Raw genomic sequence first — 54606 nt, 5'->3', positions numbered from 1 at the left:
TTTGCTTCTTTTCTCAACTTTGTTCATTTTGCCTATTGATTTTTCTTAGCAGGTTTCTTATTTTTTTGCAGCATCTGCGACAGGCTGTTCTGTTTCCACGTTATGTGGTCTGAGCGGTGCTCCGCAGTGTGGGCACTCATGACAAGTGCCGATAACATAGACGTTTCCGCAGTATTCGCAGGTGTCCTCTTTTGCGTCATTTGCACATTTCACTGCGCTTCGGTAAGCCTTTTTATTCGTGATAAGCGTCTGATATATCTCATAAGCCCCGATACCTGACATGAGAAGTCCCCATATCACAAACAGCCACTCTACATGACCGTCCATAACGTTTGGCGTAGTTTCATCAAAAGCCGCTGCTATAGCAGAGCTGACATCATAACGGCTGTTGGCGGTAAGATATTTCTGCATAAGATCTTTGAAATCGTCTGCTACATCTACAGTTATGATATTATCGGTATCATCGCCCTGCATACCCTCCCAGTACCAATCGTTAAAATCAGGGTCAGGAGATGTAGGTTCAGAATAGACCACCAGCCAATGCTCCTCGTCGTCAAATTCCGTCACATACATATCGTAGGCAAAGTCCTCCAGCTTTGAATAGCTTCCCTGCCAATCCTCGTTGTTCACTGTCATTATCTCCACGGGTATGCCGGTTTCGTCATAGAAATCAACAATTGCATTCTGCACCTTGTCCTTATCATCAATGACCCCTGCCGTATCCTTTATCTCGCAGTGATAAGATGGACTTGTATCCATTTTTTGCGGCTTATCATAGCACATGGCAAGAAGCATAATACCAAAAAGCAGGCTGACAGCACTGCCAAGTATACTGAAAAACTTACCTGAAGCGGTTCCCTTGCGGATATCATAGTCGGCATAGACATAGACAGGACGATAGTTCTCATAATATACGTATCTTCTTGCCCCGGGAAAGCTTGTGTGCTTTATGTGTTTAGCACTCGACCCTCCCGAGCTTGATGAAGAGCCGGAAAAGCCTGAGCCGCTGTGTGACCCTCCGCTGTGAGAGCCTCCCCCTGATGAATGTGGCATTTATTTTTTACCCCTTTTCCCTATACAAATCTATAAATCCATCAATACTGCACACGCTCGGCTGTGTAGCCGTCTTTTTCAAGCAGGTCGATTATTCCTCCCTCGCCTGCATAGTGTGCCGCTCCAACTACATAGAACACGTTCTTGCCCTGAGACATAAGATCCTCGGCGGCTTTTGCCATGTTCTTGTTTCTGTCATAGAGCATTTGGTTATTATAATCCTCGGCGGTCTTTTTGTCCTCCTCGGTATAGCCTGCAAGCTCCTCCTCGTTGTCTTCCTCAAGGAAGGTTTCGATATCCCCCGACTTCCATGCGGTATAGAGGTCTTCAAGAGCCTGCTTCTGGCTTTCCTTAGTTTCGCCCTCAAAGCTTCTGAACATAAGGTCATAGATATCGTCAGAGAAGTTTATGAGCAGATTCATCTGAAAATCCACCGACTCAACTTCGTATATCTCCTTGCCGTCTGCATGGGCGGTGGTAAGAAGGTAGTTGTCAAGACCCTTTTCTGTGTCAAAGCCGGAATCCTGAATAAGCAGGGTATCAAGAGTGCTTGAAACAGCCCATGGTCTGTAGACCTCCAGGGCGGAAATATCCATGCCCCAATAGCCGAGATATGTTTTCAGGGCAGAATATGCTTCCTCGGAAATATGCTGGCTGAGCTTTGTGTTATCATTATAAAGCATTTGCTTCATAAGATTTTTCATATACTCGCCGTCCTCGCTTGTGGAGGTTATATCGCACTCCACCGCAAGGATATCGGCATTATTATACGCATTCGTTACTGCCTGAGGGAGCGGATAGCACTCGTCTTTCAGTGCATGGAAAGAGCCCAGCATCACCATTGTGTTGCCCTCAGGTGAGGTCACTTTCCACATAGCAGGTGTTATGCCGTTCGTCTTTGTATCGTCCGTTACCGCTGATGAGCTGTCTGAAACACTGCTGTCAGGTGCAGAAGTGGCAGAAGCTGTACTGCTCGCCTCCCCTGTGGTGGTTGTATCAGCCGTTGTGTCGGCTGTTGTAGTTGTGGCTGCCTTTGAGCTGCTGTCGGTCTGTGAACTGTCGGGCACTTCTCCGCATGAGCAGAGAAGTGCGGTGCACATTGCAGCGACTGTAAAAAGGCTCAATGTTCTATGTATCTTTTTCATGGTTTTATCTCCTGTCTTCATAGTTGTATGTTTCAGTATATCACACATCAAAGAAATTTTCAAGTATGGTTACAATTTTGTAATAGTCAGGCTTTATTCTCTCTTATACGCTTTTCTATCGTTTCCATATCTATGCCGTATTGTTTAAGGATAGTCTGAGCAAAGCTGTTGTCACGGGGCATTCCACGGACTATCTTATACTTTCGCTCTCCTGTTTCATCATCTGCGTCGGCAACAATGCTTGCAAGCTTTGTTCTGAGGGTACTGTCTTTATTAAGCTCCACGGTCTTGTATGCGATATCCACAAGATGTGTTGCAAAAACTCCTCTTACGCCCATTTTGCAGAATATCCTCAAAAGCTCGCAGGCAACTTCAACGCACTCCCTGGGGGTTGTGCTTTGGATAGACTCGTTCATAAGAAGCAGGCTGTTTGCTGTGATAGTGTCGCTTATTTCACGGAACTCTTTTATCTCTGTGGTGAAACGGCTTGTGTCGATACCTGTTTTTTCCTCTTGTGGAAACTGAGTGTAGATATAGTCCACAAGGGAAATTTCACAGTATGAAGCAGGCACATAAAGTCCTGTCTGCGCCATTATCTGACACAGACCGACCGCACGGAGAAATGTGGTCTTTCCGCCATTGTTTGCGCCCGTAAGCACATAAAAGCCCTCGCTGTCACCTCCCATGGTGATATCGTTTGTGACAACGGATTTTTTCTCCTTGTGGTCAAGATTATATATCCTGGCTTCACGGAAATAAACAGGGTCAAAGATATCCTTTATAACGGCTTTTCTCTCACCTGCAGGAAGAATTTTCGGACGGCACATTTTAAGCCCCTGATCTTCGCAGGCTTCTATCACAGCCACTGCGCCCATGTAGTATTCAAGCTGATAGTCTATATAGCGCATATCGGCAATGCCTGCTTTCTGATACTCAGCAAGCACCTTATCTATCATTTTCACAAAAGTATCAGTAAGATCGCTAAGCTCGTCAAAAAGGGTCTTATCCACAGTGTTGATAAGCTTATCGTCAGACACCTCGCTGTCATTATACTTTTTTCTGAGATTTTTCACAACAGCCTTATCGTTGAACTTTGCCCCATGGTAAAGTATCCTGTCAACAAGGGACGGCTTTATATCGTAACGCTCTTTTGAAAGCTCTATAATGCCTGCTGAAACAGGAACTAGCCTTTCATCGAGGTTTATGGCGACTGTAACGCTTCTTATGCGGTCATAGAGTGCCTTTTTAAGCTTCTCTATCTCACCCTTCAGGGATATATAATGCTTGTCACCATAATGCTCCTCAAAGAACGCAAAAAGCTTTTTTACGCCCTCTGAGCATATCTTGTCTTTCATTTTTCCATAAAAATCGTGCATTATCTCCATGCACTGTATGTAAGCGTCAAAGCCGCTTATGGCATCATCAAGCTGTGAAAAGCTGTCGGGAGTAGTAAGATTATAGATGTTCTTTCTGTCATTTTCCACCATGACGTTTATCACCTTGCGTATGGTGGCAGACAATGACGGAAGCCTTATGAAATCATCAAGGATATCAAGGCGGTAGTTTATTACCTCCTCATCGTCGCAAACCTCACAAAAAAGCCTCATTACACGATACTGGTAATGGGGCGTGATAAAATCAGCCACCTTTTCAAGCTCCAGATTGTCAACAAACGCTCTAGGGAGCTTTTCAAGGGCGGCAGCTCTTTTTTTCATTGCGTTGTGCTTTTCCACAGAGGGATAAAGCAGGTCAGCCACAGGGGCTTTCATATCAAATTCGTCAAGTTTTGAAGCCATTTTCGTTTCCTCACTGGTCTTTGGCAAGGGCTTTCAGGTCTATTATTATGCCCACCTTTGCAAGAGCCTTTGACATAAGCTCTGCACTTAGGGGGTAGATATCAGTTTTTCCACACTCGTGGTCATACTCGTATCTGAAAAACTGCACATAGTTCTCCTGATAGTCCTCAGACGTATAAACTTTCCCCATAATATATTTATTTTTTATGGCATAATAGTTCACAGGCTTGAGCCTGAGAATAGCTTTCGGGTCGGCAGACATTTCCGAAGCGAGGGTATCAAAGTCCTCGTCAACGTAGTTTATTTTTCTGCACTTCATATCCTTTATTTTCTTTTTCAGAGGCGGCTCGCTCTGAGCCTGCTTCTTTTTGAACAGTGAAAACATTTTTACACACCCAGTCTTTCAAAAAGCTGTTTGCGGCAATCCTCTTCAAGCTTATCGTTTATAGGTGCAGGGATATACTTTTCGCCAAGCTTACGGCTCATGCAGTATGAAATAACATAATCGCTGACCTTTGGATTTTTAGACAGGAGCGGACCATGGAGATAGGTTGCGATAACGCTTTTTTCCATATAGCCCTCGGTACTGCTTTCAAACTCATTGCCGTTGCCTGAAAGGACTTTTCCGAAGGGCGACTTTACGTTGGTGGTCTGTCCGCCATGGTTTTCAAAGCCTATGACCTTGTATTTTTCTCCGTCAAGCTGAGCTTCTATAACGATATTACCGATACATCTGCATCTTTTATCGGTAGAGGCGACGGTATAGTAATCAAAAAGCCCCAGACCAGGCACTTTCTCGCCGTTTGAGTCCTTATAATACTGACCCATGAGCTGATAGCCGCCGCATATCATCAGAAAAAATGTTCCTGCCTTATAAGCTTCCATGATACTGTCCTTGCAGGAAACAAGGTCATCGGCAAGTATCTGCTGTTCAAAGTCAGCACCGCCGCCAAGGTAGATGATATCATACTGGGTGAAATCAGTTTTCTTGTCACCGATAAGATGCTTTGAAACTTCCAGCTCTATGCCACGCATTTTACAGCGGTAAGAAAGCACTTCAACGTTGCCGCTGTCGCCATAGAGGTCAAGCATATTAGGATACATATGAAGAATTTTCAGCTTTTCCATTTTACTTTTCCTCCCCGTTTTCTTTCAGGCTCTTGTATCTTTTTATTGCGGCTCTTGTCGGCTGGATAGCAGTATAATTGGCTATGGCGAACTTATCACCCTTTGTGGAGAAGAGTGACGCTGTTGCTTCGTCAAGATCAGGATAAACGAATATCTTGTCAGGGTCATAGCCTGAGCATTTTATTCTTATTGCGATATCGTATGCTCTTGTACCGGAAGTCACAACTCGGTCAACATTATTGAACACAGAGAAGTTTATATCCCATATCCAAGAAACGTCATGGCCGTCTGCAAGGTTATCGTTAAGGACAAAAAGCAGTTCCTTTGAGCCTGCCTGCTCGTTCATCACACGCAGGGTCATGTTTGCGCCAACAGGGTTTTTAGCAAGGTTCACAAGGAGGCTTGAGCCGTCAACCTCAAAGCGTTCAAGTCTGCCGTTATTGACCTCGAAATGCTCGAAAGTGTCATGCAATATAGCCTTATCAAAATTATAGAGCTTTGCGGCAGTATAGACAGCCGCCATGTTATACATATAATAGATACTGTTATGAGCGGTCTTATATGTTTCCCCGTCTGCTTCAAAGGACGGAACAGTCAGGTCAACGTTCTTTATCTCCACCTCAGGCTCGATATTGCCAAAACCACACTTTGGACAATGGAACTTGCCGATATGTGAATACTGATAATAGTCATAGACAAGCTCAGTATCGCAGAAAGGACAAAATTTGCCCTCGCCCACCTCATAAGGCTTATCCGTTGCACCCTGATATCTGTCAACGCTGAAATAGTGGATATTCTTGTTATTAGGGTTAGCAAGCCCAAGTCTTGCCACGTTAGGGTCATCGGCATTGAGAACAACATTGCCCTCAAATGTTTCTAGGAACTTTTTCACCTTGAGAATGAGTGTTTCCACCTCGCCGTTTCTGTCAAGCTGGTCACGAAAGAAATTCAGCAGAACAAGGGTCTGCAAATTGAGCTTTGAATAGACCACAGGAACGTGGGACTCGTCAGTTTCAAGCACGAGATAATCGGCATGGACTCTTCCCCTCATATCGCAGTGATTGAGCAAAAGTGAGCATATGCCCGTATCAAGATTGTTGCCCTCCGGGTTTGTTATTATCTTTTTTCCACCGCTTGCAAAAATATGGCTGAGATAGTTTGTAACAGAGGTCTTGCCATTGGTGCCTGTGACAGCAACGATAGGGCAATCCACCTTGAAAGCCTTAAGGCAGTCTTTATTTATAGTCCACAGCACAAGCCCGGGAAAGTTGCCTGCGTCCCTGCCAAGCAGGTGCAGAGTTTTTACCATAAGCTTGCCGAAAATAATGGTGAAAGCATTTTTTAAACTCATTTATATATCTCCTATTAAAATAAAGTCGTATAAAATAATAATAGACCATAACGCCCATAATGTCAAGCATTTTAGACCTTTGCAAACAAAAAAACACCGCACAAAGGCGATAGGCGCCCCTTGTGCGGTGTTGGCTTCTATATGATTTTTGAGAGAAAATCTTTCAAACGCTGATTTTCAGGGTGTGCAAAGAACTCTGACGGCTTGTTCTGCTCGAGTATTTTTCCGTCTGCCATAAACAGAACTCTCGAAGCAACTTCCCTTGCAAAGCCCATTTCGTGGGTAACGACAACCATTGTCATTCCGTCGTTTGCAAGCTGTTTCATAAGCTCCAGCACCTCGCCCACCATTTCAGGGTCAAGTGCGGAAGTAGGCTCGTCAAAGAGCATTACCTCAGGATTCATCGCCAGTGAACGTGCGATGGCTATTCTCTGCTTCTGACCGCCTGAGAGCCTTGAAGGATACTCGTCAGCCTTATCAGGCAGACCAACTCTTTCCAAAAGCTCCTCCGCCTTTTTGTCGGCTTCATCGGCTGTCATAAGGCCAAGCTTCACAGGGGCAAGAGTGATATTCTTTTTTATAGTAAGATGTGGGAAGAGGTTGAAATGCTGAAAAACCATGCCCATTCTCTGTCTGAGCTTGTTCATTTCATGCTCGTTCGCCTGAGTGATGTTCTCGCCCTCGAAGAATATATCACCTGAGGTCGGCTTTTCCATAAGGTTAAGACAGCGGAGAAAGGTGGATTTTCCTGAGCCTGACGGACCAACGATAACGACCTTTTCGCCCTTGTCGATAGTTTCGTTTATATCTTTCAGCACTTCGACCTCGCCGAAAGACTTGCTGAGATGTTTAACGTCTATCACTTTGCGACAGCCTCCTTTCAAGCTTTCCTACCAGATGAGTAAGCACGACTACCATTATAAGGTAAATAAGTGCAACTGTTATAAGCGGCATGAATGCCGAGAACGTCTGAGAACGGATTATATCTCCGCCCTTTGTAAGGTCCTGAATAGCGATATATCCTGCAACAGAGGTTTCTTTAAGCAAAACTATGCACTCGTTTGCAAGGGCAGGCAGAACAGTTTTAAAAGCCTGCGGAAGAACTATTGATATCATTGTCTGACGATAGCTAAGGCCAAGGCTTCTTCCTGCTTCAAACTGGCCGTTGTCAACTGACATGATACCTGAACGGACTATCTCAGCCACATATGCGCCTGAGTTCACGCCGAATGCAAGCACAGCCACAAGAGTCTTGTCTATGTTCACACTACCAAAAATAACAAAATATGTTATAAGGAGCTGAACTACCATAGGAGTTCCTCTTATCACTGTAAGATACACTCTGCAAAGGGCGTTGAGTATCTTCATTTTGCCTGTCTTATCATGAGTAGAGCGGACTATAGCCACAAGAAATCCCAACACAAAGCCAAGTATGACCGCAAAGAAGGTTATGATAAGTGTTGTTTTAAGACCATTGGTAAGATAATGCCAACGGCTCTCGTCCAAAAAATTTTGCTGGAAATCGTCGATCAATTTGTTCAATTCAGCACTTCCTGTTCTTTATCAAAATAATTTCGGCTGCCGCTCTACGACAGCCGAAGTGTGAAAAATTATTTCTTTCTTACGATTATTACCTGACTTGATGATGTGTAAGTGTCAGAGAAAAGAACGTTTTTCTCTCTGTCAGGTGTAACTGTCATACCTGCAACGCCAACGTCTGCCTTGCCTGACTGAACGGCTGAGATGATAGAATCAAATGCCATATCGTCTATCTTAAGCTCATAACCAAGCTTGTCGCAAACTGCCTGCATCATATCAGCGTCGATACCAACGACCTTATCGTTCTCTTTGCTCTCGTATGGAGGGAACTCAGCGTTTGTTGCCATTACAAGCGTACCCTTATCTCTGCTAACATTGTCAGGGGACTTGTATGGGTTCTTGCCAGCGTTCTCGCCAACGTAGTTTGCCTTGATAGCGTCAAGCGTTCCGTCAGCCTTAAGCTCCTTGAGAGCACCGTTGACAGCTGTCTGAAGCTCAGTGTTGTCAAGCTTCATTGCAATAGCGTATTCTTCCTCAGCGAAAGGCTCGTCAAGTATTTCAAGATCGTCGTTCTTCTCAACGAAAACCTTAGCAGGCTCAGCGTCGATTATAACAGCGTCTATCTTGCCCTGCTTCAGAGCCTGAACAGCGTCAGCACCCTTGTTGTATTTTTCTACCTTAGCGTCCTTAACGTCCTCGGCATAAATATCGCCTGTTGTTCCAAGCTGAACACCGATAGTCTTGCCCTCCAGATCGTCAACGCTGTGAACTGTATTAGCAGGCACTCCGCAGCCTGCAAGCATTGTAACGCTCATTGCCACTGCAATAAGTCCTGCTGCAAATTTCTTCATAACATACATTCCTTTCAAAAATTGATAGCGACAGCCCTACGATACCGACTGTGCATAAACCTATATCATATATTATAACTGAACACACGGCTTTTTGCAATAGCTTTTATCAGTGATTTGATATATAAATTATGAATTTTTTGTTTTGCCAAACCATTTTAGTAAACAAAAAAGGTATCCACCCAATGGGGACACCTCTTTGTGAAAATCAGCTTAGAAATCCATTGTGAACTGAACTCTGTGGTTGCCGTCTGCGTCATCGTCTATCATTTCAGCTTTTACAATTTTGATAGGCGTAACAGGCTTTGACTGTGCGTTATCTGAACCTGTTGTTCTCTCCACCTTGAGGAAGTCATCAACAACGTCCATGCCCTCTGTTACCATGCCAAAAGCCGCATACTGTCCGTCAAGGAAGGTATCCTTATCGCTGTAGCAGATAAAGAACTGGCTTGAAGCACTGTTCATATCATTGGCTCTTGCCATTGATACAACTCCTCTTGTATGGCTCAGGCTGTTTTCAACGCCATTTGCCGAGAACTCGCCCTTGATAGTTTCCTTGCTTCCGCCTGTGCCGTCACCGTTAGGGTCACCGCCCTGTGCCATAAAGCCGTCTACAACTCTATGGAAAGTAAGTCCGTCATAGAACTTTTCCTTTACCAGCTTCTCGAAGTTCTCGCAGGTTATAGGTGCGTCATTGGCATAAAGCGTGATAACAAACTTCTTGTCAGTGTCAGCCGCAGAGGTCTGTGATGAGCTGTCACCCTTATCTCCGCAGGCTGTAAGAACTGCGCAGGCAAGCACGCCTGCTGTGCAAAGAGCCAATGCTCTGAATAGCTTTTTAAGTTTCATTTTTATCGTCCTTTCGATCATTATTAATGGCACTTCTGCCTTTTCACTAGCCTATTATAGCACCTCACTGCAAAAAAATCAACATCAGACCATGTTTTTCACATAATTTTCATCATATGAAGCCTAAAGTTGGCTTATTTAATATTGATTTTCGGCTCTTAATGGAGTATAATTATAATGTTTTTTAAAGAAAAATATAAAAACTATGTTATGTATGGAGGACTGAACAAAATGGATAAACTGAAAAAAGCTCTGCCTTTTATCATCCCGCCTCTGGCTGTATTGCTCATAATGGGATTTGCTTTTTATCGGCATGGGCTTTACCCTTTTGGTGACGGCACTGTATCATGGTGTGATATGTCACAGCAGGTGATACCCCTGCTCACCGACTTCAAGGATATTTTCACAGGCAAGGACGGAATGTTCCTTAACTTCCACAACGCAGGAGGAATGGACCTGTGGGGCGTTTTCTTCTTCTTTATCGCAAGCCCCTACACTTTGCTTGTGCTTTTTGTTGACAAGGCTGACATCATCTACCTTGTGAACATTCTCACAGTGCTTAAAATGATGACAGCGGCTGTCACGGCGCAGATATATTTCCGCTCCTGTCAAAAAAAGCTCGACCCTTACATTGGCGCTGTACTCAGCGTCATATATGCATTCTGCGGCTATGGAATGCTCTATTATCAGAACAACATATGGCTCGACATGATGTATCTTTTCCCGCTTCTTATGGTGGCGTTCAGGGAGCTTTTTGAGAAAAAGCGCATTATCCCATACACTGTCATGCTCACACTTATGATGATAGTGAACTACTACATCAGCTACATGATAGTTGTTTTCATACTGCTTTTCATGGCGCTTTGCTGTTGGCGTTACCGCAAGGAAGAAAAATACAAGGACGTTCCATGCAGATTTGTTATAGGCTCGCTCCTTGGTGCATTGCTTTCAGCGGTGGTATGGATACCATGCTTCCTGCAGTTTTTGTCAAGCGGACGTTCTAAATCAGTTATCGAACAGCTTGAGACTTCTTCATTCATCACAAACTACTACACGACCTTCTGCCTGCTGTTGTCAACGGCTTCGGTGATAGTGATAGTTGCGGTATTTCTTCTTGACGGCAAAAAACGCAGCAAGCGTTTGAACACCGACCTTATAATGCTCTTTTTGATGCTCGTACCTATTTTAATAGAGCCTGCGAACCTTATGTGGCACACAGGAAGCTATATGTCGTTCCCATGCAGATACGCTTTCATCACCATATTCTTTGCACTTATCTGCGCAGGATATTTTCTTTCATCGGAAAACGCAGTGGCAAAAGGAAAGAAAAACTGCGACCACTTTGTTATATTCCTGATACTTGCGGCACTTATCTACGGCTTTTACAACTTCTCAGAGGGCTTTGTTGAAAACAACCGCTCAGGAATATCAAAATACACCTCAAGCCTTTGGCAGGACAGCACCGCCTTTGAGCTTTGCCTTGAATTTTTCATTGTGGCGGCGGCATTTTATGCGATTGTCGTTCTGCTACACAAAAAGGGCTGGATATCAAAGAAGATATTTGCGATCTTCCTTGCAATGTTCGTTGCGGCTGAGTCCTACGCAAACGTGAATATTTATATGGTATCCCCTAGCGTGAACAATCCACAGCGTGCGGCTAATCATCAGAAGATAATGGATCTTTCAGACAGACTTGACGAAACAGAGGGCTTTTACAGAGTAAAGACCGCAAGCAAGCTTTTTGAGGTCAATCTGGTCGGTTCAATGGGCTACAATTCCCTGAGCCACTACACCTCCCTCACAAGCCGTGATTATATGTACATGATGAAGCAGCTTGGTTACTCCTCCTACTGGATGGAGGTAGGCTCATATGGCGGAACGGAGCTTACTGACGCTTTGCTGTCAGTAAAATATCTTATTGAAAAAAGTACAGGCTCGGCTGACGCTGTATATTCAAACGATACCTACGAGATAGTGCCGACAGAATACTATCTCCCCCTTGGCATTGTGACCAACGCTGACCTGAGCGGCAGCGGGGAGCTTTCCACAGGCACAAGAAGCAACGTTCAGAAGAAGCTTTTTGAACAGCTTTTCGGCGGCAACGGTGACGAGCTTATCACAGACTACGAATACACCACGATCTATGGTGTGCAGGACGACAGTAACTTTAAACCGAACTACACCTTCAACACCACAGGCAATGTAGCCTACATGGACTACAGCATAGATGTGACAGACAAGCAGACACTTTATTTTGACTGCTTCGACAAGCTTTCAAACAGCCTCAGCGAGGATATAAACGGAAGCTTCATGGTAACAGTGAATGGTCAGGTAATGCAGATGGATTATCCGTCACAATCGAGCAACGGGCTTTTGAAGCTTGGGGAATTTGAAAATGAACACGTCAACGTGCGTGTGACCTTGAAAAAAGGCATCACAGGCTGCCGTTCCTATGGCGTTTTCGGGCTTCACCACAATGTGCTTGAAAAGGCACTTGAACAGGTTCAGACCGCCGGTCTTACAGACAGTGACGGCAAGCTTTCAGGAAGCGTGAACGCAAAGGCAGGACAGAAATGTGTGCTTCAGATACCATATCAGGAGGGTCTGAAAATAAAGGTCAACGGCAAGGCTGTTTCATATGACAAGGTTTTCGGTGACCTTGTAAGCTTTGACTTGCAGGAGGGCGAGAACACCATAACTGTAACAAGCGTGCCAAAGGGCTTTTATGCAGGTCTTGCACTGACTATCGTAGGCATTGCGCTGACAGTGGGATATTTCTTCATAAGAAAGAAACTGAAATTCGGAGAAACTATGGAAGCCGCTGCACTTGTGGCTGTTATCGGTGCGGGAACCATTGTGATGATAGTGGTTTATGTTGCACCTTGCATACTGAATATTTATAGCTGATAATACTCCACAAGGTCTATATTATAGGGGCGAACAGCGTTCGCCCGCCTTTGGCACAAGCATTGTAATGATAAAAATAAAAACTGCGGATAGTTTAAACACTGTCCGCAGTTTTGTTATGTAGGGGCGATCTTAGGTCGCCCGCATATTGCCGCCATGATATCAACAATTTTTGTAAGTTGAGTTCAAGCCTGTTTGAATTGGTCGAAAATGTGCAAAGTAACGGGCGAACACTGTTCGCCCCTACTGTTATAATCCGAAATTATTTATGCTCTTCAAGATACTTCTCTGTATCCATTGGATAGCATTTCAGGTTTGGAAGCTCGTCAAGGGTGAGAACTCTTTCGCTGTTGTAGATCTTGTTCCACTCGTCAAATGTGGTGTACTGATCTGAAAGCTGTTTATCCTTGATACAGAACTCGCCGTTCCATGTACTGAACCACGCCCAGCGTGTGCCGTCGTTGAATGCTCCGTCAGGGTCGAACATCGAGCCGTTCTCTGTCATTGCGATTATCTTTTTTGTGGATGTGCTTGACTTCACAAGGTCATAATACCACTTCTGTGAAGAACTGTCCTGCTCTGCAGGATAACAGTCATAGCCCATTATGTCAACATACTCATCTCCCGGATACCAGTCAGGATTCTGTGCGTTCCATACCCAGATGAGGTTGTTAAGACCATACTCATTTGTGAACTTGTCATACATGAGCTGCCAAAGCTGAATGTATGCGTCCTTTCCTGCTGAACCCCACCAGAACCATGCGTTGCCGGGATACTTAGGGTCGCCTGCCGCCTCGTGGAGAGGTCGCCAAAGTATAGGCACGTTTGCGTCTGCAAGCTCTTTAAGCACCCCTGCCATATGGTCAAGGTCTGCTATGATAGAATCATAGCCCTCTTTATCCTCGCCGCTGAGAGCCTTTGCAAGGTCGAAGTCTGTGTATTCAGAATAGAAGCCCTGCCACCATGCTCCGCCGTTCTTTTCCAGGTTTTTCTCAGGGGCATACCAATGCCAGCAAAGTGAAACTATTCCGTTTTCATTGTTGTACCAATCCATAGCCTGCAATGGCACCATATCTCCGCCGCCTGCGCCATGTGAAAGTGCGCTGTTTGAAAGGTTTGAAACGTCAAGACCAAGTATAGCAGGCGTCTTGCCTGTGTGCTTCTTTATCTCCTTGAACTCACGGCAGTCCTTGCCCTCGTTATCTCCTGAAAACTGACCTGAGATAGTATACTTGCCATAAACGTCTGTAAGGAAGTTATAAAGTCTTTTTGCCTCGTCAGAAGCGTTAGGGTTTGAAAGCTGATTTGATACCTCATACTGTGAAAGGTCGATAGCAGGAGCTGGGGTTATCTTTATCCTGTCGATATAGATATGACCATTGTCGCCCTTTATGCCTATCTTATGAGTACCCTCGTCGATAAGCACATTTTCAGCCATAGTGTCGCCAAACTCTGTTGTGGTTGATGTGAAGTTTGTGAGTGCCGCACCGTCGACAGTGATAAGATTCGACTGACCCTCGCCGTCTGCTGCCATTGTGAGAGTAATATTATAGCTTCCCTTTGCAGGAAAATCTATCTCGAACTCCGCCATATCTCCTGATGAGCCTATAGAAACGAAGCCGTCGCCGGAAAACTTACCAAGAAAATTCTTATCAAGCACTGCCGCACCTCCCGAAAGAGTTCCCTCCTCCGCCTCGGATTCATAGCTGAAATCCTCAGGAACGTCATACTCTGTTGTTACGTCTGAAAGGTCGATGTTGCCCATATCCTCAACGACAGGGGCTGTTGTGGTGGTAGTTTCGCCTGCTGACGAACTGCCTGAGCTGCTGTTTCCTGTGCTGCTGCAGCCTGCTGCCGCACAAGCGATAAGCACTGCCATAACGGCAGCAACTGTTCTTTTCATTATTTCACGCATAATGTTCTCCTTATCATTAATATTTAAAATATTCAAATTTTTATAAAGCCAAACTTTGCGAAGCTCTCGCCTTTAGGCTTTATATTCCATACTTTTAAATATATCATATAAAAAATCATTGTCAATAGCCATTTTTAATGTTTAACATCGTGTTCAAAATTGATAACGTTTACTTTTATTTGAACTAAAAAAATATGAACCCACACGGCATTGGGTTCATATTTTCATATATAAAAATATTATTTTCTGAGAAACGTTCTGTATACCCAACGGGTGAATTTTCTAGGAAATATAAACAAGCCAAGTTGGAGAGTGCATGGCATGAAAAAGTCACGGAAGCCCGTATACCCTGAACGGTGTATTATCCACCTCACACGAATGAAAGCCTTTGTATGCTCCCAGCTTTTGCGTGTATCCACAGTATTTTCATCTATGCGGTAGCGCACAAGCACCTCGGGTATATTCTGTCCCTTTGCACCATGCTGTAACATTCGTGCGATAAACTCATAGTCCTCGCACATTTTAAGGTCACTGTAACCGCCTATCTTCTCCGCAAAGGACTTGCGAAAAGCCACAGACTGCCTGTTGAAAGGGTTGCGTCGTTTGGAATATGAAGCGATATCCTTATGCATGACAGGCACTTTTTTCACCGAAACTACCTCGTCGGTGTCAGTGTCGAACTCCTCCACATATGTGCCGATTATATCAAGCTTTGGCTTCACCGCAAAAAGGGTCATCTGCTTCAAGCAGCGGTTAGGGAGAGATATATCGTCGCTGTCCATTTTCACGATATAATCGCATTTACACGCCTTTATGCCCTCGTTGTAAGCCTTTCCAACGCCCACGTTCTCGTCTATCTGAACGATATGGAAAATATGCTTGAACTCGTCCTGAAAAGACTTCACGATAATATTAAGCTCGCAGGTGAGCTTGCCGTCGCACACAAGCACGAAGTCAGAGGGAGGATATGACTGCATGAGCATAGACTCAAGACTCTCGTTAAGGTTCTCAGGAAGCTCACGGTCATACACCGACATAAGCACACTGTATTCAGGCAGCGTATATTTTCCAACTCGATACGTCATAAAATCCCTCCCCTGCATTATTATCAACTCAATTATACTATAACAGCTCCAAAAAGTCAACTACGACCAACAAAGTATACTATTTATATAGTACAGACCAATACACAAAAAAAGACCGCCCCATTCGGAACGGTCTTGTAAGCTACTTTGAAAAATTAGCCAAGCTTCTTAGCAAGCTGTGATACCTTTCTTGCAGCAGCATTCTTATGCATAATGCCCTTTGTGCAAGCCATATCTACCTTCTTGATAGCAGCTCTTACTACTTCTTCCTTGTTTTCTGCGTTCTCAGCTACAGCAGCGTCAGCCTTCTTGAGTGCAGTTTTAAGATCAGACTTTACAGCCTTGTTTCTCATTGTCTTAGTGTTGATAACCTTGACTCTCTTCTTAGCGGATTTAATGTTTGGCATACCGACACCTCCCTCATTCTGTATAAATTTGCACTTATTTGCACAAGCTATCCGCAGACTGAGAGGAAATGCGGAAAGCCCTTTAAACAAGCCTTGTAAAATATTTTACCACATTTCAAAAGAAATTGCAAGGGGGGTTACTGAAAAAAATATAGAAATTTTGCGGTCTAAATTGTAGGAACACACAAAAACTTACACGATATCACAGAAAGGTGAATAAAATGAGCATTAGAACGGATATGGCGGCGGAAAGCTTTTCTCAGGCAGGCGGTGCGGAAAAGCTTCAGGGAGTGAAAGTCAAAAACAAGGTTATTGAAAACGCTAGGCTTGAGGTAACGGACATCACCATAGAAACACAGGAAGCCTCCGAAAAACTTGGCAGACCTGTCGGCAGATACATCACCCTTACCGCCACAGATTCAACATTCGATATGTACAGCGACAGTTTTCGCGAGCGTGCAGAAGTCATAGCAAAAGCCATAGGGGAGCTTTGCGGTGGTTGTGAACGTTTTTTGGCAGTAGGACTTGGGAACCATGCCCTGACTTCTGACGCTGTTGGTCCTCTTACCGCTGAAAAGATCTTCGCTACCCGCCACATAAAAAGCCTTGCAAAAGAGATTGATACTGACGATCTGGGCGAGGTCACAGTGATACAGACAGGAGTGCTTGGAAACACGGGAATAGAATCCTCAGAGCAGGTAAAAGCAATTGCAGAGCGTGTAACACCGCAGGCTGTTATTGCAGTTGACGCACTGGCTTGCAGCGAGCTTTCAAATCTTGGCAGGACGATACAGCTTTGCAACACCGGCATTTCTCCGGGAAGCGGAGTCGAAAACGCACGAAAAGAGCTTTCGCTTTCGACCCTCGGGGTAAAGTGCATTGCCATAGGCGTGCCAACGGTCATAGATCTTTGCACTGCCGCACAGCACATTTTCGGTCAGACCGCACCTGAAAGCTCCGAAAACATCATGGTCGCTCCGAAAACTGCTGACAAACTTTCGGAAAACTGCGCAAAGCTCATTGCAATGGGCATAAACCGTGCCGTTCACCCTGCCCTGTCGCAAGAGGACATCCAAACTCTCACCTGCTGACAAAAGACAGGTGGTACAGTAATGTAAAAGCTGTATACAACAATTGTAAACTTTTTATTAATATGTATGAGCGAAATTGCGAAAACGTTTTCTGAAAACGAATACTCACACAAATTCAACACACCTTTGTCATAATCAACAAAAACGCTTGAGCTTTATATTGCAAAATGCTGATTGACTAAATTTAAACTTTTTGTTATCATTAGTAAGGACGAAAAATAAGCGTTATGGTAAGCGTTGTCGGGTAACAATGCTTGTCGATCGTAACAGATGAACGTTTTGGGTAAGGAACATTCGTCTATTATCAAGGAGGTTACTATAATGAAAATGGCAAAGAGAATTTTCGCTGCTGCTTGTGCGCTTTCACTGGCTTGCAGCATGGCTGCTTGCGGCAGCTCATCAAGTGACAGCTCATCTTCCAAGAAGGAAGCTAAGGCTATGACAGAAGATCAGAAGGAGCAGGTAAATGCACTTCAGGATAAGCTCCCTGACATCGAGCTTTCAAACAAGACTATCAAGTGGATGGCTCACTATGACATCAACCCTAGTGATGGTAAGTCAGAATCACCTGCTATCTCACTTTTCCAGACTAAGTACGGCGGAAAGATCGAGTACGTTCAGACAACTTGGGATAACAGATATACTGATCTTGCTAAGGCAGTTATGGCTAACGACTCACCTGACTTCTTCCCTGCTGACGACATGGACGCATTCCCTAAGGGCGCTATCAAGGCCATGTTCGAGCCTATCGACGATGTAGTTGATTTCAGCTCAGACATCTGGTCATCATCACAGACACTTAACGATTCATTCGTATTCAACGGCAAGCACTATGTAGCTGCTATCGACGTAAGACCACAGTATGTTTGTACATACAACACAAAGACAATATCAGACTTTGGCTATGATGATCCTGCTGAGCTTTATGCTAATGACGAGTGGACATGGAGCAAGTTCACAGAGATGTGCCTTGACTTTGCAGACTCTGAAGCTGACAGATATGCTCTTGATGGTTACTGGTACGGCAAGGCTCTTAACGATACTTGCGGTTATCCACTTATCGGTCTTGAGGACGGCAAGCTTGTAAACAACATGGGCAAGGCTGAAGTTGGCACAGTTCAGGATCTTATGTACAACCTTGAGAAGAACAACGTTGTATTCGACAGATCAAGCAACAACTGGAATACAAGAGGTGACGGAGCTAACGGTGAAGGTCTTGGTTCACAGCTCACACTGTTCATTCCTATCGGCACATGGGCTCTCGAGGATACTCCTGAAAAGACTAAGACATTCGGAAGCGTCAAGGACGGCGAGGTTATGTTCGTTCCAATGCCAAGAATGGACGATTCTGACAAGTACTATGTATCTACAGGTGTAAACGGCTATCTCCTCTGCAAGAACGCTCCAAACCCAGACGGCTTCAATGCGTACGTAAACTGCTGCAAGGTTGCAAACTCTGAGGTACAGAACATTACAGAAGAACAGCTCAAGAACGACTACGGCTGGTCAGACGATATGATCGAGATGCGTAAGACAATTTACGATCTGGCTAGACAGAATCCTGTATTTGACTTCCAGGACGGCGTATCTGCTGAGCTTTCAACACTTATGCAGACAGTAAACCAGGCTACAATGATAACAGGCGGCGGAGCTACTACATGGACAGAGTGCGTTGCTGAGAACCAGAAGGCTGTTGATTACATCATCAAGGAAGCAAACGCTAACGTTGCTGAATAATTCAGTATTTTCAAGCGGGACGTTCATTCGTCCCGCTTTTTTATTGCCTTTGTATTTGTCACGAATTTGTTAAATATATTTGTACGCAAAATGCACAATATAAAATACATAAATTTGTGCAAGAATTTTACGGATTTTTATGTACAAATCACAAAAAATATGCTATAATAAATACACGTTAAAAAGAATATATCAAAGAAGGGAGATATGTTTTATGAGATCGATTATTACTATCAGCCGTGAATTTGGCAGCGGAGGACGTGAAATAGGCAAGAAGCTTGCTGATGATCTGGGCATACCTTTCTATGATAAAGAGCTTTTGGAAATGGCTTCAAAAGAGAGCGGTATATGTCAGGAGCTTTTTGTTAAGAACGATGAGTCCTATACTAACAGCTTTCTTTTCTCACTGGTCATGGGTAATTACCCTGTAAGTGCAGACGGCAGGATCAATCCTGATATGCCGCTAAATCACAAGATATTCTTGGCTCAGTTTGAAACTATCAAGAACATTGCAAAGAAGGGTCCTTGTGTTATTGTAGGACGTTGTGCTGACTATGTTCTGAAAAATGAGCCTAATATTATCGACTTCTTCATTTCCGGCAACACTGCCGAAAAGAAAAAGCGTATCCTCGAGAGATACGATATCGAAAAAAACAAAGCTGAGGACTTTATCCGCAAGACTGATAAGCGGAGAGCTTCATACTATAATTATTACACCGACATGAAGTGGGGCGAAGCAAAGAACTATGACCTTTGTATCAACTCGTCCAAAACAGGCGTTGACGGTGCTATCAAGCTTATGAAAGCTTATATCGAAATAAAAGAAGCCAACGCTGATAAATAGGAATTTTTCGTTTTAATTCATTTTACTTTCCTTACTACGAAAGAGGGCTGACCATAGGGTCGGTCCTTTTCCGTTTTATGAGAAGTTTTATTACTCTAGCTTAAACAAAGTGTAACCAATATGTTATTGACAATAACAAGCAAATATATTATACTGTATAAAAGGGCAGAAGTCCGTCAAAAAAAATAAAAAATACTGCAAAAGGAGAAACAGAAAATGGCTGAAATAAAAGTTATCACTATCGGCAGACATTATTGCGCAGGCGGTTCGACTATCGGTAAGCTTGTGGCAGAAAAGCTCGGTATCCCATGCTATGACAGAGAGATAATCGACATGGCGGCACAAAAAAGCGGCATTGCAATGAGCGAGATACAAAAATACGAGGAAGCCGCTCTGAGCATTCTCAAAACACCGATAAATCTGTTTTCAAAGGAGAAAGAGTATCCTATAACAGAGAAGATATTCGCCGCTGAAACAGAGGTAATAATGGAGCTTGTTTCAAAGGGAAACTGCGTTATCGTGGGCAGATGTGCAGATTTTATACTGAAAAACAAAGTCAAGACGCTGAATGTCTTCATTAATGCAAGCTTTGAGAAGCGTCAGGAGTGCGCAATTGAGAAGCACAACATCTCCGAGGACGAGGTGGAAGCAAGGCTCAAAAAGTATGACAAAAAACGTGCTGACTATTACAACTCCAACACAAACAAAAAGTGGGGAGATATTTCAAGCTATGATATGTGCCTTGACAGCGGCAAGCTTGGATACGAAATGTGCGCCGAGATAATTGCTGACACTGTGAAGCTTTCAAGGGAGAAATAGGGGCAATATTTTATTGGGAGCGATAAAAAATGTCAAAGGATAAGGAAGTCAAGACCAATGCCATGCGTATTCTTGACAGAAATAAGGTAAAATACAAGGTCAACACATACGAGTGCGACGAGTTTATCGACGGCATACACATTGCAGATATGCTCGGTCAGCCATATGAAAGCTCGTTCAAGACCCTTGTAACAGTGGGAAAAAGCGGAAATTACTATGTTTTCGCTATCCCTATCGCAGAGGAGCTAGACATGAAAAAGGCGGCAAAGTCTGTGGGCGAAAAGTCGGTGGAAATGCTCCACGTCAAGGATATAAACTCTGTTACAGGCTACATTCGTGGTGGCTGTACACCCCTTGGCATGAAAAAACAGTACATGACGGTAGTTGACAGCTCTGCGGAGCAGTTTGAGGAGATAATCATAAGCGGCGGACGTATCGGGTCGCAGATAATGCTTTCTCCGAAAGACCTTATCAAGGTCACAAGGGGTAAATTTGAGAGCATAACAATGAGTGAATAGACAAAAAAAGAGAGCCACTTGGCTCTCTTTTATTTTGCATTTATGTTGATATATTCGGGCTTTGTCTTTGAGTACATTATTTTCTGGCTGGAATAAAGTCCGTAATAGCCCGAAAGCATATAGCTTACTCCGCAGGCAACCGCAAAAAGTACAAGCCCACTTCCACCGAAAAGCTCATAGCTGAGAAGTATGGAAGCCACAGGGCAGTTCACAACGCCACAGAAAAGTGCCACAAGACCTATAGCCGCACCGAATGATGGGTCAAGCCCCAAAAAGCCTGCGGCTGTACAGCCGAAAGTTGCTCCGATAAAGAAGGTCGGGACTATCTCACCGCCCTTGAAGCCTGTATTTATAGTTATGGCGGTGAAAAGCATTTTCAGGGCAAAGGCTTCCGGGTGCGCCTTACCTTTCTCTAAAGCCGCCACGATAACGTCTACGCCTGCTCCGTTGTAATCCCTTGTACCTACAAGCAAAGTCAATGCAATGATCACAACGCCACCTACAGCTATCCTGAGATATGTGTTAGGCAGATACATCTGAAATCTTGAATGTGAAAACTCCATTACCATGCAAAGGAGTATGGATATCACCGCACAAAGAGCCGCAAGCGCCGCTATCTGGGTCACAGACACAAGGGAAAGCCTTGGTATGCCTGTTATGTTGAACTTTGTTGGCGCAAGCCCTGCCAACAGCGATATTTTATATGCGATAAGAGAGGAAGCTATGCAAGGCACAAGACCCACATAGTATATAACGCCCACGCTTATTACTTCCATAGCGAAAAAAGTCGCAGTCAAAGGCGTGCCGAAAAGTGCGGCAAACACTGCACTCATTCCGCACATTATCACAAGGCTGGAGTCTTTTTCGTCAAGCTTTAAAAGCTCGCCTGCCTTTGCGCCAATGCTTCCGCCAAGCTGCAAAGCCGCACCCTCACGTCCTGCCGATCCGCCCGTAAGGTGGGTGAGTACGGTGCCTAGAAAGATGAGAGGCGCCATAAGCAGCGGCACTTTGATGTTTCCACGAACAGAGCTTATGATAAGATTTGTACCGGTCTCCTCATTCACCTTACAGACACGATAGCTGAAAATGATAAACAGACCTGCCAACGGCATAAGATACAATGTCCAGCTATGACCCTCACGGAAGCCTGTGGCAAAGTTTACCGCCATATGGAACAGCGAGCCGACTATTCCCCCTATTACACCCACTGCGCAGGCGATAAAGACCCACTTTGCAAAGGCTATGGAGAATTTTTTCACCGTCCGCATTTTGCTTTTTATAAACTCACTGCTTATTTTCCTCACCCCTTTTTACAGAAAAACAACGGGCGACATATGCCGCCCGAAATACTTGAAATACAGCTCCACAATAATGGAACATCGCATTTCTGTGAAACAGAAATCTAGCCGTTCCACTACAAGATAATATGCTAAATTATACCTCAGCGATTACCTCTACCTCAACGAGAACGTCCTTTGGAAGCTCTTTTGCGGCAACGCATGAACGTGCAGGCTTTGATGTGAAATACTCACCGTAAACTCCGTTAAATGCACCGAAATCTGACATATTCTTAAGGAAGCATACTGTCTTTACAGCCTTGCCGATAGATGTTCCTGCGGCTTCAAGAACGTTTGTGAGGTTCTTGCAAACCTGATGTGTCTGCTCCTCGATAGTTGTTGCCTCAACGTTGCCTGTTGCAGGATTGATTGCTATCTGACCTGATGTGAAAACAAGGTTTCCTACCTTCATTGCCTGTGAATATGGACCAATTGCGTCCGGTGCGTTCTTTGTGTAAACAACTTCTGCCATTTTTATCTACTCCTGTCTTAAAAAATCTTAAAATTACTTATTGACTATCTTAAAGCCTGCGGCTGTAAGAGCCTGTCTTATCTCTCTGATATGATCAAAGTTTCTTGTTTCAAGAACAAGTCTGAGCAGGCAATCTGTGATATCGCTGTCCTCGCTTGCTCTCTCGTGGTGAACAGAAACAACGTTTCCGCCGAGCTTTGAGATTATCTCTGAAACATCTCTCAGCTGACCAGGTCTGTCCTCAAGCTGGATAGTAAGAGTATCAGATCTGCCAGACTTGAGCAGACCTCTCTTGATAACTCTTGAAAGGATAGTTACGTCTATATTTCCGCCTGAAACAAGACATACGACCTTTTTGCCCTTGATGTCAGGTATCTTATTAAACATTACTGCGGCAACAGGTGTTGCGCCTGCGCCCTCTGAAACGAGCTTTTGCTTCTCGATAAGGTGGAGGATAGCTGATGATATCTCGTCGTCTGAAACTGTAACAACGCCGTCAACATACTTACTGCAATACTCAAAGGTATGCTCGCCGGGCTCTTTTACCTTGATTCCGTCTGCGATAGTGTGAACGCTTTCAAGGCACTCTATCTTGCCGTCTTTAAGTGAATTTACCATTGAAGGTGCGCCTTCAGCCTGAACGCCGTATACTCTAACGCTTGGCTTGAGCTGTTTTACAGTGAATGCAACACCTGAGATAAGTCCGCCGCCGCCAACCGGAACAACGATAACGTCTGCATCAGCCACCTGACTAAGTATCTCCAGACCGATAGTTCCCTGACCTGCGATAACATTCTCGTCATCGAACGGGTGAATAAATGTATAGCCGTTAGCGTCACGAAGCTCGATAGCCTTTGCATAAGCGTCATCATAAACGCCAGGCACAAGACATACCTCAGCGCCATAGCCCTTTGTTGCCTCTACCTTTGAGATAGGTGCGCCGTCAGGAAGACAGATGATAGACTTTATACCGTTCTTTGTTGCGGCGAGAGCAACGCCCTGTGCGTGGTTTCCTGCTGAGCAGGCGATAACGCCGTGTGACTTTTCCTCGTCTGAAAGCTGTGATATCTTATAATAAGCTCCTCTTACCTTGAAAGAACCTGTTACCTGAAGGTTTTCTGTTTTCAGATAAACGTCACAATCAGGGTTTACCTTTGGCGCATGGATACACGCTGTTGGTCTGATGACCTCTTTGAGCACGTTTGATGCGTCAAAAACCTTATCCAATGTAAGCATAAAAAACAACCTCTTTTTTCTATGTAGTAATAAAAAAAGCCCTCGCCTGACTAGAGGCGAAGACATAATATCTCCGTGTTACCACTCTGATTGCAGACCATAAGCCTGCCACTCATATCTCTTTCTAACGGTGAGAGACCGTATCCGCTTAACACATCTGCTTAGGCGGATCAGCTCAGAGATGATCCTGACGGCGTTATCCCTGCGGACTTTCACCAAACGTCCACTCTCTGCGAAGTATTCGCACCGTCACCTTTCTCGTCACAGCCTTTTTGATATTCAATACAATCATTATATCACCATAAATATGAATTGTCAACAGCAATAAAATGAATTTTTCTCTAAGACATTATACAAGAATAAAAACCCACACCAAGGTGCGGGCTTTTATCAATTAAGGAAGTATAGAAAAAATATATGAAGAAAACAATCATGAAGTCTTTTTAACTGTCGGTCTTTCCTTTCCGACTGTAATAATATTACCACTGCAATGTGATAGAATTATGTGCAAAGAGAGTACATTTGCAAAAATATCACCTTTTGTTTGCATAATGCACAACGATATGACGAAGCTTCCCTGTGGTCATATCCCTGCCCTTTATATCCGCTCCGTTGTGGCTCATAAGCTCAGCGCAGACTATGTCGTCGGTACTGCACCTGAAAACCTCGTGTCCGTCACACACCACCACAAGCTTTTCACTATCAACAGATATTCCGCCTGTTCTTCCAATAACATTTTCCTCTGCACCCTCACGCTCCACCACATAGGAAACTCGTTTCCCATGATAGCGTTCAAGCTCTTTCAAGGGCGTACCCTTATTTCTCTTAAAAAATCCCATTTTAAGCTCCTGTATCAATTATCTGCTATATTATTATCATTTCCTGCACAAAGCTGCCTTGCGGAGACGATAACGTCAAGCGACTCGCCCACCGACTGCAAAAAGGCTGACAGCAGCCCAAGCTGGTCAACGCTCAAACCCTCACCAAGATAATTTGCAAATGCCGCAGCCATTATATTAAGCTGCTGACCGCAGCACGATCCCCTGTTTTCCACTGATACCGCCCTTTCCTGCTCACAACGTTTCTCTGTCATAATATGCGTCAGAAGAATAATACGTTCGCATATGCAGATAATAAGGGCATATTCTGAAAGGGGTCAAACACCTATGAACATCACTCACACCATACTTGCCACAGTCGGCTCTATAATAGTTATGTTCGCCATATCAAAGCTGCTGGGCAACAAGCAGATATCACAGCTCACGCTTTTTGACTACATCAACGGTATCACCATAGGCTCTATCGCCTCTGAAATGGCTGTTTCGCAGGAAATGGACGAGCTTATCGTGCCTGTTATCGCAATGGTGCTTTACGGACTGACAGGCTTTCTGTTGTCGGTGCTTACGATGAAGTCTATCCACTGCCGACATTTTCTCTCGGGCAAGCCTATCCTGCTTATTGAAAAAGGCAAAATATATCCCGAAAATCTTAAGACCGCCAAGCTTGATGTGAATGACCTGCTTTCAAGAGCAAGAACGTCAGGCTATTTCGACATCTCAAAGATATACTACGCTATTCTGGAAACCAACGGCACTATCTCTTTCATGGAACGTGCAGCAGAAGCACCTCTCACTCCAAAAGACTTAGGATATGAGAAGCAGGATGAAAAACTTTGCACCGACCTTATCCTTGACGGCGTTATTATGGAGGACAACCTGAAATACGCAGGCAAGGAGATAAAATGGCTCACAAACGAAATAAGAAAGCAAGGCTGTTCATCACCTGACAAGGTCTTTCTCTGCATAGTTGACGGAAACGACAAGGTGACAGTGTTTCCGAAAACTCAGGAGAGCAACAAGAAGATCTACTTCGACTGAACCTTCTTCAAAAACTCGTGCAGCTCCTCTGCAAGCCTGCTCACAGGCAGACCAACAACGTTATAAAAGTCCCCGTCTATCTTTTCCACAAGAAGTGCTCCAAGCCCTTGTATGCCGTAAGCCCCCGCCTTATCCATAGGCTCGCCGCTTTTCACATAGGCTTTTATCTCCTGGTCGGAAAGCTCTCTGAAAGTCACTGCGGTATCAACGGAAAAGCTACTGTAACGACAGCCTCTGCCAAGGGTAACGCCTGTTACAACATGATGTGTCTTGCCTGACAGCATTTTTAACATTCTTATGGCATCAGCTTCGTCCACAGGCTTACCGAGAACTTCCCCATCGCATATTACAACAGTGTCACAGCCGATAACAACGCTCAGGTCATAGACCGAAGCGATACATCTGCATTTTATCCCTGAAAGATACTCAGGGGCAAGCTCCGGTGTAACGTCCTCTGGTATTTTTTCGTCACAATCAGAGGGGATAACTCTGAAATTCTCACACATCAATGACAGCAGTTCTTTTCTTCTTGGCGACGCTGAAGCAAGTATAACATCATAATCCATAAGCTCGCTTGAAATATTCACTGACATAAAGATCTTCCTTTACTTCTTTTACTTCTTACTCAAAAAGGCAACGCACTTATTATCCTGCGCTGCCTTAGTTTTTTATTACAACTTCATTCCGCACTCTGAGCAGAACTTAACGCCTGCCGGCTCTTTGTGGCCGCACTGAGAGCAGAATACAAAATTGCTGTTTGCAGGCTCTTGCACCGGAGCTTCTGCTATCACCGGAGCAGGCTGTGGCATTGGTGCAGGCTGAGGTGCTGTTTCAGGCTGTGGGATAGGTGCAGCAGTCTGTGTCACAGCAGGCTCAGGGATAGGAGCGGCTGTCTGAACATTCTGATGAGCAGGATCGCCATAAACAGGATTAGCCTGTGGCTGAGTATAAGCAGGTGAAACAGGGTGATTATGATAGCCCTGACTGTTTTGTATAACAGGCTGTGCGCCCATTGGAACTGCACCGCCCTGAGCAGGCTGCTGATAAACAGGCTGAGCCATTTCAGGCTGTTTTGTTCCGCAGTTAGGGCAGAACGCCATATTCACTGGTATCTCGTGGCCACAGCCGGAACAAAGTTTCATTCCTCTGATGGTAAGAAGCTGTTCATTAAGATTTTTCAGTTCTTCAAGAGTTGCGTCTATCTGAGCAATAAGGTTTTTCACCTCCGGCTCTTCTATCTTGTCAGCCATTCTGAGCTTGACAAATCTGCCTATCTCGGTATACTTATCGTTTATAAAGGCAAGCTTTGCGTCTATCTGTGCCTTTACTGCGTTTTCAGGTGTATTCTTAGGTGAAAAAAATCCCATTTTTATTCTCCCTTTCGGTTATAATATTTCTTCTGTATTTTGCTCTATGGTGATATTATCCTCAGGCTGAACGTCAAACGAAGTTGTTGTAGTATCAGGTGCTTCTGTAGCAGGAGCGGTGGTAACAGTGCCGTTCTCGGTCGGCTGAGTCTGTGCAGGCTCACTGTCCTTTTTGCTGTCGCCTGAAGCGTTTCCGCCCTCGTCAACTATCTCTGAATCCTTTATCTCCTTATCTATCTCGTCCTGCGACATCTGACCTCTCTTTACAGCTTTGTCATTTACAGCCGACAGACCAAGATAGCAATTCACATAATAATGAGTAAGTATCTGATCGTATGTATAGCCAGCCTCGGCATAATAGCAAGCGCCCCACTGCGACATTCCAACGCCGTGACCCCAGCCATAGGACTTGAAAGTGAACACACCGTCCTTATAGCTTATCTCCATGGCGTTCGATTTCACATCAAAGAGGTTACAGAGCGTGATACCTGTTATCCTAGATTCACTGCCATCATAGGTACAGCTCGTATGACCGTCGATAGTCACTCCGCTTATATACTTTCCGCTGAAAGCAGAGTCTATTTTAAACCAGTTCTTCACGTCGTCGGAAAGCTTTATATCAGTTTGGCTCTCGATACGCTCCTTGACCTCGTCTTTTGTATATGTAGCTTCAATGCCCCAGTTAGGATCTTTATCGTCAAACTCGCTCTTTACACGCTTGAGATACGGGTAAGAAACGCCCCATATATCCTCGCTGGTGGTAGAATAACCTGCTGTTGAAGCAGAATAAACTGCATTTATGATGTTGCCGTTATACATAACGGTCTGACCCTCAACGGCATTTACACATCTTTCTATCTTTGAAGAATATCCGCTTTTAAGCCCCACCGTAGGTATAGCACCTATAGAATCGTTAAATCTGACCCATGTATAAGCCGCCACGGCCTGCGCCTTTATGGCTTCCTCGCCCCACTCACCGCCTATCTCGCTGTTGACTATCTGACAGAGCAGTTCATGACCATTAAGAGTGACGATATTTCCTGAGATTATATCATTGACAGTATAATACTCGTCAGCGACGCTTCTTGTATCTGTAAAGTTAGCAGGGTCGTTCTTTATATCGTAATACTCGCCCTTATCCTCAGGCATTTCCACAGTAAACTCACTGGCTGAAGCCTTTTTCTTTGTGGTCTTTGCCTGCTTTTTCTGCTGAACATAAGACATATCATACTTATCCACAGAGGACTTTTTGAACTTCACAAAGTCATAGACCTCAGTAGCGGCAGTGGTCTTAACGCTTTGAGCTTCAACGTTTTTGACCTGCACCGCAGGGGCTTTTTCTGCGCCCACGCTTTTATTATCCAGCAACAGCTCACCGCATATACCAACGGCAGTTATGCTCATTACTGCTGCGCAGACATTTGCACATATCTTTTTTGTCATCAAATTCATCGTCAAGACACTGTCCTTACCTTCAAGCGGTCACACCGCAAAACATTCCCAATGGCAGCAAAATACTCACTGCATACCTAAATAATAGTTTATCAAATACTGAAAAAAAGTCAAGACAAAGCTAAGTTTCGTCCTGACTTTTCAGCATAATATACAATTTTATATCTGCAATATCGGCATTTTAGCCAAAAACTTCAAATATTACTTGAAGTATCTCTGACCATCAAGCTCCATGCAGAATGTGAGTGATTCAAACCAAGCCGCTGTGCTTCCACCGCAATACTTTGGAGCGTAGTAATAAACTGCACCGTTTGAATTATCCTCGCCGTTCAGCGCTCTCTTTGCACAATCAATAGTGTTCTGAGTTGGCTTGTTTCTGCCGCTGTAATAGCCGTTTATTGCAGTGAACTGATTTGGTGCTGTAAGAACGTCGCTTATAGAGCTTCCAAACCTGCCTGTTTTCACTCTGTTGATAATAACATTTGCAACAGCGATCTTGCTCTGCTCTGAGCAGTTTCCTACCTCGCCCTGAAGAACGTAGCAAAGCATATCGAATTCTTCATCTGTATAGCTTATAACAGAACTTTTCGAGCTTGATGTTGTTGCTTTCTTTGTTTCTGTCTTTTTTGTTTCAGACTTTGTTGTCTTAGCCTTTGTTGTCGTAGTCTTTTTTGTTTCAGACTTCTTAGCTGCTGTTGTAGTTTCGGACTTCGCAGCGGAAGTTGTTGTTACTTCTGCCTTTTTAAGATAGTCCTTCATTACATATCCGCTGTAGTCACCGTATGTAACCTTATACCAACCGTCACTTGTTTCAGCCGTAACGATAACTTCCTCGTCTGTTGCAACGATAGCTTCTATCTCTGAGTTCTTGTCAGCCTTTTCTCTGACGTTCACGATCTCAGTTGCGACCATTGTTACGTTATTGACCTTTGTTTCTTTTGCTGCATTTTTAGTAGTTTCTGTCTTTTTTGTTGTAGTGGCTTTGGCGGAAGTTGTTGTCTCAGACTCTGCCTGTGCCATTTTATACTCGCTGATACCCGCTTTTCTCCATGTAACGGTGTTCATTGAAGTATAGGTCTCATCTCTCTCAGTTTCTGCTTCTGTCACAGAAGTGGTCTTAGTGTTGGTTATTGCAGCTTTTGTGTCCTTCTGAGCCTCGTTGTTGCCGCTTGTAAGTGCAAAGATACTTACTGTACCTATCATCAGCACTGCCAGCGCACCGCTGCCCAGCATTGTTCCTACTTTCCTGACCGACGGCTTAGCTGTTCGCTTTATGCTGTCTTCAGTTTTTTTCTGCTTCATTTTAATCACATTACCCTTTCCGACCGTCTGCACGCAAACCGTCTTCACTGCCGTCCGTGAGCTTGACGTCAGCTAAAATTTATTTTACACCGATTTGGTGTAATAAACATCAATAATCCCAGCCGAAATACTTCTTATTGTTTCCGTATACGTTTCTCCAGCATTTAGGAAAATAAATATCCTTATTTGCCTTGTCCTTATAGGAATCTATTATAAGATCCAGGTTATCGTCAGCCGTCATTTTCTTTGCCACGATGACCCACCTGAGATTTGAAGTTTCGTTCGTACAAGTCGAGAGCGATATATACTTATCGTCTGCTGTACACTCGATATCATTTGAATACCACGAACGCTTTCTCACTTCTGAGATCCAATCGTCAAACTTATAGTCAGCGTCGTCAAAATATCTGGTAGTCCAGTATTTGAAGAGCTTTCCGTCGTCCTGACTTTCACGTATTCCCGTTACAAAAGCACCCACGATAACATACTTGCAGTTGTTGTCATAGATAGTATTGAACTCGATAACAGGATATTTCTTAAGAAAATCAACGCCCTTTTTATACTCAGTAAGGTGAGTAAAGGAAGTTCCCACATATCTCATGTTATGACCATATATCGTGATATTGTCAGACTGCCCGTCCTTATTTATGGTAGACCAAGCGTCTGCATAAATGCTTCCCGATTCGTAATACTGCTTGTCTATATTCTTGTAAAGATAATATTCATTATCCTTGCCTTTAAGAACAGGGAAGTTTATATATTCATCACCTGCGGAATTTTTAAAGCCGGGTATTTTTATCCAGCCTACGACGTCCTTGTTCCTTTTCAGAAGCTTCTTAGCCCAATCCTGAACTTCTCTGTCCTTCGTTGAAGCCTCAGGGTCAGAAACATCAATATCGTCTGAGCCGTTATTCTTGCTCAGGTCAACGTCATCGCTAAAGTCAGGCTCGTAATTTACGATCTCCTGAATATAGCTCTGATCCTGCTCGTCGGCTTTCAGAAAATCAGAAAGCTCATTAAGAGAAACACAGAAAAGCACGATAGAGAACATGAACACTATCTTTCTGAACACTTCTCCTGCTCCGTCGCCCTTCCACGGGATAAAATATCTTACTACTCTTACAAAAAAGTTTGTATCGTCCTTTTCGGACAGATTCATTGTTTCATTAGCCATTGACATTTATTTCAAGCCTCCGCCTTTTGTTCATACAGCTCAAGCACCATTCTCAGTGCTGTTTCTGTTGTAAGCATACGGATCTTTCTTCTGTCCAAATTCTCATATTCTTTATAGAGCTCCAGCCGTCTGACTATTTCCTTCTGACGACTTCTCACTGAAACATACACAGTTCCCACAGGCTTTTCCTGAGAGCCGCCGCCTGGTCCTGCTATACCGGTAACAGCCACTGCACAATCTGCACCGAAAAGCTTCAGCGCACCCTTGCTCATCTCACTGGCTGTCTGCTCAGAATAAACAGTATACTGCTCCAGCGTTTCCTTTTTCACGTTCAGAAGCTTCATCTTTATTTCCTCCGTATAGGTGCAAGCACCGCCGAGGAACATTTCCGACGCTCCCGAAACGGAAGTGATCGTCTGGCTTATCATTCCGCCTGTACAGCTTTCCGCAGTACACAGCTTCCGACCGCTCTTTATCATATATTTTACTACACTTTTTGTAACTATGTCAATACTATCTGTAACCACTTTGTCACCTTCAGCAAATTTCATAGTAATAATCACCCCTTTTAGTTATATATTGCACATAAAAAATCGGCTCTTTTTGTCCATTTTGTTAATTCGACGATTTTCAAAAACCAATGTAAATAGCAAATTCTGCAAGCAAATGTTACACTTTTGTTACCAAATTACTGATTTTTCATTATTAGCAAGCCCGTTCAACACCCTTTTGGACGCAAAGAAAAGCCCTGAAAATTCGGGGCTTTTCGGCATTTTTCACCATGGAAAGGCACAATATTCGGGTACAAAAAAGCGTACAATTAAGCTACAAGCTGTTACAGTTTTAACCCGTTTGTAACCTTTTCACAGACACCATGCAACGGGTGTACGCCATGAAAATACGCTATGCGTTTCTGATAAGATAAGGCTTTGTTCCCTCGATAGCTTTCTGGATATAAGGCTCCCAATCGAAAGCGTTCTGAGCGGCTTCAACGTCTGCAAGATTTGGTCTTGTCTTAGGGTGCTTTGGCGTGAAAACTGTACAGCAATCCTCATAAGGGAGGATAGAGGTATCAAAAGTATCTATCTTTCTTGCTATCTCCACTATCTCAGATTTGTCCATACCAACGCACGGTCTGAATACAGGCATACGGCAAGCGGCGTCTGTGCAGACCATTGCATACATAGTCTGGCTCGCTACCTGACCAAGGCTCTCACCTGTGACAAGTGCCTGAATGTCCTCCTTTTCGCATATCCTCTGAGCTATCTCCATCATAAGTCTTCTCATCAGGATAGTGAAAAGCTCCTCAGGGCAATTATCTCTCAGAAGCTCCTGAATCTCTGTAAAAGGCACGCAGAAGAAGTTGATATCACCGCAGTAAGCAGTGATTATCTTGGCAAGCTTTTCAACTTTCATCTTCGCTCTGTCGGAAGTATACGGCGGAGCTTCAAAGTGGATAGCGGATATTATCGCACCACGCTTTGCCATCATATAGCCTGCAACAGGCGAATCTATACCGCCTGAGAGAAGAAGCATTGCCTTTCCGCTTGAGCCGACAGGTATTCCGCCAGCGCCCTCGATAGAGCCTGCGTGAACATAAGCGTTGGTTTCTCTTATCTCCACTGTTACTACAACGTCAGGATCGTGAACGTCGACTTTAAGGTGTGGAAATCTTTCAAGTATCTTTCCGCCCATTTCTATACATATCTCAGGGGACTTGAATGGGAACTTCTTATCTGAACGCTTTGCGTCGACCTTGAAAGTTCTTGCAGTTTCCATTTCGTCCTCGATATAGTCAAGTGACTTTGTGAGTATCTCGTCCATATCCTTTTCCAAAACGCAGCAGCGACAGAGCTTAACGATACCGAAAATTTTCGACAGCTTTTCCACCGCCATGTCAACATCGCTGTCATCATTAAGCGGCTCAACATACAAAGTAGATTGTGCTTTTGATACGCTGAACTGTCCGCAGCTTTTAAGTCTTCTTTTTACGCTCTTTGTCATCATGCTCTCGAAGCTTGATTTGTTAAGACCTTTCAGAGCTATCTCGCCATATTTGCAGAGAATGATTTCTTTCATAAATTTTATCCTTTCTTTACGAAAACCGCACAAAAAAGTCCTCGTCAAAAACCTGTCAAAAGCGACCTTTTTCGCCGTTCCCCTTTATAAATAGTACAAAACATTTGTTTGCGTGTTTTACCTTACCTTGCACAGGTCATTCTGCGCAGACTTTATGCCCTCCATAAGAGCGTCGATATCGGCCTTTGTGGTGTCGATACTAAAGCTTATCCTGATAGTGGAGTCAAGGCTCTGCTCGGGATATCTGAACTCTTTTAGCACAGAGCTTTTCTTGCCCTTTGAGCAGGCTGAACCGCTTGAAACATATATCTCACGCTTTTCAAGATAGTGGAGAAGCACTTCGGACTTTAACCCATTGACGGCAATGCTTGTGACATAAGGCGAGCCGCCTTTTCGTGAATTTACGAAAACATCGCCGTTTTCGTTACACTTTTCTATGAGATAGGCTTGGATGTCAGCCGCCTTTTCAAAGTTCGCAGAAACATTCGGCGCAAGCTTTTTCACCGCCGCACCAAAACCGCATATGAGCGGCACTGACTCAGTACCCGAACGAAAACCTTTTTCCTGTCCTCCCCCAAGCATAAAAGGCGGTATATGAACGCCTTTTTTCACATACAGCGCACCGATGCCCTTTGGAGCATATATTTTATGACCGCTGAGGGATATCATATCGGCATTCAGCTTTTTGGCTTTCACAGGAATTTTCATAAATCCCTGAACGCAGTCGCAATGAGTAATCACCTGGGGATATTTTTTCTTTATCATAGAAAAAGCCTTTTCCACAGGGAGTATGTAGCCGTTTTCGTTGTTCACAAGCATACAGCTAACAAGGAACGTATCCTCGTTCACAGCGGCAAAGATGTCACGGGCGTTTATCTCGCCGTTCTCGTCAGGGGATATCTTTATGACCTCACAGCCCATATCTTCAAGCTCCTGGGCAGGATTTTTCACAGCAGGGTGTTCAACAGAGGATATGACAACACGCTTTTTACGTTTTCCGTGAGCCTTGTAAGCCCCGAAAATAGCAGTATTGTTGCTTTCTGTCGCACCTGAAGTGAAATAGACCTCGTCGGGGGTAACACCGAGAGCGTCGGCAATGATCTCACGAGCGTCAGAAACAAGAAGCTCAGCGTCAAGACCTGCTCTGTGCAGAGAGGAGGGGTTGCCAAAGACCTCCAAGCCTTTCATTACAGCCGCTTTAGCTTCATCACAAGGTTTTGTGGTGGCGGCATTATCAAGATATATCAATTATCACAAGTCCTTTCATGTTTTATCGCAATTATTTTTATTATAACATATAATTGTGAATAATGCAAATAGCGGAGCGGTATTAAGTGAGGAGTGAGGAATGACACAGCCGAACAGAGAAATAAGCCAATGCAAAGCAGAGAAAACACCGAGCGAAGCGATTTTGCAACAGTAGAACTTGAAGCCAAAATGTAGGGGACGGCGCCCCCGACGTCCCGTTTCGGGGAAGTTCCAAGGTATGGATCTTTTACAAAGTTGAGTGGGTGAACGAAACGGGCGAACTACCGAGGTTTGTAAGGTTATCAAGGTTTGCGTGATAACCAATTCGCCAAAACCCCAAGTTCACATACAAATGCGGCACGGCATTTTCAGCCGCACCGCACAGAGCACTATTTATCACAGTTACAATTACTTCCCCACGAAGCCATTGAAAGCCTGATATAATATCCCTGCGCTTCTCCGCAAACAGGACACCTCTCAGGGGCTTGCGTGCCCTCCACGATATAACCGCAGTTCAAGCATACCCACGTTTCAGACTGGGAGGAAGAGAACAGCTTTCCCTCTTTCATAAGCTTGCCAAATGCCGCGAAACGCTTGCCGTGAACATTCTCTATCTTGGCGATATTCGTAAAGTCCTGCGCTATCTTGCCATAGCCCTCTTGCCTTGCGACCTCAGCAAACGCAGGGTAAACGTCGTTTGATTCCTGATGCTCGTTGTGGTCTGCCATACCAAGCAAGGTACACATATCCTCCGAAATATCCACAGGATAACCGCCGTCAACAAACACGCTCTCCCCTGACAGCTCTTTGAGATGCTCATAGAATATCTTTGCGTGAACTTTCTCCTGATCGGCTGTGAATTTGAACAGGTCGGCAAGCACATAAAGCTTCTGCTGTCTTGCCTTTTCTTCCGCCATTGTGTAGCGGTTTCTTGCCTGACTTTCCCCTGCAAAGGCTCTCATAAGGTTATCCTTTGTCTTTGAATTTCTGAAATCTGACATTTTTTTATCCTCCTACTTTATACAGTCAGTGTTCCTGACTTGCTTTCCACAAGAATGAGTATCTGCTCCTCCTCAGCGGTCTGTGCATTTATATATACAAGCACGTTCCTGCCGTTTTCTGCCCTGCACCTGAACTCATAACACAGCTTCTCCTCCAAACCGTCGGTAGGGATAAGTGCAAGCCTGCCGGATACTATTTCAAGGCGTGGTGAAACGCTCTCTTTTGCTCGGCTTTGGGATATATCCGCTTCGGTGATATCTCTGTCATAGTGGTTCACCAAAAAGCCCTTTGCGTCAAAGCCTAATATCTCACCGTCGTCCATTGCTACTGATACCTTTATAAGGTCGGTGTAACAGCAAACGTCAAGGTCGTTGTAGGCGAAATTTACTGTGAGAACGTTGTCTATATTCTCATAGTAGGTGGTTTTCATGGACAGTATGCCGAGGTCATCGAGAAAATCCTCCGCTGCCTTTACGCCCTGCTCGTTTGTAAGCTCTGTGCTTTCGCTGATACGGCTTTTGAGAAAATATGAGATATAGCCGCCCTGCTTTGTCACCTCGCAAGCAACTGTTTTATCCTCGTTTGAAAATCTCCAGCATGGCATTTTGCCCTCTACCTCTGAGACATCTGTGAACACTGTGGAGTTCATGTTAAGCCCCAGGGAACAGCGTTCAAGGGCTTTGGTCTGTGAAACGTTCTCTGCTTCAGATGTCATGCGTGGGGTACGCTCCATGATATTGTCTGAGAATGGGCCGTCATAAATAAGGCTTGGATAGTTTTCAAAGCTTCCCTCAAAGTCTGAGAAGCCCTCTGTCACTGTGGGCGGGTCGCTCTGCTGTGAACCTGTTTGGGTGAAGGCTATCTCACCGCTGTTCACTGAGCTTTCAAGCTCCCACATATCCTCGGAAAGTTCTTTGGAAAAGTCATAGAGCGAGGATATGTTCTCATACTCCTCGTCTGTTATCTCCTCGCCGTTCATGAGCCTCTCGCTCACTGCCATGGAGTAGTTTCCTACCTGTGAGAGAAATTTGTAGGTGTTTTCAAGCTGCAGTTTCTCTATAGGAAGCTGAGCCAGAGCCGCCTTTGCCGAGGACGCTTCTCTGTAAAGCTTCACCGCAAGTGACTGGTGCATTTTTCCTGAGCCTGCGTAAAGCTCCTTTTCAAGAGTGTCGCTCACGTTCTCTACTGCGTCGCACAGGTCGCCCATGGCTCTTGAATAGGTGTAGCTCACACTACGCAGCGCCCTTTTTTCACTGCTCATAAGTTGTATATTTCTCACCGCCAGCACACCCACGACAGCCACTGTGAAAGACACTATCCTAACTGCGTTTCGCTTTGATATATCCATTTTTATGCTCTCCTTTTCTTTTTTCTCCATTATTATGCCAGCTAAAATGCTGATTATTCTCATTAACTGTGCCTTGCAGTGCCATTTCAGGCATATCATGATACACAAAATTTCTTTCCTAATCTTGTGTATCATGAACATCTTTATTTACTTATTATTACATATATCTCAAAATAAGTGTAATTATTTAACTTTAAAATTACTGATTTGTATTTATTTGTATAAATGCAAATTTGACAATGTGCTGTAAAAGGGCTATAATAAAGGTTGTGTAAAAATTATCGTGTAAAATGGCAGAAAAAATGTTAGCTCTGCCTACAATTCTACGGGAGGAAATTATGAAATTTATTCCAAAATTGACCGGTGTGGTTTTGTCAGCGGCAATAATGGCTCAGTCTGTTCCATTCGTGTATGCGGCAGAGGAAAGCATTGCGTCAAGTGAGCTTTCAAATGATATCCAGGTATCAAAGCCTGAATATGCTACAGGCAATATGGAGGCTGATGGTCTTTTAGAGCCTGTCACTGAGGACGACCCTGAGTATCATAAATATCTTGAAAACAACGACCCATACGGCATTATGACAATGTCTGCTCTATGGGGGGCTGACAGCCTTACTCATCAAAACAGATTCAGCGGTATTTCAAAGGTCTATGGCATTGACGTTTCCTATTATCAGGGCAACATAGATTGGAAAAAGGTCAAAAACAGCGGTGTGGAATTTGTTATCATAAGAGTAGGCTACCGTGGCTATGGCAGTGCAGGAACGCTTGTGGAAGACCCTAGGTTCAAGACCTATCTTGACGGAGCTACCAAGGCAGGGCTTAAAGTTGGCGTATACTTCTACACGCAGGCGATAACCACAGCCGAGGCTAAGGCAGAGGCTAAGTTCGTTCTTGACAGGATAAAGGGATATTCTCTGCAAATGCCTGTTTATTACGATATCGAGTCTGTTGACTATGACACTGGCAGACTTGACAGCGCAGGGCTTTCCAAGGCTCAAAAGACCGCTCTTTGCACAGCTTTTTGCGACACTATCATAAAGTCTGGCTACAGCGCAGGTGTTTATGCAAACTACACATGGCTAAACTACTACATTGACGGAGCAGGGCTTGGCAGAAAATATCCTATATGGCTGGCTCACTACACAAGCAACACCAATTATGACCAGCGCATGGATATGTGGCAATATTCAGGAAGCGGTACTGTTTCAGGCATTTCAGCCTACACTGACGTAAACGTATGGTATTCGGGCAAGCTTCCACTTTATGTGTCCGACCTTATCTCAGTGAAAAACACCTCCACCTCCAACACATTTGCCTGGAACGGCGCTCCTGACGCAACAGGCTATGAGGTCTATCAGGGAACAAGCCCTAGCGACCCTAACAAGAAAAAAATAGGGGATACAAAGAATACATATTTTACAAACTCCAACAAGTCCACAGGCACTATGTACAAATACATGGTGAGAGCCTACAGTGACGCTTCTGGCAAGCGTGTTTACGGGGATTACTCTGAGGTATTCACCACCTGCACGCTTCCTGCGAACATCTCAAAGATATCCGCTTCTGCAAGGGGAACTTCTGTCACCATTAGCTGGAACAAAGTTTCAAAGGCGACCGACTACGTCGTGGAGCATAATGTGAACGGTGCATGGAAGCAGGTCGGCACAACTTCAAGCCTTTCATACAAGGTGAACGGTATCACACAGAACGGCGTTAATAAGTTCAGGGTAAAGGCGAGAAGAAATTACAGCGGCGTATACTACAATGGTGGCTACACATATGTAAACGCTGAGGTCACTGACATACCAAGTGTAGTAACAGGCATAAGAAGCACTTCAAACACTTCTACATCAAACACCATAACATGGAACGCTTCCAAAAAAGCGGAAGGCTATGAGATCTATCAGTGGATAGGTACTACCGACAGCTACAAGCTAATAGGCACGACCACGTCCACAAAGTTTACAAACTCAAAGAAAAGCTCAGGCACGATGTACAGATACAAGGTAAGGGCATTCAACAATGTTGACGGACAGCGTATCGAGGGTGCATATTCCTCTGAGTTTACCACCTGCACTCTTCCTGCAAACGTATCATTCTCCCTTTGCTCCACTGACGTTGATTCCATAACACTCAACTGGAACAAGGTATCAAAGGCTACAGGCTATCAGGTAGAGATGTACACAAACGGAACATGGAAAACGCTCTCCACCCTTTCGGGAACGAGCTACACTGCAAGCGATCTTTCACAGAACACAGCTTATCGTTTCAGAGTGAGAGCCATAAGAAATTATAACTACATAAACTACTACGGTGGCTACACTGAAAAGGACATCACCATTCGTCCTGCAAACACACCTGAAAGGCTTTCCTCATCAGCGAACACATCAAGCTCCAACACTATCACATGGAAAAGCATGAATGGGGTATCAGGCTACAGCGTTTATCAGTGGATAGGCACTACCGACAGCTACAGGAAACTTGGCGACAACGCTTATCCATACTACACCAACTCAGGCAAGTCATCAGGCACTATGTACACATACAGAGTAAAGGCATATTATGTAAGCGACAATGTTATGCAATACAGCAAGTATGCACAACTTGTCACCTGCACGCTTCCTGCAAACGTCACTGTCACAACGGCAAAGCGCTCAGGAAGCAACATCTCCCTTGCATGGAACAAGGTATCAAAAGCCACAGGATATGAGATATATGTGAAGTCAGGAAGCAGTTGGAAAAAGCTCACCACAACATCAGGCAAAAGCTACACTGCAAAAAATCTGTCAGGCACTAAAACATTCAGAATAAGGGCATACAGAAAATACAATGGTGTGAACTATTATGGTTCTTATACTGAAAAGACGATTAAATAGTCACTCGCCGTGACGGGCATTTTACGCCATACATTGTGATATGATACAAATTTGCACCGCTGAATAAAAATGAGGGGCGACCTTGGGTCGTCCCTTTTTTGCACAATTTTCAATATCCGCACAACATTATTGTAGGGGCTGGCGCCCTCGACAGCCCGCTCGAAGCGACAAGATTTGAATTATCCGGAATTTGTGCAGAGCAACATTGTGCGGATAACATAAATAAGATTGCAGACGAAACGTCGAGGGGACGGGACGTCATATTTCTGCAAAGCAGAAATTGCGCCACTCTCCTACATAGTTTGTGCGTTAAATCACAATACTTTGCTTCCATTTGCTGTAAGCTTGAACTTTGCTCCCAGAACACCTGCCGCACCTCTGCACATAAGCATACGCTGCAGGAAAATGTCAAAATAGTCATACATGGTGCAGATACTTTCGTCTATCTGCAAATTAAGGGATATGACCTTTTTATCAGCATTTATCTTTAAGCTCGCTTCTGTTACCGCATAGTTCACCCTGTCATGGATATCAAAAGAGGACTTATCCTTATTTGACACACGATTTCTTCGCACGTCTGTTTTATCACCTATTATCACTGCGGCTGACACCGAGTCTGTTGCGCCCCCTGTTGATTCGTCATGGCTTCCAATGCAGGAAACTATCGTCACCCTGTCCTCTAAGGGCATATCAGTACCTTTGAGAATATCATTTGCAAGTATTGCACCATACTCTGCATGGTGGGTACGGTTGACAGCATTGCCGATATCGTGCATATATCCTGCGATCTTTGCAAGCTCTATGGTATGCTCATCATAGCCGAACTCTTTAAGTATTGCGGCGGCTCTGTCTGCCACAAGAGTGGTATGCACCTCTGAATGGTCTGTAAAACCCAGAGATGTAAGATTTATCCCTGCCCTTTTTATAAATGCTTTTATTTCCTTGTTTTTTCTTATCTCTTTGTATGTCATTGATCTCTCCTGTTGGTTTATGATTATATTTATCTACGCAAGGCTTTTTACGTCCACATAATGTATTGTAGGGGCGAACAGTGTTCGCCCGCATTTGCTCGCCTGCATGAATTTGCGATTATACAAACCATGTCGCTCTCCGAACGGGACGTCGTATTTCTGCAAAGCAGAAATTGCGCCGCTCCCCTACAGTCACTCGCCGTGACGGGCATTTTACACCGTACATTGCAGCATGAGATACACTTGCACCGCTCTTTAAAATGTGTAATTATAACCTGCAATTATCATATCACTATCCAAGCTCATATACAATACATTCCGCATTTATTTTACAATATTTTGACACTATACAGGCACAAAATAGCCGTCTATATGCTCCTTGTCAAGCCCCTCGCCAATGACGATAAACACCGCCTGACCTCGCTCTATAGGCTTAACAGTGATGTTCTTGTGGGTGGCGTTAAGCTCAAGCCACTTGCCCTCAGCGTTTTGCATAAAGCCTTTTACACGGAATATCCTTCCACACTTGCTGTCGCTCATAAGCCTGCTTACAGCATCCTCCATAGCATTGTCAGGAAGCTTCATATTCATAAAATACAAAGAGGTATAAGCTTTATCTTGGTCGAACCACAGCTTTTCGTGGGAATCAGGCTCATAGCCGCTGTTGGCTATCCTTTCCATATCCTCGTCTGTAAGCTCCGACCAATCTTTCATTATTATCTCAGGCTTAGTCATTCTGTGGCAATGGAACTTTTTCTGCACGGCTTCAAGGTGTTTTAGAGTATCCTCAAGCTCCTGCTTTGTGGCTTCCTGACATCTGCTCATGAGAACTATGCCTGCTTCCGAAAGCTGAGAAGCAAGAAGATAATCAGAAGCTTCCGACAAGTTGGTATCAAGGCAGGCATCTGCAATAGTTATAACGCTTCCTATCTCGTACCAATTATCAAGAGGTTCTTCTCTGAGCACGTCAAAGAACTCGTCAGCTTCATAGATACCTGACGGCTCCACAATGACCCTGTCAAGACCACGCATACCCATAGCGATAAGCTTAGTCTTAAAACGCCGCCTGTGGCAATCCTTATCAACCGCCGAGACCATTTCAAGGTCGCAATTCTCGTCCAAAAGCTCCTGCAAAAGAAGCATATCCACATTCACTGCACCGAAATCATTCTCCAACACGCCAATTTTACAGCCCTTATCCAAAAGATAACGGGCATATTTTTTTATAAAAGTGGTCTTCCCTGCTCCGAGAAACCCCGTCACAAGGTCTACCTTGGTTTTCTTTTTCTCTGTGTTCATAGTTAATGCCTCCTAATGGTCATATTATACCACATTGACAGTGCTTTGGCAATGACAGAAATTAAAAAAACACGCCTTACAAATTGTAAGACGTGCTATGCCAGTCACTACAAGTGACCTGGTGCGCCAGAAGGGACTCGAACCCCCGACCTACTGGTTCGTAGTTAAAATTCTAGCATTTCACAGCATTTCATAACATGGCGTAAAGCTCGATTTTAAGCCGTTTTCAGTGTATTGTAATTTTATAACATTTCATATCATTTCGCCAAAGTTCAACAAATTATTGAACTATTGTTGAACTATTTGCTGTACAAAAAATCACACAGTTACATTTTTGTACATCACACTGAACTTCATTATTTTGCAACTATCATTTATTTGGTTTTTGGCATTAGTGCCCTCGTGTTTGCCTGTCAACGTCAAACGGCTTATGCTCAATTCTAACCTTGTTGTCGAGCGTGTAACATAATTTTCACCGCCAAACACGCAGAACGCCATACAACGTACGCTAGGGGCATTGTAGAGTGTTTTAACAGCCGTGCATACAAAATAATAGCAGGCTTTGCACCCTCTCGACAGTTTATCGACAGTTCAAAGGTGTAACGCCTGCTTGATTTATTCTCTTGATAATTGTTCTTCCCAATTATCGGGAAAGCCAATGCAGTTTATATCAATATAGTTGCTATATTCTTCTATAAGTGCGGCAAGCTCTGTAACAACGCCGTTCCAGCTTTCAGGGGACGGGTACAACACTTTCATAATGTATAAATATGGGTAAAGATAAATAAAATTGCGTCCACGAGCATACGCCTTGTATTCTTCCTCATAAGGCAATGACGGAAACCATTTAAACCTTGAATAATAAATTCTTCCAAAATGAGCACATTTATTTCTAAGTGTGGTAAGACACCGCAGACAGCTTTCAAGCTGCGAATATGTACATTCTGTTTGTGTTATGTACGAAATAGACCTTGTTATGACTTTTTTATCTGCTGTTTTCATTTGCGAGTAAAACTGTGATGTATTGCCCAAAGTAAATAATTCAACAGCTACCCACAACGGAAATTTGCCGTCATAATTGTCTATATGATGTTTCACGAAAGGTAATTCTTTGTTGCGTTTTACCTCAGTGTTGAAATTATCAATAAGCTTTTTATGTTTTTCTATCATTTTATCGGCAATATTGGAATGATCTAAATAACCTAAAGCACCATATTTGTTTGAATGATAGTAAGCTATCTGTGTTTTTACAAAAACCTCTATCTTTTGGATTATCCCATAAAGAAACGCACTTAGCTTTCTGTCAAATTCATATATCTTATAAACTTGCAAAAGCGTTGTGCCCTGCTTATAATTTCCGTCATTATCTCTAAACGGCAAAAAGTAAGCTGATAATTTATAATAATTGATTTTGTTAAGTATCATTATGGATTGCTCATAGTCGGTTATTTCACAGCCGTGCTCTATAAGCTTATTTACCTGTCTGCAAAATAACTCAGGCTCTTTTGTATTCATACCATAATCACCACCTAAAAAAAAGCCCTCACTGGGACACATTGTTAAGAGGTGCGTGAGGTTCTGTTACTGTTATTATACTCAAAATTGAGTAAAAATGCCATTCGCAATATGCACAAACTTTGCTTTTCTTTTTGTTCAATATTATGCAGTATCATTTAATGAGCATTAGTAATGTGGAGTATAATAACGCCTGCTGTTTTGTTATTCTGTTTTATCTCTGCTCATAGTTTCGTGGATAGCCCTATTGATAAAGCCGTTGAGACTTTCACCTTTACTCTGGGCGTGGTCTTTTATCTTGTCCTTTTCGCCCTTTTTGACCTGCAATGCTATTCTATCATAAGCCTTTGCATTGTATTTATTTTTGGCTATGGTAGCAGGCTTTGTCATATATATCACCCTCTTTCGTTTTATTATAGCACAACGGCAATAGGTGAGCAAGTATATAAAATAGATAAATTCAGATATACAAATTTGTTTATAATGCCGCTTGATATAGGTGTGTACCTATGCTATAATGTAATTACGATAAGAAATTAATAACCTAAAACAAAATCGGAGGTAAAAAATCATGGAACTTAATAAGAAACAGCTGGAGCTTGTAGAAAACATCTTCAAAAACTATAACCATTGTGAATTCGGTCAAGCTTTGGAGCAGTACGAAAGTGATTACATAATGGAGATGAATGAGGACACAAAGAGATTTTTTGACAGGTTGAAGTCTGAGTATAATGAAAAGCTTGCGTTTGAATTTGATACGATTTGCGGCAATTCGCAGGGAGCAAGCTATCATGACGGCTTTATCAAAGGCTTTATTTATGCAATGGCTTTGGCAGGCAAAATGTAAATATCCAGCCGTGAATATTATTGGAGAGTGAGCGTTAAAGGCTTGCTCTCTTTTATTTTTCCCAAACGTTATACTCAGCACAAAGCTGTTCAAAGCGTGTCATTGCTTGATACTCTGCATTATCCTCTGCAAGCTGTTCTATCTCGCAGTCATATATTATAGCCTGCCGCTGTCCGTAGCTGAGGTATGAGCCACGCTTTATTATCTCTGAGATACGCTGTTGAGCTTTGAAGTAAGCCCTCGTGTTGGTGCGGCTGTCAAAATGCAGGCGGCTTTCAATGTTCTGTTCTTCTCGCAGTATTCTCAGTTCAGCCATACAACGGAGCTTTCTTAAAGCTTTTGCCTTGCGTTGTCTGATACACTCACCGCTCACGCCCTCACGCTTTGCTATCTGCTCTTGTGTCATATCCTCAAAGTAATAAAGCACTATCACATCACGCAGGGGCTTGTCTAAGCGGTCAAGAGCCTTGTGCAAAACCTCTCTTGTGTGTTCGTCTGCAATGGTCTGTAAAGCCTGCTCAAAGCCCTCTTGTGAGTTGCTGTCGGGGATAATATCAGCTAAACACAGCTCTTTGCTGTCGCCTGTATCAAGGGGCTTATCAAGGCTTGTGCAGTTGTCAAGAGGCTTGTTATTCTCTCGGTCAGCGTTGCGTATGCCCAACAGCTCCGCACCTGCATTGCGTATGTGATATTCAAGATAGCTTGTGAAAGCATATCCCTTTTCGGGACTGTACGCCTCAAGAGCCTTTATAAAAGCAGGATAGCACTCTTGCTGAAAGTCTTCAAGCTCCGCTCCGCAAGCCGTGAAACGTTTCTCATAGCTTTCATAATATTGCCCTGCAAGCTTGAACATCAAATGCTTTACCCTGTCCCACAAAGCAGGCTTTAAATCATCTGCACCGCCTTGCTTGATAGCGACCGCTAATTCTTCATTAGTCATTGCAACACCTCTCTATGCTTGTATACATCTGACAATAATTCGCAATACCCCTCTATACGATTTTATGAGCCGTAAAAAATGACCTCTGCCCACTCGGTACTCCTTGCGGAAAGAGGGCTTGAAAGTGAGGGGGAGGGCAAAATTCGACCCGCCCCCCTAAATTTTCAAAATGGCGGCATATCATGTGGCTCAGAAGCGTCAAAGCCGTCTTTGAAACAGCTGTAAACCCTCGTACATTCCACTTTGTTGCAGCCAATGCGTTTGCTTGCCTGGCTGAAGAGTACCTTAATACTGTTCGTCAGCTTGCCTGTAAGGCGGTTTTTAACAACGGCGATCTTGCTTTGATATATATCTTTGTCGCTGTCCATGTTTTTGCCATAAGTCAAGACAAGGTCAACTCGGTTTGTAATGTCACCCGAACCGCTGACACTGTCGGCGTTAAGTTCTGTGCCGTCAGCTGATTTTCTCGGGTGAGCAATAAGTAACACAGCCACATTGTACTTTACTGCTATACGCTTGACTGCATTCACAAAGTCGGATTGCGCCCTGTATAGGTCATGAGATAAATCAACGTCCAGCGCTGTCATTAAGTTGTCGATCAGTACCAATTTAACATTAAAGCGGCATATCGCCTGTTCTATAGTGCCAAGTAAGGAAATTTTATCAGTCCTCACGGCTTTATCTCCCTCAACACTCAGTTCAGAGGTCACAGCAGTATTATCAAATATGTATGCCCTATCATCATACCACAAGTTTAGCTTATCGACCACGTTGTCTGAGAGGTCATAAGTGTAATCTCCATAAACATTGACAGCCTCATCAATATGCTCTCTGCCTGCGATTTGCAGATCGAGCCAGCGCTTGAAGTGATAGTCTGGTAGCTCTCCAGAATAGATAAAGACAGAATAAGGGTCGCCGTCAGGGTCTTTCTGATCTAAAGCATTTGCGATTATTTGCGACGCTAATGTTGATTTGCCGTCGCCACGTTTGCCTGTGATGACAGTGACTTGCCCCATATAAAGGCCGCCAATTATCTTATCCAAGCCATAAATACCTGTTGCAATATGTTCAAGGCGTTCCAGATTAACTGATTTAACGTCAGACAGCTTCTTGACGGCCTTAAGCGGTATCTCGGCGGCATTATTTATACAGTCGTGTATTGCAGTTGCACCATACTTGCAATAAATAGCGTTTGCGTCCTTTTCTCCAAGGTAGTCTTCCGAACGCACCACTTTGATTTTCTTAGCTGGGAAAGAGGCGGTGATCTGGTCGACCAAAGTAACGTGTCCGTTTTCGTTGTCGCCAAAGACTATGATCTCATCAAAGCCGTTTACAAAATCGTAGCAGTGCTGTACCCATGTTCTGCCGCCTTGTCCTGTGGGAACGGACACTGCATTTTCTATCTGACAATCTGCAACAGATAAGCTGTCGATTTGTCCCTCTGTGATGATAAGCCGCCCATGATTTTTCGTGCATTGAGCTATGCCGAAAAGTATCGGCTTTGTATCTTTTTCAAACCATTCCTTGCAAGTGTCCTTGTCAGGTGAGTAGTCTGTCTTGCGGTATTTGACACAAGTCAAAACGCCATGCTCATCAAAGAATGGAAAGGCCAAAACATTATTACGATCTTTTCGTGTAGTGACCTTATACTTGCGTGTAGTCGCTTCGGATATGCCCCTCGACTTCATATAGGCAACCGCATTGTCACGCACCTCAATAGCTGTCTGAGGGAGTTTGCGATATCGTTTTGGCCTATCGTCCTCAAACTCGAGCTTATAGCCAAAATCTCTAGCAAGTTGCACAAAATGTCCGCTTTTGTCACAGCTGGATCTAAAGCACTTGAAAGCACCTGAGCTGAGGTTGATCGAGAATGTATCTTTATCGTGGCCGTCGCCACCACAATAAGGGCAAAACTTAAAGAATAGTTCGTCACCCTTGCGGTGAGTTTCTGCGCCTATTGAGTTGGCAAAGCCATAGATATCATGTGTTTGCAATTTGTAGCTCATAAATTCTCCTTTAGAAATAGGTGTATCCTTGTCTGTCCGTGCGCACAACGTTTACTTGTGTCGCTGCGGGAGCAGCTATGTTATTTTCCTTGTTAAGCTTATTACCATTATTGTTTATGTCCCTCACTTGTCCGTCAGTGGTTCGGCAGTGGTTCATTGCTGGTTCTTCGCTGGTTCCTTTGCCATTTGTAGGGGCTTGAAATTTGGCGTAGTTGCATACAATAATGGTGGTTTGCTGGTGGTTCACGATTGTGTCAATCATTTGGTCTGATTGCAAAGCTTTAAGAAATAAACTCACTTTATGCCTGCTCCAGTGCCACTTGTCAGCAAGCTTGTGTTGAGAGGTAACAAAACTGCCTCGTTTTACTAAGAGCGGCTTGCCGTCAAACATGATTTTTCTATCTTCGTGATTGGCTGAAAGTAACAAATCTATCCATGCTTGACCTCGTGAAAACTGTTCGCCATTATCCCAGACCCAGTTGTCAACAATGCTTCTGGACAAGCTTATCCAGCCCTTTTCCTTGCCCAAGTCTTATGCCCCCTCGCCATTAAGAAACGCAAAAAGGCTGTCAAGGTTGATGAGTGTCTTGACACCGACCTGAACGCAAACCACCTTGTGTTCACGCACCAATGAGCGCAGATAACGTTCTGAAAGCTGTAGCTCGGGGAACTCTTTCTTCACCTGCGGAATTGTCCTCATTCTGGGAACAGGTCTTGCAATATCTATGTTTTTCAAAATAAACTCCAATTCTCCACGCATAAGTCTTGCTTTTCCACTCCATTGCGTGGTATAATAGGAGCGGAAACGTGTTTGTTTTCATATGCAGGCATTAAAGCCTGCTTTGCCGTTCGGGTGCTGGTATCACTCGGACGGCTTTTCTTTTTGGGCTTGGCTTGCAAGCTTCTTGTAAAATCTATCGTTTGCCGCCTTGACCTTATCTTTGTTGCGGTCTCGCCAAGCCTTTTTATATGCTCGCTGTGCAAGCACAATAGCCTTTTCTTCTTCTGAAAGCTTCGTGATATCTGTCAAATAATTCACTCTCCTTTGCATAAATGTTTTCTTTCATCTTGACAAATGCTAAAACTTTTGCTATAATCATATTGTACCACAAAAGAAAATGAAAAGCAACATACTTTGCGGAATTGTAACCAAATGCAAATAATATTGCGAAAGAGAGTGTGAGATAATGGAAAATGCAAAAAAATCATTCAGCTTTCAAGAGAGGTTTAAGGAGCTTGTGGGTGATACCGCAACGCAAGAGGAAATTGCAGGCAAAGTCAATACATCAAGGCAGAATGTAGGAAATTGGCTAAACGGAAAATCAAAGCCTGATATTTATGCTCTTGCTGAGATCTCAAAAGGCTATGGTGTTTCAGTGGATTGGCTGTTAGGTCTGACAGACGTAAAAACGAATGATACAACATTGAGCGGCGTTTGTGAGTATACAGGGCTTAACGAAAAAAGCTTGCAATATATTGAAAACATTAAGACGCTTGACAACATTAGAGCACAACAGAATGTGAATAAAAAATATTCCTATATTGATACACTTAACATTTTGATAGAAGCCTTAAATTTTAATGGTGATATTTTACTTACTATAAACAGCATGGTCAATTCCAATATGCTAGATGATAGGGATACAGAAGATGAGGTCATGGAAAAATTAAGCCAATATGATGATAAAAGCTATGAGCAAGTAAGTGATTTTTATAAGTGGCTCAGTACAAAATATACACTTGTTGATGAATATAGCAGGGTGCAGTTGTCTAAAAACACTTTGCGAGAACGTTTTTCAGATTTGATAATAAATATTACAGATACCTATGATGATTATTGTTCAATTGAAGACACAGATATGCACAATTCCAAGTATACAAACAACTATGGCAGAGCTTTTGAATGGACTGTAGGCTTAGAAAAGTTGAGAAATTCAGAACAATTTAAAAGAGCCACATCTTATGAAAAGCTTGAAATGGAGAAAGATTTTAAATCACAATTTGGGATAAAGTAATCAGAAAGGACTTGATACAATGGCATACATTCAGCCGAGAAAGGACAAGGACGGCAATATTATTTCGTATTCCGTGAGAGTATTCAAGGGCTATGCTCCAGACGGCTCACAGCTTAAACCCTATACCGCTTCATTCAAGCCCGACCCCAATAAGACCGACAGACAGAACGAGAAAGCTCTGAATAAGTTTGCCGTTGACTTTGAAGAGAAGTGCAGGAGCGGACTTGTAGCTGACAGCCGTCAGACCTTTGCAGAATACGCTGAGTATGTTATCGGCTTGAAAGAGCGTGCAGGCGCAAAGCATAAGACGATAATGAGCTATCGTTCGTTTATGCCTCTTACTGTGGAGAGTATCGGGCATTTAAAGCTTGCAGATATACGCCCCCAGCACCTTAATAACTTCTATGAAACGCTTTCTAAAAACGGCATAAGACGCACACAGGGCAGAGCAACAGCCAAGCGTGATATAAAAGCTATGCTCAAACAGCGTGGCTTGACTATAAAGAAAGCCGCTGAGCTTGCAGGTGTAGGCAATAACACGCTCTCAACAGTATGCAATGGCGGAAATATAGCCGAAAGCAAAGCACAAGCAATAGCAAATCTGCTTGAAATGCCAATGTCAAAGCTTTTCAATATAAAGCGTGATAACACACCGCTGTCAAATAAGACGATACTTGAATATCATCATTTTATTTCCGTTGTATTGGAGCAGGCAGACAAAGAAATGCTCATACCTTTTAACCCTGCACGGAAAGCCACTCCGCCAAAGCAAAAGCCACATACCGCAAATTATTTTCAGATAGAGGACGTTGAGCGCATTCGTGATTGTCTGGAGCTTGAGCCACTGAAATGGCGCACTTTCGTTCATCTTCTGCTTATCTCAGGTGCAAGGCGTGGAGAGATAGCAGGGCTAAAGTGGGACGTGATAGACTGGAGAAACAGCCGTATACATATACAAAACAACTTGCTTTATGCTCCCGATCGTGGCATTTACGAGGAGACCACCAAAACAGAGGAAAGCGACCGCTTTGTAACATTGCCAGCAGAAACAATGGAGCTTCTCAAAGAGTATCGCAAATGGTATCTTATTCAGGCAAGCAATTATGGTGACCAATGGCACAACACAAATTATCTTTTCTTCCAAGAGAAAACAGGCAATGCAGGCAAGCCAATGCACCCCGACACCATAAACGGCTATCTTGACAGATTTTCGGAGCGTTACCACTTGCCACACATAAACCCACACGCATTCCGCCACACAATGGCAAGCGTGCTGTATTTCAACAAAGTGGATAGTATCAGCATAAGCAAGAGACTAGGACACAGCAAAGTAAGCACAACAACAGATATTTACAGCCACATCATGAAAGAGGCTGACAAGCAATCGGCTGAGTGCATTGCAAATGTTATTTTAAGACCGCAAACAGACACATGTGAGAAAAAAGCAGAGTAAAACAAAAGCAGGCTTTGACCGAAATCAAGCCTGCTGATTTTTTTATTTTTTCAGAATAGTTGAACTATTATTGAATTATTCGGGCAAAATGGACAACAAAAAACGCACCCTGCAAGCTCGCAAAGTGCGTAAATACGCTGGTGCGCCAGAAGGGACTCGAACCCCCGACCTACTGGTTCGTAGCCAGTCACTCTATCCAAAAATAAAACCACAAATTTTCTTTCAGTTAAATAAAATATCATGAAAATTGCTGCTAAGACTTCTTTGGCAGCTTTTTTGATGATATTTACACATATCATCAAGCATAGACAGGGTAGCTCCCTGAGCGGCAGGACGTTCTCCCCTGCCGCTTTTTCTGTGCTTAATACGGAGAACTTAAACATTTTAGAAAGGGTGTTTTTAATGGAGAACACAAAAACAAAGATCGTATCCGTGGCAAATCAGAAAGGCGGAGTTGCCAAAACAACATCGGCATTCAATATTGCCGCTATTCTTGCACAGCGAGAGAAAAGAGTCCTTATGATAGACCTTGACCCTCAGAGCAGCTTGTCAGTATCGTGCATGAAGTACGAATATGACCCTGACGATATCACTATCACTGAGCTTATGTCATCTATCATAAATAAGAAAACCATTGATTTCAAGAGGGCGGTACACCACAACGAGCCGAACAACATTGACTATATTCCTGCGACTATAACACTTTCAGGAATTGAAGTTGACCTGTGCAGAACACGCTGCTGCGAAATGGTTCTGAAGCGTGTCATTAGTAATTACATCGGCTGCTATGACTACATCATCATAGATTGCCCTCCGTCACTGAGCAACTTGCTCTACAATGCGCTTTCCGCCGCAGATATGGTCTTGATACCTGTACTTGCTCAGGAAATGGCATTGAGCGGAATACCGCTTCTTCTTGACAGCATTGACGATATTCATGAGTACGCTAACCCTGACCTTGAAATACTCGGAGTATTCGCAACGTGGGCAGAGAAAAACAACACAATGTCAGCCGAAGTTATCGAGTCAATAAAAGCCGCATTCAATGATAAATACCTTGGCAGCATAAGCAAGTCAAAAGCAGCTCAGGACAGCAGCCGTGAGGGCATCGCCCTTTGCAACTATAAAATCAGCAGCACAAATAAATACAAGAATATGCTCGCAGACGAGTATCGTGTAATAGTTGACAAAATAGAGTGTGTCACGGTGACACACTAAGGAGGTTTCAATATGATAGATATAAAACGCTCCGCCAATCGTCCAAGAGCTAACTTCTCAAATAACTTTGAGGAGCTTCTCATGGATAAGCAAAAGGTGGTTTCACTGCCTATGTCAAAAATTGAGCCTTTCAGCTTTAATGGTGATCCACAGCCCTTTGCAATAGATGAAAATGAGATATCTGCACTTGCCGACTCTATTTCAAAATGTGGACTTATCACACCGGTAATCGTTCGTAGCATTAGCAGCAACAGCTATCAGATACTCAGCGGTCATAAAAGATACGCTGCTTGCAAAAAGCTTATGTATCTTGACATTGACGCCGTTGTTATCGAAGTCACTGATGATAACGTGGCTTTCGATATAGTCTGCCAGGCAAACATTCAGCGTAAAGAGCCACGTCCAAGCGAGCTTTCAAAAATGTTCAATACATACTTAAGTCTGAGGAAAAACGTTTCAGCAGACCTGACAGTAAATGAGATAAGCAATATGTTCGGTATATCCAGAAAAACCATTTACCGCTATGCAAATATCTCAAATCTTGATAATGGGTTAGCAGAGCTTATAGACAGCAAATCTATTCAGATAAAGTTCATTGAGCCGCTTACAAAGCTCAGTCCTGAGCAACAGAAAGCCATAGCAGATTATTACAATTATGACGAACGGCTCAGTTCAAAAGAGCTGACGTTGGTCATAGAGCAAATGACAGACAACGGAAGCAGTGATATCTATGATATCATAAAAGCTATAAGAAATCTGTCTGAAAAGAAAAAAGAGCCATACAAGAACAGCTTATACAATGAGATGTATATCAAAAAGCCGTTATGTATGCAGAACATGACCGAGAGTGAGCTTGACAATATAATGTATGAGCTGCTTGATAAATATCTTGAAAACAATTTCAAGAGTACAAAAAAAGTTACCACAAATGAAAAACAATATGATATAATCATAGCACAGGAGGAAAAGTAATGAACATGACGTTCAAAATAGATATAGATCGTAAAAAAATAGAGGCGATACGCTGCTATCTCCCAGACGGCAACGTTGAGCAACTTCTGCACGAGGAGATAACAAAGGCGGCTAACTCTGCAGTTGACAAGCTTTACAACAGGAATGTTCCTAAGAAAGTGCAGGAGTTTCTCAGAAAGACTTCGGAGCAGAAGGCTGTCGGAAAAAAGAAAGAAGATATGCCAAATGAATAACGGAGTTTTGAAAACCTACGATAGCAAAAACCAGACGGCACTCTATAAGGCTAAAGACAACCGGCTATACGAGATCATATCTATCGATACCGACTGTGCTGTAATGGCTGCGGCATTTGATGATACATTTGCAGTCGCTGCAAAGCCGTTTCTCGATGAGATCAACAATGTGATCGATTTTTCAAGCATTGAATATTTCCCTCACAGAATTCAAGCAGAGAGCTACAGCAAAATACTTCATCAGTGCTATGCCGAACCGAATGCACAAAAACAACAGCGTGTCACGGTGACACACTCAGATAACATCACTCAAAAACATAAAAGTTTGTAATTGAAAGAGGAGGACCATTATGAACGAAAACAGGAATTTTAACGAAGATTTTGAAATCGAGCAGGCAGGACCAGAAGATGTTGGCTGCGATCTTTTTGAGTATGAGCTTACACCAGAAGGTACATACGTCCCTAAGATAGCATACACAAGTGACCCCGAAGAAGAAAAGCTGCTTAAGAAGCCTATCCGCAGATGGGGACGTGCATGGATGAAATGGATGGAAGCAGAATACCCAGCAGACGTTGACATTCTCGTGTGCGAATGCCGTTGGCAGATCATTCCGAGAGAAATAGATATCGAAGCTGAGGAGAGGTTTGACGAGCTTGATGAGATCTACAGAAAAGATCACCCACGTCCTACAGAGTTCAATGCTATACGCAAGTGGGAAAAGGAAAGGCTCATGACGCTCGAACATCAGGTAATGGAGGAGATCGTTTATAAGCTCCGTGAATAGGTTCAATAGGGAACACAGGCAGGTTCAAAATACAACAGAAAACAGGTAAAGGATACTTGAATTTCAGGTGTCCTTTTTTTGTTGACAAATGTCACTTTAAATGATAAAATGGGAGAATGAGGAATGATTTGGTATACTATATTTATAATCATATTTCTGTTTGGAATATTGTACATTGCAAATAACAAGAAGAACAGCAGCGAATTAGTAACATCTATTATTGATAAGTTTTGCTTATTAGCCTTATATGTTATGTCAACAAAACTTACTAAACGGCTTATTCCCCAACTGATGGTTACCTTACTAATGGATATATATTTTGTTTTTAGTGAAAAATACTGCAGTCCTTTATCTAAGACACAGAAAATAATTTTATTGAGTATAACCAATTTTCTTTTAATTTTTCTATGTTGGAAGTGGATTTATGAACTTACTTAAAACTACATTCGAATACAAACGTAAGGACACTTGAATTTCAGGTGTCCTTTTGTAGGTTTGTCAATCATATTGGACACTATTATTAAGAAATTCGATAGGCGAAAAC

The 54606-nt window shown here is 43.5% G+C and carries 53 protein-coding genes and 1 other annotated feature; of the genes, 16 read left to right on the top strand and 37 right to left on the bottom strand.

From position 1 onward, the window contains the following. Nucleotides 1-57: 57 nt before the first annotated feature. The 10 genes from DW938_RS10505 to DW938_RS10460 all read right to left on the bottom strand — a co-directional run bounded on the left by DW938_RS10505 (nucleotide 58) and on the right by DW938_RS10460 (nucleotide 9712). Entirely contained in the window at nucleotides 58-1053 is a 996-nt protein-coding gene (locus tag DW938_RS10505; RefSeq protein WP_118124748.1) for a TPM domain-containing protein, read from the bottom strand. A gap of 41 nt (nucleotides 1054-1094) precedes the next feature. Next, nucleotides 1095-2198 (bottom strand): TraB/GumN family protein, encoded by a 1104-nt coding sequence (locus DW938_RS10500; RefSeq protein ID WP_181984422.1) that lies wholly within the window; start codon nucleotides 2196-2198, stop codon nucleotides 1095-1097. Between the two features lie 86 nt (nucleotides 2199-2284). Further along, nucleotides 2285-3994: a DNA mismatch repair protein MutS gene (locus tag DW938_RS10495; protein ID WP_117877817.1), complete on the bottom strand. Its 1710-nt coding sequence runs from the start codon at nucleotides 3992-3994 to the stop codon at nucleotides 2285-2287. Between the two features lie 10 nt (nucleotides 3995-4004). Continuing rightward, a complete protein-coding gene (locus DW938_RS10490; protein ID WP_242992495.1) occupies nucleotides 4005-4379 on the bottom strand; it encodes a hypothetical protein in 375 nt (124 codons plus the stop codon). A 2-nt stretch (nucleotides 4380-4381) separates the two neighbouring features. Next, entirely contained in the window at nucleotides 4382-5122 is a 741-nt protein-coding gene (locus tag DW938_RS10485) for a glutamine amidotransferase (protein WP_118124744.1), read from the bottom strand. Between the two features lies 1 nt (nucleotide 5123). Further along, complete coding sequence (locus DW938_RS10480; RefSeq protein WP_038672293.1) at nucleotides 5124-6473, bottom strand: MurT ligase domain-containing protein; 1350 nt, start codon at nucleotides 6471-6473, stop codon at nucleotides 5124-5126. Between the two features lie 137 nt (nucleotides 6474-6610). Beyond that, nucleotides 6611-7336, bottom strand: coding sequence for an amino acid ABC transporter ATP-binding protein (locus tag DW938_RS10475; protein ID WP_038672295.1), 726 nt, complete (start codon nucleotides 7334-7336; stop codon nucleotides 6611-6613). Then, nucleotides 7323-8015: an amino acid ABC transporter permease gene (locus DW938_RS10470; protein WP_022287637.1), complete on the bottom strand. Its 693-nt coding sequence runs from the start codon at nucleotides 8013-8015 to the stop codon at nucleotides 7323-7325. The genes DW938_RS10475 and DW938_RS10470 overlap by 14 nt, the downstream gene beginning before the upstream one ends. Nucleotides 8016-8083: 68 nt before the next feature. Further along, nucleotides 8084-8863 carry a transporter substrate-binding domain-containing protein gene (locus DW938_RS10465; RefSeq protein ID WP_022287636.1) on the bottom strand — a complete coding sequence of 260 codons (780 nt, stop codon included), beginning with the start codon at nucleotides 8861-8863 and terminating at the stop codon, nucleotides 8084-8086. A gap of 213 nt (nucleotides 8864-9076) precedes the next feature. Next, the gene (locus DW938_RS10460) at nucleotides 9077-9712 is read right to left on the bottom strand and encodes a peptidylprolyl isomerase (RefSeq protein WP_117877809.1); all 636 of its coding nucleotides are present in this window, start codon (nucleotides 9710-9712) and stop codon (nucleotides 9077-9079) included. Nucleotides 9713-9943: 231 nt separating this feature from the next. Here DW938_RS10460 and DW938_RS10455 point away from each other — a divergent pair, with 231 nt between their 5' ends. Further along, nucleotides 9944-12619 carry a YfhO family protein gene (locus DW938_RS10455; protein WP_181984421.1) on the top strand — a complete coding sequence of 892 codons (2676 nt, stop codon included), beginning with the start codon at nucleotides 9944-9946 and terminating at the stop codon, nucleotides 12617-12619. A 262-nt stretch (nucleotides 12620-12881) separates the two neighbouring features. Here the strand turns inward: DW938_RS10455 and DW938_RS10450 are convergent, their stop codons facing one another. The 3 genes from DW938_RS10450 to rpsT all read right to left on the bottom strand — a co-directional run bounded on the left by DW938_RS10450 (nucleotide 12882) and on the right by rpsT (nucleotide 16026). Further along, nucleotides 12882-14534, bottom strand: a complete 1653-nt coding sequence (locus DW938_RS10450; RefSeq protein ID WP_118124741.1) for a glycosyl hydrolase — start codon at nucleotides 14532-14534, stop codon at nucleotides 12882-12884. A 239-nt stretch (nucleotides 14535-14773) separates the two neighbouring features. Continuing rightward, on the bottom strand, nucleotides 14774-15619 hold the full coding sequence (locus tag DW938_RS10445; RefSeq protein ID WP_118124739.1) for a glycosyltransferase: 846 nt from the start codon (nucleotides 15617-15619) through the stop codon (nucleotides 14774-14776). A gap of 155 nt (nucleotides 15620-15774) precedes the next feature. Beyond that, nucleotides 15775-16026: a 30S ribosomal protein S20 gene (rpsT, locus tag DW938_RS10440; RefSeq protein ID WP_022287631.1), complete on the bottom strand. Its 252-nt coding sequence runs from the start codon at nucleotides 16024-16026 to the stop codon at nucleotides 15775-15777. A 221-nt stretch (nucleotides 16027-16247) separates the two neighbouring features. Between rpsT and gpr the strand changes: the two genes are divergently transcribed. The 5 genes from gpr (at nucleotide 16248) to ybaK (ending at nucleotide 21035) form a co-directional block, all read left to right on the top strand. After that, nucleotides 16248-17117 carry a GPR endopeptidase gene (gene gpr / locus DW938_RS10435; protein ID WP_118124737.1) on the top strand — a complete coding sequence of 290 codons (870 nt, stop codon included), beginning with the start codon at nucleotides 16248-16250 and terminating at the stop codon, nucleotides 17115-17117. 321 nt (nucleotides 17118-17438) lie between these two features. Continuing rightward, the gene (locus DW938_RS10430) at nucleotides 17439-18854 is read left to right on the top strand and encodes an ABC transporter substrate-binding protein (RefSeq protein WP_118124735.1); all 1416 of its coding nucleotides are present in this window, start codon (nucleotides 17439-17441) and stop codon (nucleotides 18852-18854) included. 214 nt (nucleotides 18855-19068) lie between these two features. Beyond that, nucleotides 19069-19698: a cytidylate kinase-like family protein gene (locus DW938_RS10425; protein WP_022287628.1), complete on the top strand. Its 630-nt coding sequence runs from the start codon at nucleotides 19069-19071 to the stop codon at nucleotides 19696-19698. Nucleotides 19699-19914: 216 nt separating this feature from the next. Next, nucleotides 19915-20517: a cytidylate kinase-like family protein gene (locus DW938_RS10420; RefSeq protein ID WP_117859341.1), complete on the top strand. Its 603-nt coding sequence runs from the start codon at nucleotides 19915-19917 to the stop codon at nucleotides 20515-20517. A 29-nt stretch (nucleotides 20518-20546) separates the two neighbouring features. Further along, complete coding sequence (gene ybaK / locus DW938_RS10415) at nucleotides 20547-21035, top strand: Cys-tRNA(Pro) deacylase (RefSeq protein WP_022287626.1); 489 nt, start codon at nucleotides 20547-20549, stop codon at nucleotides 21033-21035. 29 nt (nucleotides 21036-21064) lie between these two features. Here ybaK and DW938_RS10410 read toward each other — a convergent pair whose 3' ends face one another. From DW938_RS10410 to DW938_RS10390, 5 genes are all read right to left on the bottom strand, one after another. Further along, nucleotides 21065-22303 (bottom strand): chloride channel protein, encoded by a 1239-nt coding sequence (locus DW938_RS10410; protein WP_118124753.1) that lies wholly within the window; start codon nucleotides 22301-22303, stop codon nucleotides 21065-21067. 166 nt (nucleotides 22304-22469) lie between these two features. Next, nucleotides 22470-22844: a RidA family protein gene (locus tag DW938_RS10405; RefSeq protein ID WP_022287624.1), complete on the bottom strand. Its 375-nt coding sequence runs from the start codon at nucleotides 22842-22844 to the stop codon at nucleotides 22470-22472. Nucleotides 22845-22877: 33 nt separating this feature from the next. Next, nucleotides 22878-24080, bottom strand: a complete 1203-nt coding sequence (gene ilvA / locus DW938_RS10400) for a threonine ammonia-lyase (protein ID WP_022287623.1) — start codon at nucleotides 24078-24080, stop codon at nucleotides 22878-22880. Nucleotides 24081-24129: 49 nt separating this feature from the next. Further along, nucleotides 24130-24354, bottom strand: a binding site (T-box leader). A 259-nt stretch (nucleotides 24355-24613) separates the two neighbouring features. Continuing rightward, nucleotides 24614-24919 (bottom strand): hypothetical protein, encoded by a 306-nt coding sequence (locus DW938_RS10395; RefSeq protein ID WP_118124733.1) that lies wholly within the window; start codon nucleotides 24917-24919, stop codon nucleotides 24614-24616. Between the two features lie 14 nt (nucleotides 24920-24933). Further along, a complete protein-coding gene (locus DW938_RS10390) occupies nucleotides 24934-25173 on the bottom strand; it encodes a hypothetical protein (RefSeq protein WP_038672306.1) in 240 nt (79 codons plus the stop codon). Nucleotides 25174-25246: 73 nt separating this feature from the next. Between DW938_RS10390 and DW938_RS10385 the strand changes: the two genes are divergently transcribed. Continuing rightward, a complete protein-coding gene (locus tag DW938_RS10385; protein WP_181984420.1) occupies nucleotides 25247-25957 on the top strand; it encodes a DUF421 domain-containing protein in 711 nt (236 codons plus the stop codon). On the opposite strand, the gene DW938_RS10380 is transcribed toward DW938_RS10385, so the two are convergent. The 10 genes from DW938_RS10380 to ypeB all read right to left on the bottom strand — a co-directional run bounded on the left by DW938_RS10380 (nucleotide 25945) and on the right by ypeB (nucleotide 36992). After that, nucleotides 25945-26550, bottom strand: a complete 606-nt coding sequence (locus DW938_RS10380; RefSeq protein ID WP_181979751.1) for a Maf family protein — start codon at nucleotides 26548-26550, stop codon at nucleotides 25945-25947. The genes DW938_RS10385 and DW938_RS10380 overlap by 13 nt on opposite strands. Before the next feature lie 78 nt (nucleotides 26551-26628). Further along, the gene (locus DW938_RS10375) at nucleotides 26629-27324 is read right to left on the bottom strand and encodes a zinc-ribbon domain-containing protein (RefSeq protein WP_118124729.1); all 696 of its coding nucleotides are present in this window, start codon (nucleotides 27322-27324) and stop codon (nucleotides 26629-26631) included. 18 nt (nucleotides 27325-27342) lie between these two features. Beyond that, nucleotides 27343-28776: a SpoIID/LytB domain-containing protein gene (locus DW938_RS10370; protein WP_118124728.1), complete on the bottom strand. Its 1434-nt coding sequence runs from the start codon at nucleotides 28774-28776 to the stop codon at nucleotides 27343-27345. Nucleotides 28777-28977: 201 nt separating this feature from the next. Then, nucleotides 28978-30078, bottom strand: coding sequence for a cell wall hydrolase (locus DW938_RS10365; protein WP_118124752.1), 1101 nt, complete (start codon nucleotides 30076-30078; stop codon nucleotides 28978-28980). A gap of 109 nt (nucleotides 30079-30187) precedes the next feature. Next, nucleotides 30188-31258 (bottom strand): class B sortase, encoded by a 1071-nt coding sequence (locus DW938_RS10360; RefSeq protein WP_117877791.1) that lies wholly within the window; start codon nucleotides 31256-31258, stop codon nucleotides 30188-30190. A gap of 5 nt (nucleotides 31259-31263) precedes the next feature. Then, entirely contained in the window at nucleotides 31264-31803 is a 540-nt protein-coding gene (locus DW938_RS10355) for a CinA family protein (RefSeq protein WP_118124726.1), read from the bottom strand. Between the two features lie 352 nt (nucleotides 31804-32155). Then, the gene (gene thiI / locus DW938_RS10350) at nucleotides 32156-33331 is read right to left on the bottom strand and encodes a tRNA uracil 4-sulfurtransferase ThiI (RefSeq protein ID WP_022287613.1); all 1176 of its coding nucleotides are present in this window, start codon (nucleotides 33329-33331) and stop codon (nucleotides 32156-32158) included. 117 nt (nucleotides 33332-33448) lie between these two features. Further along, the gene (locus tag DW938_RS10345; protein WP_118124723.1) at nucleotides 33449-34579 is read right to left on the bottom strand and encodes a cysteine desulfurase family protein; all 1131 of its coding nucleotides are present in this window, start codon (nucleotides 34577-34579) and stop codon (nucleotides 33449-33451) included. Nucleotides 34580-34968: 389 nt separating this feature from the next. Beyond that, nucleotides 34969-35580: a rubrerythrin gene (gene rbr, locus DW938_RS10340; protein ID WP_118124721.1), complete on the bottom strand. Its 612-nt coding sequence runs from the start codon at nucleotides 35578-35580 to the stop codon at nucleotides 34969-34971. Nucleotides 35581-35597: 17 nt separating this feature from the next. After that, nucleotides 35598-36992 (bottom strand): germination protein YpeB, encoded by a 1395-nt coding sequence (ypeB, locus tag DW938_RS10335; RefSeq protein ID WP_242992493.1) that lies wholly within the window; start codon nucleotides 36990-36992, stop codon nucleotides 35598-35600. Between the two features lie 275 nt (nucleotides 36993-37267). Between ypeB and DW938_RS10330 the strand changes: the two genes are divergently transcribed. After that, nucleotides 37268-39808: a GH25 family lysozyme gene (locus tag DW938_RS10330; protein WP_181984418.1), complete on the top strand. Its 2541-nt coding sequence runs from the start codon at nucleotides 37268-37270 to the stop codon at nucleotides 39806-39808. Nucleotides 39809-40122: 314 nt separating this feature from the next. On the opposite strand, the gene DW938_RS10325 is transcribed toward DW938_RS10330, so the two are convergent. The 4 genes from DW938_RS10325 to DW938_RS10310 form a co-directional block, all read right to left on the bottom strand. Next, a complete protein-coding gene (locus tag DW938_RS10325) occupies nucleotides 40123-40779 on the bottom strand; it encodes an HD domain-containing protein (protein ID WP_181984417.1) in 657 nt (218 codons plus the stop codon). A gap of 345 nt (nucleotides 40780-41124) precedes the next feature. After that, nucleotides 41125-42078 carry a GTP-binding protein gene (locus DW938_RS10320; RefSeq protein WP_118124716.1) on the bottom strand — a complete coding sequence of 318 codons (954 nt, stop codon included), beginning with the start codon at nucleotides 42076-42078 and terminating at the stop codon, nucleotides 41125-41127. A 615-nt stretch (nucleotides 42079-42693) separates the two neighbouring features. Continuing rightward, nucleotides 42694-43593, bottom strand: a complete 900-nt coding sequence (locus DW938_RS10315) for an Abi family protein (protein WP_181982850.1) — start codon at nucleotides 43591-43593, stop codon at nucleotides 42694-42696. A gap of 204 nt (nucleotides 43594-43797) precedes the next feature. After that, entirely contained in the window at nucleotides 43798-43983 is a 186-nt protein-coding gene (locus DW938_RS10310) for an antitoxin (protein WP_117863887.1), read from the bottom strand. 181 nt (nucleotides 43984-44164) lie between these two features. On the opposite strand from DW938_RS10310, the gene DW938_RS10305 reads away from it, so the two are divergent. Then, on the top strand, nucleotides 44165-44440 hold the full coding sequence (locus DW938_RS10305; protein WP_117892040.1) for a hypothetical protein: 276 nt from the start codon (nucleotides 44165-44167) through the stop codon (nucleotides 44438-44440). A gap of 52 nt (nucleotides 44441-44492) precedes the next feature. On the opposite strand, the gene DW938_RS10300 is transcribed toward DW938_RS10305, so the two are convergent. From DW938_RS10300 to DW938_RS10280, 5 genes are all read right to left on the bottom strand, one after another. Further along, nucleotides 44493-45380, bottom strand: coding sequence for a sigma-70 family RNA polymerase sigma factor (locus DW938_RS10300; RefSeq protein WP_117892039.1), 888 nt, complete (start codon nucleotides 45378-45380; stop codon nucleotides 44493-44495). A 164-nt stretch (nucleotides 45381-45544) separates the two neighbouring features. After that, nucleotides 45545-47386 (bottom strand): AAA family ATPase, encoded by a 1842-nt coding sequence (locus DW938_RS10295; protein WP_117892038.1) that lies wholly within the window; start codon nucleotides 47384-47386, stop codon nucleotides 45545-45547. 10 nt (nucleotides 47387-47396) lie between these two features. Then, nucleotides 47397-47915, bottom strand: a complete 519-nt coding sequence (locus DW938_RS10290) for a hypothetical protein (RefSeq protein WP_117892037.1) — start codon at nucleotides 47913-47915, stop codon at nucleotides 47397-47399. Nucleotides 47916-47918: 3 nt separating this feature from the next. Further along, nucleotides 47919-48146, bottom strand: a complete 228-nt coding sequence (locus DW938_RS10285) for a hypothetical protein (RefSeq protein ID WP_147340054.1) — start codon at nucleotides 48144-48146, stop codon at nucleotides 47919-47921. 102 nt (nucleotides 48147-48248) lie between these two features. Next, nucleotides 48249-48416, bottom strand: a complete 168-nt coding sequence (locus DW938_RS10280; protein ID WP_117892035.1) for a phosphatase — start codon at nucleotides 48414-48416, stop codon at nucleotides 48249-48251. A gap of 157 nt (nucleotides 48417-48573) precedes the next feature. On the opposite strand from DW938_RS10280, the gene DW938_RS10275 reads away from it, so the two are divergent. The 7 genes from DW938_RS10275 (at nucleotide 48574) to DW938_RS10245 (ending at nucleotide 54062) form a co-directional block, all read left to right on the top strand. Further along, nucleotides 48574-49401 (top strand): helix-turn-helix transcriptional regulator, encoded by an 828-nt coding sequence (locus DW938_RS10275; RefSeq protein WP_117892034.1) that lies wholly within the window; start codon nucleotides 48574-48576, stop codon nucleotides 49399-49401. 19 nt (nucleotides 49402-49420) lie between these two features. Continuing rightward, entirely contained in the window at nucleotides 49421-50854 is a 1434-nt protein-coding gene (locus DW938_RS10270; protein ID WP_117892033.1) for a tyrosine-type recombinase/integrase, read from the top strand. Between the two features lie 402 nt (nucleotides 50855-51256). Next, nucleotides 51257-52072, top strand: a complete 816-nt coding sequence (locus DW938_RS10265) for an AAA family ATPase (RefSeq protein ID WP_207660703.1) — start codon at nucleotides 51257-51259, stop codon at nucleotides 52070-52072. Nucleotides 52073-52084: 12 nt separating this feature from the next. Continuing rightward, nucleotides 52085-53044, top strand: coding sequence for a ParB/RepB/Spo0J family partition protein (locus DW938_RS10260; protein WP_118124712.1), 960 nt, complete (start codon nucleotides 52085-52087; stop codon nucleotides 53042-53044). Further along, nucleotides 53044-53277, top strand: coding sequence for a hypothetical protein (locus tag DW938_RS10255; protein ID WP_118124710.1), 234 nt, complete (start codon nucleotides 53044-53046; stop codon nucleotides 53275-53277). The genes DW938_RS10260 and DW938_RS10255 overlap by 1 nt, the downstream gene beginning before the upstream one ends. Further along, nucleotides 53270-53608 carry a hypothetical protein gene (locus tag DW938_RS10250; protein ID WP_038672324.1) on the top strand — a complete coding sequence of 113 codons (339 nt, stop codon included), beginning with the start codon at nucleotides 53270-53272 and terminating at the stop codon, nucleotides 53606-53608. The genes DW938_RS10255 and DW938_RS10250 overlap by 8 nt, the downstream gene beginning before the upstream one ends. A 19-nt stretch (nucleotides 53609-53627) precedes the next feature. After that, a complete protein-coding gene (locus DW938_RS10245) occupies nucleotides 53628-54062 on the top strand; it encodes a TnpV protein (RefSeq protein WP_117903380.1) in 435 nt (144 codons plus the stop codon). The last annotated feature ends 544 nt before the right edge of the window (nucleotides 54063-54606 follow it).

Origin of the sequence: Ruminococcus sp. AM43-6 (genome assembly GCF_003461785.1) — a bacterium.
Taxonomy (GTDB): Bacteria; Bacillota; Clostridia; order Oscillospirales; family Ruminococcaceae; genus Hominimerdicola; species Hominimerdicola aceti.
Note: the sequence above shows the minus strand (reverse complement) of the source record. Positions and strands in the feature narration are given on the sequence as shown.

Bases quoted from the DNA above. Each gene is read 5' to 3' on its own strand.
- rbr (WP_118124721.1), bottom strand. From the start codon at position 35,580: ATGTCAGATTTCAGAAATTCAAAGACAAAGGATAACCTTATGAGAGCC.
- DW938_RS10405 (WP_022287624.1), bottom strand. From the start codon at position 22,844: ATGGCAGAAGTTGTTTACACAAAGAACGCACCGGACGCAATTGGTCCA.
- DW938_RS10490 (WP_242992495.1), bottom strand. From the start codon at position 4,379: ATGTTTTCACTGTTCAAAAAGAAGCAGGCTCAGAGCGAGCCGCCTCTG.
- rpsT (WP_022287631.1), bottom strand. From the start codon at position 16,026: ATGCCAAACATTAAATCCGCTAAGAAGAGAGTCAAGGTTATCAACACT.
- DW938_RS10360 (WP_117877791.1), bottom strand. From the start codon at position 31,258: ATGTCAATGGCTAATGAAACAATGAATCTGTCCGAAAAGGACGATACA.
- DW938_RS10430 (WP_118124735.1), top strand. From the start codon at position 17,439: ATGAAAATGGCAAAGAGAATTTTCGCTGCTGCTTGTGCGCTTTCACTG.
- DW938_RS10295 (WP_117892038.1), bottom strand. From the start codon at position 47,386: ATGAGCTACAAATTGCAAACACATGATATCTATGGCTTTGCCAACTCA.
- thiI (WP_022287613.1), bottom strand. From the start codon at position 33,331: ATGAAAGAAATCATTCTCTGCAAATATGGCGAGATAGCTCTGAAAGGT.
- DW938_RS10355 (WP_118124726.1), bottom strand. From the start codon at position 31,803: ATGAAATTTGCTGAAGGTGACAAAGTGGTTACAGATAGTATTGACATA.
- DW938_RS10310 (WP_117863887.1), bottom strand. From the start codon at position 43,983: ATGACAAAGCCTGCTACCATAGCCAAAAATAAATACAATGCAAAGGCT.
- DW938_RS10370 (WP_118124728.1), bottom strand. From the start codon at position 28,776: ATGAATTTGATGACAAAAAAGATATGTGCAAATGTCTGCGCAGCAGTA.
- DW938_RS10380 (WP_181979751.1), bottom strand. From the start codon at position 26,550: ATGTCAGTGAATATTTCAAGCGAGCTTATGGATTATGATGTTATACTT.
- DW938_RS10265 (WP_207660703.1), top strand. From the start codon at position 51,257: ATGGAGAACACAAAAACAAAGATCGTATCCGTGGCAAATCAGAAAGGC.
- DW938_RS10305 (WP_117892040.1), top strand. From the start codon at position 44,165: ATGGAACTTAATAAGAAACAGCTGGAGCTTGTAGAAAACATCTTCAAA.
- DW938_RS10375 (WP_118124729.1), bottom strand. From the start codon at position 27,324: ATGGGATTTTTTTCACCTAAGAATACACCTGAAAACGCAGTAAAGGCA.
- DW938_RS10505 (WP_118124748.1), bottom strand. From the start codon at position 1,053: ATGCCACATTCATCAGGGGGAGGCTCTCACAGCGGAGGGTCACACAGC.
- DW938_RS10465 (WP_022287636.1), bottom strand. From the start codon at position 8,863: ATGAAGAAATTTGCAGCAGGACTTATTGCAGTGGCAATGAGCGTTACA.
- DW938_RS10330 (WP_181984418.1), top strand. From the start codon at position 37,268: ATGAAATTTATTCCAAAATTGACCGGTGTGGTTTTGTCAGCGGCAATA.
- DW938_RS10485 (WP_118124744.1), bottom strand. From the start codon at position 5,122: ATGGAAAAGCTGAAAATTCTTCATATGTATCCTAATATGCTTGACCTC.
- DW938_RS10365 (WP_118124752.1), bottom strand. From the start codon at position 30,078: ATGAAGCAGAAAAAAACTGAAGACAGCATAAAGCGAACAGCTAAGCCG.
- DW938_RS10455 (WP_181984421.1), top strand. From the start codon at position 9,944: ATGGATAAACTGAAAAAAGCTCTGCCTTTTATCATCCCGCCTCTGGCT.
- ybaK (WP_022287626.1), top strand. From the start codon at position 20,547: ATGTCAAAGGATAAGGAAGTCAAGACCAATGCCATGCGTATTCTTGAC.
- DW938_RS10495 (WP_117877817.1), bottom strand. From the start codon at position 3,994: ATGGCTTCAAAACTTGACGAATTTGATATGAAAGCCCCTGTGGCTGAC.
- DW938_RS10320 (WP_118124716.1), bottom strand. From the start codon at position 42,078: ATGAACACAGAGAAAAAGAAAACCAAGGTAGACCTTGTGACGGGGTTT.
- DW938_RS10315 (WP_181982850.1), bottom strand. From the start codon at position 43,593: ATGAATACAAAAGAGCCTGAGTTATTTTGCAGACAGGTAAATAAGCTT.
- ilvA (WP_022287623.1), bottom strand. From the start codon at position 24,080: ATGCTTACATTGGATAAGGTTTTTGACGCATCAAACGTGCTCAAAGAG.
- DW938_RS10245 (WP_117903380.1), top strand. From the start codon at position 53,628: ATGAACGAAAACAGGAATTTTAACGAAGATTTTGAAATCGAGCAGGCA.
- DW938_RS10480 (WP_038672293.1), bottom strand. From the start codon at position 6,473: ATGAGTTTAAAAAATGCTTTCACCATTATTTTCGGCAAGCTTATGGTA.
- DW938_RS10255 (WP_118124710.1), top strand. From the start codon at position 53,044: ATGAACATGACGTTCAAAATAGATATAGATCGTAAAAAAATAGAGGCG.
- DW938_RS10270 (WP_117892033.1), top strand. From the start codon at position 49,421: ATGGCATACATTCAGCCGAGAAAGGACAAGGACGGCAATATTATTTCG.
- DW938_RS10260 (WP_118124712.1), top strand. From the start codon at position 52,085: ATGATAGATATAAAACGCTCCGCCAATCGTCCAAGAGCTAACTTCTCA.
- gpr (WP_118124737.1), top strand. From the start codon at position 16,248: ATGAGCATTAGAACGGATATGGCGGCGGAAAGCTTTTCTCAGGCAGGC.
- DW938_RS10445 (WP_118124739.1), bottom strand. From the start codon at position 15,619: ATGACGTATCGAGTTGGAAAATATACGCTGCCTGAATACAGTGTGCTT.
- DW938_RS10275 (WP_117892034.1), top strand. From the start codon at position 48,574: ATGGAAAATGCAAAAAAATCATTCAGCTTTCAAGAGAGGTTTAAGGAG.
- DW938_RS10250 (WP_038672324.1), top strand. From the start codon at position 53,270: ATGAATAACGGAGTTTTGAAAACCTACGATAGCAAAAACCAGACGGCA.
- DW938_RS10410 (WP_118124753.1), bottom strand. From the start codon at position 22,303: ATGCGGACGGTGAAAAAATTCTCCATAGCCTTTGCAAAGTGGGTCTTT.
- DW938_RS10300 (WP_117892039.1), bottom strand. From the start codon at position 45,380: ATGACTAATGAAGAATTAGCGGTCGCTATCAAGCAAGGCGGTGCAGAT.
- DW938_RS10325 (WP_181984417.1), bottom strand. From the start codon at position 40,779: ATGACATACAAAGAGATAAGAAAAAACAAGGAAATAAAAGCATTTATA.
- DW938_RS10420 (WP_117859341.1), top strand. From the start codon at position 19,915: ATGGCTGAAATAAAAGTTATCACTATCGGCAGACATTATTGCGCAGGC.
- DW938_RS10425 (WP_022287628.1), top strand. From the start codon at position 19,069: ATGAGATCGATTATTACTATCAGCCGTGAATTTGGCAGCGGAGGACGT.
- DW938_RS10500 (WP_181984422.1), bottom strand. From the start codon at position 2,198: ATGAAAAAGATACATAGAACATTGAGCCTTTTTACAGTCGCTGCAATG.
- ypeB (WP_242992493.1), bottom strand. From the start codon at position 36,992: ATGAGAATAATCAGCATTTTAGCTGGCATAATAATGGAGAAAAAAGAA.
- DW938_RS10285 (WP_147340054.1), bottom strand. From the start codon at position 48,146: ATGCGTGGAGAATTGGAGTTTATTTTGAAAAACATAGATATTGCAAGA.
- DW938_RS10395 (WP_118124733.1), bottom strand. From the start codon at position 24,919: ATGGGATTTTTTAAGAGAAATAAGGGTACGCCCTTGAAAGAGCTTGAA.
- DW938_RS10390 (WP_038672306.1), bottom strand. From the start codon at position 25,173: ATGACAGAGAAACGTTGTGAGCAGGAAAGGGCGGTATCAGTGGAAAAC.
- DW938_RS10450 (WP_118124741.1), bottom strand. From the start codon at position 14,534: ATGCGTGAAATAATGAAAAGAACAGTTGCTGCCGTTATGGCAGTGCTT.
- DW938_RS10460 (WP_117877809.1), bottom strand. From the start codon at position 9,712: ATGAAACTTAAAAAGCTATTCAGAGCATTGGCTCTTTGCACAGCAGGC.
- DW938_RS10385 (WP_181984420.1), top strand. From the start codon at position 25,247: ATGAACATCACTCACACCATACTTGCCACAGTCGGCTCTATAATAGTT.